The organism is Leisingera sp. JC1 (assembly GCF_001679925.1).
Lineage (GTDB): Bacteria > Pseudomonadota > Alphaproteobacteria > Rhodobacterales > Rhodobacteraceae > Leisingera.
The window spans coordinates 1-56,286 of record NZ_LYUZ01000086.1 but is presented as its reverse complement, the minus strand read 5'-3'; the positions used below and the strand labels follow the sequence as shown (position 1 = coordinate 56,286).

The window sequence follows — 56,286 nt, the reverse complement described above, 5'->3', positions numbered from 1 at the left end:
CGCCAGCGGCACCGGCAGCAGCATCACGGAGGCAAGAAGTACGGTGCGCAGGCGCTTCATGGCCTTACCCCGTCAGACCGCCGGCCAGCACGGTGACCGCGCGGCGGTTCTTGGAATAGCAGGCCTCATTCGAGCAGATTTCCAGCGGGCGCTCCTTGCCGTAGCTGACAACCTTGAGGCGGTGGCCTGCAACCCCTTGCGAAATCAGGTATTCCCGCGCGGCGTTGGCACGGCGGGCGCCCAGGGCAAGGTTGTATTCGCGTGTGCCCTGCTCATCGGCGTGGCCCTCGATGGTGACAACATAGTCGGCATTCTGGGTCAGCCAGCGCGCCTGCCCCTGCAGGATGCCCTGTGCTTCGGGCGTCAGCGTCGACTGGTCCACCAGGAACAGCACCCGGTCGCCAACGGTCTGCTGGAAATAGGCCGGGCTTGCCGGATCCAGGGCCCCTGCCCCCACGCCGGCCCCTGCACCGGCGCCGCCGCCGTTGGCCGTGTCATCCCACCGGTTGTTGCTGCAGGCCGCCAAGCCCAGAACGGCTACAGCCGCAATTGCCAATTTCAAACCGCTCATGTTGTCTGCCTATCCCTTTTGCGTTTCTTGACCGGAAATTAACACATGCCCGGTTCAGGTTCCATGCGGGTATCCCCGCCAATTCACTTCACTTAATTCTGCAACGGCGACCAGGCCGGATCCGAAGCCCCGTCCGGTGTTTTGACAGGTTTCAGGTTCCGCCCGGTGATGTCCACCGAATAGAGCAGCGCGCGTCCGGCGCTGCCCTGGCTTTCGCGGGTGAACATGATCACCCGGCCATTGGGCGCCCAGGTCGGCCCCTCGTCCAGGAACGACGCCGTCAGCAGCCGCTCCTCGCCGCCGTCTGTACGCATCACACCGATGTGAAAGCGGCCCTTGTTCTGCTTGGTAAAGGCGATCATGTCGCCGCGCGGCGACCATACGGGCGTGCCGTAGCGGCCCTCGCCAAAACTGATCCGCCGTGCCTCGCCGCCGCCCGCCGGCATCACATAGAGCTGCTGGCTGCCGGAACGGTCGCTTTCGAACACGATCTGGCTGCCATCGGGCGAGAACGACGGCGCCGTCTCGATCGAGGGGGCCGAGGTCAGCCGGGATTTGGCGCCGGTGCTGATATCCATCGAGAACAGGTCGGTATTGCCGCCCTGGGTCTGCGAATAGACGATGGTGCGCCCGTCGGGGGCAAACCGCGGCGCAAAGCTCATGGTGCCGTCGCCGCTGGACAGTACCTTGCGCTGCACCTGGCCGACGTCCAGCACATGGATCTGCGGGAAGCCGCTTTCATAGCTGGTATAAAGCACCCGGTCGCCGGTAGGCGAGAACCGTGGGGCCAGCACGATGGAGGCGCTGTTGGTCAGGTACTGCACGTTGGCGCCGTCGTAATCCATCACCGCCAGCCGCTTGCGGCGGTCGTTCTTGGGGCCGCTTTCGGAGACATAGACCACCCGGCTGTCGAAATAGCCGCTTTCGCCGGTGATCCGGCTGTAGACCGCATCCGCCACCTTATGCGCCATCCTGCGCCAGCCGTCGGTGGTGCCGTTGAACTGCAGCCCGGTGCCCAGCTCTTTCTCGGCAAAGACGTCATGGCCGCGGAAGCGCACCGTCAGCTGGTTGCCGTTGACGCTGACCGCGCCGGTGATCAGCGCCTGCGCGTTCACCGCCTTCCAATCGGCGTATTTCACCGGGCTGTCGAACCCCGTGACCTTGGAGATATGGGCGCTGGCCGGCACCTCCCGGAACAGGCCGGTGCCGCTCAGGTCGGCGGCGATCACCCGGGCGATCTGGGTGGCATATTCCGATGCCGCCGGGGTCTCCGGCACGAAATCCGGGACCGCATAGGGCAAGGGCTCGATCACGCCCTGGTCGATCTCGATGCGAAGCGGGCCATCCTGAGCCATGGCCGCGCCCGCGCCTGCCGCTGCTGCGGCACCGATCAGAAGAGCTGCCAGTATTTTCCTCATTTGATCCGCATCCTTTCAGGATTGAATGTCATCTCAATATCGCGCCATTGCGAATATTTTTCAGGGGGAAGCTGAAAGCCTGCCGACCCGCAGCGGATAATCGCCCGCCGGGCCGCCTCATAGGCCTGCTTTGCCGCTGCCGAAGACCCGCCGGTGCTGGACAGCATCCGGATTGACCCGGTGTCCGGCTTGCCATCCTGCGACAGCGACACGCCGACCACCACAGTTGTCTTCAACGCATCGGTGGAGAGCGAGCCGACGTTCCAGCAGCGCGACACCTCAACCCGCAGCGCGTCCTTCTCACCCAGCGTCAGCGGCGGGCCGGAGGGTTCCGGCGCCTCCACATCGGCGCCGCCTGCCAGTGCCTCTGCCAGCGCATCGGCAACCGCATCGGCAGTATCCGTCTGCTCTGTTTCTGCCGGCTGCGCCGCTTCTGTCACCTGCGGTTCCGGGTCCGGCTGGGGCCGGGCCGGCCGGGTCTTGGGCCGTTTTGACACCGCGGGCGCAGCGGAGGCTGCCACATCCTCGCCCTCGTTCTCCTCAGTCACAATCCGGTCGCTCGCGGCCTCACGCGCGGTGGCTTCCTGCACGTCCTGCTCGGTCTCGGCACCCTCCTCGGGCGCGACCTCAGGCTGGACGATATCGTCAATCTTCGTATCCGGCTCCGGCGGCGCGACCGGTTCCGGCGCCACCCGGTCCACCGGGCGCGGCGCGGTTTCAGGCCGGACCTGCGGCACCAGCGAGGAAACTTCCGGCGCTTCCGCGGCAGAGGGCAGCTCAACCGGCACTTCGGGTTCCGGCGGCTGTTCCGGCAGTTCCGTCACCTGCGGGTCGGGCTCTACCGGGGCCACCGGCTCGGGCTGGGTGATCTCCGGCTCCGGGTCCGGCTGCGGCGCAGGCTCCGGTGCGGGCTGAACAGCGGCAGGCTCATTCAGCGGCGCAGGCTCCGGCGACACCTGCGGCGCCTGGCGCTGCTGGCTGAGCTTCTCGAACTGCTCCGAGGAAATCAGCGCCACTTGCTGCACGTTGGATGGCAAGGGTTCGGACGGGAACCAGGCGCCGAAGACAACCCAGGTCATCAACAGCCCATGGCCTGCCAGCGAGATTTTGGTTCCGGTCTGCACCCTGTGCGCCCCGCCTACTGCCCTGTGCTTCCGGCCCGCTGCCCGTCCAGCGCCGGACCGCCAGTGTCCGTCACCAGCCCCACGTTGGAAAAACCGCCCGCATTCAGCGCGCCCATCACCTGCATCACGTCCGAATAGGCGATCCGCCCGTCGGCGCGCAGGAAAACCCGGTCAGACGACCGCTCAGCCGCAATCGCCCGCAGTTTGGCCACCAGTTCCTCGCGCGCGACCGGGGTGGTCTGGATCTCCACCCCGCCCTCGGCAGTCATTGTGACAGTGAGCGGCTCTTCCTCGTCGCCGGGCAAGGCGCCTGCAGCGGTCTTGGGCAGTTCCACCGGCACACCGACGGTCATCAGCGGGGCGGCCACCATGAAGATGATCAGAAGCACCAGCATGACGTCCACAAAGGGCGTCACGTTGATCTCGGACATCGGGCGGCCGCGCCCGCGGCGGCGGCCCCGGCGGCGGTTGCCGCCTCCCGAAGGCTGCTGGACTGCGGCGCCCATGGCCTCAGGAATCCAGCTGGCGGCTGAGGATGGTGGCGAACTCGTCGGCAAAGGCCTCATAGCCGCCGATGATGCGGTCGCTGTCCGCGCTCAGCTTGTTGTAGAAAACCACCGCCGGGATCGCGGCCAAGAGACCAAGGCCGGTTGCCATCAGCGCCTCGGCAATGCCCGGCGCCACAACGGCGAGGTTGGTGTTCTGCTGCTCGGCAATCTCGATGAAGGCAGTCATGATGCCCCAGACGGTGCCGAACAGGCCCACAAACGGCGCGGTGGAGCCGACGGTTGCCAGCACCGACAGCCCGCCCTGCAAGCCTTCGGTCTCCTTGGCGATGGCCACGTCCATCGAGCGGTCGATGCGCGCCTGCGCACCGGGGATCAGCCCGCCATCGCTGCGGTGGCTGCGGCGCCATTCCGTCATCCCTGCGGAAAAGATGCGCGCGGCCTGGCCCGGCGGCTCTGCGCCGACCTTGTCGAACAGCTCATCCAGCGGATTGCCGGACCAGAATGCCCGGTCAAAAGCGTCCGCTTCCCTGCGGGCAAGACGGTAGTTGATGGTTTTCTGGATGATGATGCCCCAGGACCAGATCGAGGCCCCCACCAGCATCAGCATCACCAGTTTCACGGTTACGGTGGCCCGCGCGAAAAGGCCCCACATGGAGAAATCAATCTCCTGCGCCAGCGCCAGAGTTTCTGCTTCCATTCGCCTGCTCTACGGTTTTTCCCGGCCGTTTATCCGGCCTTATTTGGCAAGACGCTAGCGCAGTTCAATGGCAAAGGCCAATAAAACAGGCGCGCGGACGCCAAATGTTACCGTAATGCGCGAATCTCTGCCGGAAGCCGGGCCGGTTTGCCGCCCGTGGTGATGCAGACGATGGTGACCTGGGCCCGGAACAGCACCTGCCCGTCCCGCGTGACCTCCTGATTCAGGACCATCCGGGCGGGTGTGACGTTGTGCACGGAGGTGGTGACCAGCAGCTCCTCGTCAAATTTGGCAGGCGCCAGGTAGTCCGCCTCGATCCGGCGCACCACATAGATCAGCCCGGCCTCGCGCATGGCGTTCTGATCCACCCCGATGCCGCGCACCCAGTCGCTGCGGGCGCGCTCGATGAAGCGCAGGTAATTGGCGTGATAGACGATCCCGCCCATGTCGGTGTCCTCGTAGTAGACCCGGACGGGAAATTGGTGGTTCATTGCCTGCTCCTCGCGTTTGCCCGCGCACCCTATGGGCGGCGCCAAACCGCTGCAAGCGGCTCATCCCGCCAGAGAGTACTCCGCCAGCACGTCATAGCGCGCCCCTTCCGGCGCCAGCGTTGACTGGAACAAGGTGAAACTGGCAGCTTCGCATTCCAGCCCGAACTCCGCTGTTGCGGACAGGAAACGGGCGATCTTTTCCACCTGCCCGGCCTCCAGGTGCCGGGGAAAACGCGCCAGCGTCACATGCGGGCGGAAGCGTTCGCGCGGCAGATCGATCCCGGCGGTGCGGCAGGCACTGCGCACCCGGTCACGCAGATGCGCCAGCTCCGGCGTTTTTTGCACTTCCGCCGCCAGCACCCGCGGCAGCTTGCCGCCAAAGGTGTCCAGCCCGCGGAAGGTGAGCTGCAAGGGCGGCGCACTGATCTCTGCCAGCAGCTGATGCAGGGTCTGCAGTCCGGCCTCCGGCTGGTCATCGAGGAAGGCCAGCGTCAGGTGCATGTTCTCTGCCGGGACGTGGCGGCCCACGGTCAGCCCCTCCTGCACCCGTTCCAGCGCATCCAGGGCTGCGTCCGGCAGCGGCAGTCCGGCAAAGGCGCGCATCAGCTCTGCGGCGGTTCCGCCGGGGCTTGCAGGCGGGCGAACAGCCGCACGGCGTGGGATTTATCCTCTGCCGCCACCGGCATCATCCGGTCATAGGCCGCAGCAATCACCCCCGCGATTTCGGGCCGCAGGATGGTGGCGCCGGTTTCCGGCAGCACCGCCAGCGGCGACGCCTCGGCAAAGGCCGCATCACCCCACATCAGCGCCACCTGCACCGCTTGGGTCAGCGCCAGCGTCTCGGCCGGCATCTGCGCCATCGTGCCCTGCATCCGCAGGAACACAAACGCCGCCTTAATGCCGCCCTGATCGTCAAACCGGAAGGCGCGGTACTGGCTGGCATCACCCGCCTTCAGCCGCCCGACCAGCGGCTGCAGCCCCGGGATCAGCCGGTCGAGATCCGGCACCTCCAGCAGCTCATCCCAGTCACGGAAGAAGAAAAACATCAGGTTCGAGCCCAGCTCCGGGTCGGTCTCGGCCATCTGGTGGCCCGCCAGCGTCATCACCGCCTCCAGCGCGCCCTTGACGGTTTTCAGGGTCTCGTCCTGCACCCCGAACACGATCGGCGCCACCGGCCGCCCCCAGCGGGCAAAGGCGTAGGCGCCGTCGTGGCGGGTGAACAGGGCTTCGATCTGTTCCGGCGTCAGGTCTGGCAGCTGGGCGGTCATTTTCGTCTCCTTGGTGCTGTCCCGTCTATGCCGTCTGTGCCGCGCGGCGGCAAGGGGGCCGGCTCCCGCGTCTGTCCGGCCTCCTGGCTGCACCAGGCCGCCGGAACCAGCCTTGGGCCAAGCGCCGCTGGCGCGGCGCGGCCCAGGCATGGCACAGCCACGCCGCGCGGCAGCGCACCGGTGTTACCCGAAAAGGTCGTTCTGGCTGCGCGGCGGCGGCATTCCCAGGTGGGTCCAGGCCTTTTGCGCCAGCATCCGCCCGCGCGGGGTGCGCTGGATCAGTCCCTGCTGCAAGAGATAGGGCTCGATCACCTCCTCCAGCGCGTCGCGGCTCTCGCTGAGGGCCGCGGAGATCGTCTCAATCCCCACCGGGCCGCCGCCGTAGTTTTCCGCAATTAGCTTCAGATAACGCCTGTCGGCGCCGTCCAGCCCCAGCTGGTCCACCCCCAGCCGCGTCAGGGCACCGTCGGCCAGCTCCCGGGTGATGGTGCCATCGCCCTCGACAACCGCGAAGTCCACCACGCGGCGCAGGAGCCGCCCGGCGATCCTAGGGGTGCCGCGGGCGCGCCGCGCGATTTCGCGGGCGCCGGCGTCATCGGCCGGGGCACCAAGTTTGCGGGCATTGCGGCTGACGATCTCAAACAGCTCATCAATAGTGTAGAATTGCAGCCGGGTCGGAATGCCGAAGCGGTCGCGCAGCGGCGTGGTCAAGAGGCCCATGCGAGTGGTGGCGCCGACCAGGGTGAAGGGCTGCAGCTCAATCCGCACGGTACGGGCCGCCGGGCCTTCGCCGATCACCAGGTCCAGCTCGAAGTCCTCCATCGCAGGATAAAGCACTTCCTCCACCGCCGGGTTCAGCCGGTGGATTTCGTCGATGAACAAGACGTCGCGGGCTTCGAGGTTAGTGAGGATTGCCGCCAGGTCGCCTGCCTTGGCCAGCACCGGGCCGGAGGTCATGCGGAAGTTCACCCCCAGCTCGCGCGCCACGATCTGCGCCAGGGTGGTCTTGCCGAGGCCCGGGGGCCCGTGGAACAGCGTGTGATCCATCGCCTCGCCGCGGCGGCGGGCGCTTTCGATGAAAACGCGCAGGTTAGCGCGGGCCTCGGCCTGGCCGATGAACTCACCCAGCCCCTGCGGGCGCAGGGCGCGGTCGTTGTCTTCCGGCAGCGGTTCGGGGCGCAGGGCGGGGTCGGCGTCAATCATATCAGTGTTTCCGCAACTAGAGGGAACGCGGAAAGGGCAGCGCCCGTCCCGGCGGGGCAGGAAGCGAAGCGCCCGCCCGTTTTGCCGAAGGCAAACCTTCGGTTTGACGGGGGGCGGGACGGGCGCTGCCCGGCCTCCCGGCCGGGTCGGGCATCCGATATCCGCAACAACTTACATCACCCCTTTGGCGCCAGCAGCCGCAGCGCGGCGCGGATCAGTTCCGGCTCATCCGCGTCCGGATAGGTCGCCGCCGCTTCGGCAACCGCTGCTGCCGCATCCGAGGGGCCATAGCCCAGATTGCCCAAGGCCGACAGCGCCCCGGCGGAGGCAGCGGCCGCGCCCGAGGGCTTCTTCGGCGGTGACTTGCGGGCTGGTTTGGCGGCAGGCGCAGGATCGGCATCCTCCACCACCTCCAGACCCGGGCCATCCATCGCATCCACGACTGTGCCACCCATTGCCATCACGCCCGGCGCCTTGTCCTTGAGGTCCAGCACGATGCGCTGCGCGGTCTTGGGACCGACACCCTTGGCGGCCTTGACCGTGGCCCAGTCCCCCAGTGCAATCGCGCGGCTCACCCCGTCCGGCCCCAGCGCGCCAAGAATGGCCAGCGACACCTTGGCGCCCACCCCCTGCACCGAGGTCAGCAGGCGGTGCCATTCCTTCTCCACCAGCGAGGTGAAGCCGTAGAGCTGCATCAGATCCTCGCGCACCACCATGTCAGTATAAAGCGCGATGGCTTCGCCCACACCCGGCAAAGCCGCCATGGTGCGGTCGGAGCAGTAGACGATATAGCCGACGCCGCGCACGTCGATCAGCACATGGTCCTGCGCCCGGTAGTCGAGCCGTCCCGTCAGTTTGCCGATCATGCGCGTTTCTCCTTCAGCTGGCGCTGCTGCGTGCCGCCGTAATAGGCGTGGCAGATGGCAATCGCCAGCGCATCTGCCGCATCGGCGTTCTTCGGCAGACAGCCTGGCAGCTGCAGCTTGACCATATGCATCACCTGTTCCTTCTCGGCGTGGCCGACGCCCACCACAGTTTTCTTCACGCGGTTGGGGGCGTATTCGCCCACAACCAGCCCGGCCTTGGCCAGCGTCAAGAGCGCCACGCCGCGGGCCTGGCCCAGCTTCAGCGTGCCGGCGCCGTCCTTGTTTACGAAGGTCTGTTCAATTGCCGCCTGGTCCGGAGCAAAGGCTTCGATGATCTCAGTGACCTGATTGTGCAGCGACAGGAGGCGTTCGCCCAGATCATCGCCGTCGGAGGTGCAAACACCGTTGGCGACATGGCTGAGGCGGGAGCCGCGCGATTCGATCACACCCCATCCAAGGTTCCGCAACCCCGGATCAATTCCCAAAATCCGCATGATGTGCCTGCCCCTGCCCGCATGCCGGCCCGTTTGCCGGAAATTATTTTGACCCACGGTTAGCACAAAACGCGAACATGTCCAATTGCTTTCATAGCCGATTGTTTCCGGGAAGCGTGCTTCTGCGGCCTGGAAACGACCTTTCGCACCAGCGGGAACGACATTTCCGCCCCTGTTCAGCACCGCACCGTAAACCCCTTATTTACAAGGCGAACAGCTATGCGCACAGCGCATATGACACATGCAATTTCAGGCCTTGCCGGGCAAATATTTCGCCACTAGATGCCCGCCATCGCAATAACGCGACGGATGCTAACAGCTAATCAGAGGACACGGATATGGCCGCATTTGATACCACCCGCACCACCTATGGTTCCACCGGCCTGTTTGGCCGTCTCGGCGCTCTGGTTGCCGCCGCAACCGGCGCATTCGCCGCCTGGAACGACGCCCGCGTGACCCGCAACGCGCTGAATGGCCTGTCCGACCGCGAGCTGGCCGACATCGGCATGTGCCGCGGCGACATCGATGGCGTGGCCACCGGCAAGACCGTCTTCTAAGACACCCCTGATTTCGCCCTCCTCCTCCCTTGGGGGCGCACAGGGAAACGCCGCGGACCTGAACAGGCCGCGGCGTTTTTTGTTGCCTGAAGCCCCAGCGGGCCGGAGAGAACACGAAAAAGGCCGCTGCTCTGCCAGCGGCCTTTGGTATTCGTCTTCAGAGCGGGGTAGCGCTTAGCGCAGAACCGGCCCGATCTTCTGAGCGATGTATAGGGAAGCGGGTTCTGCCTGCATAAGGAAGGCGCCGGCACGTTCGACCGCGCTGCCCCCTGCCAGCTTCACAACCCGGTCATCATAGCTGGCCGAACCAAGCGCTGCGATCAGGAACCCCTTGAACAGCAGAAAGGCGGCGGTGAAGAACACCACCGTGCGGGCCGAGATCCGGGACTGCACACGGCGCGGCTGAATCACCAAAAGCCCGTCCGGCCGCATCTTTGCGGAAAACCCCTCAGACAAGGCCGCATGCTTGCGGTTGATTTGCTTCAACCGCGACTGAAACTGATCACGATGTTCGACCATCACTAGTCTCCGAACTGGCCCCCACCAGCGGATGGCCCATGATTGGCTAAAAATGCGGCAAAAATGGGGCAAGCCTCTCAAATTTGCCGCAAACTTAGTTCAATCAATCCGTTTTACGGAGAAGTAACGTTGTCCATTCACCAATTTCGTCCCGGCGCGCCAGATTGGCGCCGTTCTGTGCATAAACGCTGACCACGTCATCAGCCTGCTCATTCAGGATTCCGGAGAGAATCGCATAACCGCCGGGGCGCAGATTCGCTGTCAGGTCAGGCGCCAGGGCCACCAGCGGCCCCTTCAGGATGTTGGCGAAGATCAGGTCGTAGGGGGCCTGTTCCTGCAGTTGAGGGTTGTCGAAACCGGCTGCCTCCAGGCAGGCGACCTGGCTTTCCATGCCATTGGCCTTGAGGTTGGCCTCAGCCACCTCGACCGCCACCTCATCAATGTCGCTGGCCAGGATGGTGCCGTCCCAGACCCGGGCGGCGGCCATCGCCAGCACCGCGGTGCCGCAGCCGATGTCGGCCACTTTTTCGCCGCTGAAGCCCTCGTCCAGCAAATGGTCCAGCGCCTTGAGGCAACCCAGCGTGGTGCCGTGGTGGCCGGTGCCGAACGCCATTGCCGCCTCGATCAGCAGCGGGATCTTGTCCGCCGGCAGCTTGTCCGCGTCATGGGAGCCGTAGACAAAGAAGCGGCCCGCCTCGACCGGCGCCAGCTCGCGGCGCACATGGGCAACCCAGTCGGTTTCCGGCACCTCGGAGACCACAAAGGGCTTGGCCTCATGCATCGCGGCCAGCAGGGCGAGGCCTGCCTCATCCGGCGCTTCGGTGAAATAACCGCCGACCTCCCACAGGCCGGAACCGTCTTCCATCTCAAAGACGCCGATGCCGGTGGGCTCCGGGATGAGCCGCTCCATGGCTTCACCCAGCGCTTCGGCCCGGGCTTTTGCGGAAAGGGTGGTGAGGGCGGTGTATGTGGGCATGGCGTCGCTCCTGAAACTGTTGCCAAGCGCCTAGGCCGCCGCGGCCTTCTCGTCAAGCGCCCGCCTGGCTGCAAGCCAGGCAGCGCCCGCGCTCAGCTCATGCGCGGGCGCTCCGCCCCCTGGCGGGGCGGAAGGGTCATTCCGCCGGCGCAGGCCGCGCGTATTTGCTGAAGATGGTCTCGTTCCCCGGTTCCGGATGGCGCGGGATCAGCAGCGACAGGGACAGCGACACCAGCGCCATGGCGGCTGCCAGGGCAAAGACCAGGCCCGGTTCATAGACCCAGAGGAGGCCCAGCAGCACCGGCAGGAACACCGCCGCGATATGGTTGATGGTAAAGGCTACGGCGGCAGTCGGGGCGATGTCACCCGGGTCGGCGATCTTCTGGAAATAGGTCTTGAGCGCCAGCGCCAGGGCAAACAGCACATGGTCGACCACATAAAGCACGGCCGCAATCACCACGCCCCAGCCAAACCAGTAGATGCCGCCATAGGCCGCAAAGACGATGGCCAGGCCTGCGTATTCGAAAATCAGCGTGCGGCGTTCGCCAAAGGCGGCGACGGCCTTGCCCAGCATCGGCGCCACGGTCATGTTGATCACCAGGTTTATGAGGTAGAGGCCGGTGAGTTCATGCACCTCGAAGCCGAATTTCTCGACCATCATGAAACCTGCGAAGACCACGAAGATCTGCCGCCGGGCGCCCGCCATGAACTGCAGCGCGTAATAGAGCCAATAGCGTTTGCGTAGGATCAGCTTCTTGGTCTGCGGATGCGGTGCGTCGAACTGCGGATAAGCCAAGAGCGCAAACAGTGCGATTGCAGCGGTCAGCCCGCCTGCGGCCAGGAACACAGTGTTATAGCTGAGACCCAGGCTTTCCCAGGTCAACACGATCAGCCCGTAGACCACCAGCGTTGCTGCCGACCCGGCTGCGACCAGCCAGCCCAGCGTCTGCGGCGCGCGGTCCTTGGGCAGCCATTGCAGCTGCAGCGACTGGTTCACCGTCTCGTAGTAGTGAAAGCCGATAGAGCTGAGCAGCGTCACCATCAGGAGGCCGCCGAGCGACGGGAACCAGGCGGTGACCGCGGTGGCCACCCCCAGCATCACCAAAGAGATCAGCCCCAGCACCTGCTCGCGCACGAACAGGATCACCGCGATCACACCAACGGCCAGGAAGCCGGGGATCTCGCGCACCGTGTGCAACAGGCCGATGTCGGCACCGTCGAAATTGGCCGCCTCGATCACGAAGTTGTTGAGCAGCGCGCTCCAGGTGTTGAAGGCAATCGGCATCGCCAGCGCCATCAGGAACAGAAGCGTCACGGGACGGCGCCAGAACGGGAGGCCCTGAGCCTCGGAAAGGGGCATCGGTTTGAACATGAGCAAGGGTTTACGCCTGTTCCGCCGGTCTGGCGAGAGGGAAAACCCGCCTGCACATTAAGCTCCGCATCAGCGCGCAGAGGTGTCCCACGCGAGGCCCTGCCTCGCGCTCCGGGATACTTGCGGCAAGAGGAAGCCCGCTTCTTTCTGGTCAGAAGTACCCCCAGTGGAGGCCGCAGGCCGGGGGCAAAGCCCCCTGCCCGGTCTCAGAAAAAGCTCTGCGGGTCAATGTCGATGCTGAGGCGCAAGTCGCCCTTGAGGCGCAGCGGCGCGGTCCAGCGGGCCAGCGCCTCTTGCAACGGTACGCCTTTCGGAGCCTTGACCAGCAGGCGAACCCGGTGGCGGCCGCGGACGCGGGCAATGGGCGCAGGTGCCGGGCCGAAAAGCTGGGCACCGATCTGGCGCAGCGGGCCGTCGTTGCGGGCCATGGCGTTGCCAAGGTCAAAAACCGCTGCCAGATCCGGCCCCGACAGGATGATCCCGGCCATCCGGCCATAGGGCGGCACGCCTGCCGCCTGGCGCTCGGCTGCTTCGGCTTTCCAGAAGCTTTCCTCATCCCCCGACAGGATCGCCCGGATCACCGGGTGTTCGGGCTGGAAGGTCTGCATCAGCGCCTCGCCCGGCCGTTCGGCGCGCCCTGCCCGGCCCGCCACCTGGCGCATCAGCTGAAAGGTCCGCTCCGCCGCGCGCAGGTCGGAGCCCTGCAGGCCAAGGTCGGCGTCGATCACCCCCACCAGCGTCAAGAGCGGGAAGTTGTGGCCCTTGGCGACCAGCTGGGTGCCGAGGATGATGTCGGCCTCGCCCACGGCGATTTCCTCGATCCGCTGCTTCAGCGCATGGGCGGAACCGAACAGGTCGGAGCTGAGAACCGCGATGCGGGCCTCCGGGAACAGGGCGGTGGCTTCCTCCGCCAGCCGTTCGATGCCGGGGCCGACCGGGGCCATCTTGCCCTCCACCTCGCAGGAAGGGCAGGCTTCAGGCACCGGTTTGGTCTCGCCGCACTGGTGGCACATCAGCCGCTTCATGAAGCGGTGCTCCACCATCCGCGCGTCGCAGTGGTCGCAGGCCACCTGGGCGCCGCAGGCACGGCAGATTGTGACCGGGGCAAAGCCGCGCCGGTTCAGGAACAACAGCGATTGCTCACCGCGCTCCATCCTGAGTTTCATCGCCTGTTTCAGGGTCGGCGAAATCCAGGTGGAGGGCATCAGGTCCTCGGATCGCATATCCACCGCACGCATGTCGGGCAGCACCGAGGCGCCGAAGCGGGAGGTGAGGTTCAGGCGGTTGTACTTGCCGGCTTCGGCATTGGCCCAGGTCTCCAGCGACGGCGTGGCCGAGGCCAGCACGACCTGCGCCGAGCACATGGCGGCACGAAGCACTGCCATGTCGCGGGCGTTGTACAGGACTCCGTCCTCCTGCTTGTAGGAGGTGTCGTGCTCCTCATCGACGATGATCAGGCCGAGGTCGCGGAACGGCAGGAACAGCGCCGAGCGGGCGCCGATCACCAGCTGGGCCGCGCCCTGCCCGACCATTTTCCAGACCCGGCGGCGTTCGGTCATGGTGGCGCCGGAGTGCCATTCCGCCGGTTTGGCACCAAAGCGCGCCTCGACGCGGGTCAGAAACTCGGCGGTCAGCGCGATTTCCGGCAGCAGCACCAGCGCCTGCCGCCCGGCGCGCAGGGCGGCGGCGACGGCCTCCAGATAGACCTCGGTCTTGCCGGAGCCGGTGACGCCCTTGAGGAGCGTGGTGCCGTAACGCCCGCTATGGACGCCCTCGGCCAGCGCGGCAGCGGCCTTGGCCTGATCCTCGGTCAGTTGCTTGGAGGGCAGTTCCGGATCCAAATGCGGATAAGGCGTGTCGCGGGGGGCTTCCTCCTCACGCAGGGCGCCCTGCTTGACCAGCCCCTTCACCACTGACGGCGTCACATCGGCCATTTCCGCCAGTTCCTTGGGGGTGAAGGCGAGGCCGCCGTACTCCTCCAGCACCTCCAGCACACGGGTGCGGGCGTCGGTCATCCGGTCCGGCACGCCCTCGCCCCGGCGCAGGATCTTGCGCATCGAGGGCGGATCGGAAAGCCCCGGCGCGCGGGTGGCCAGCCGCAGCATCGCGGGCATGGGTGTCAGGGTGTAGTCGGCAGCTTTGCCCAGAAACTGGCGCATCTCGGTCCGCATCGGCGCCACATCCAGCACCCGGATGACAGAGCGCAGCTTGGCCGAATCGAAGTCACCCGCACCCGGCCCCCAGACCACGCCCAGCACCTTGCGCGGGCCCAGCGGCACCTCGACATAGGCGCCGAGGTAGCAGCCGCCCTCCGGCGCGCGGTAATCCAGCAGCCGGTCAAGGGGTTGCGTGGTCAGAACCCCAACCCGTTCGCTTGCCTGAAAGAACTCCTGCCCGCTCATACTGCTGCCTATGTTGCCGCCCGTATTTCCATGAGGTAAAGGCTGTGGCGACCGAGGCCAACCCATCCAAAGGACTGCCCCATGAAATTCTTCGTAGATACTGCCGAGATCGGCGCCATTGCCGAGCTGAACGATCTGGGCATGGTGGACGGTGTCACCACCAACCCGTCGCTGATCAAGAAATCCGGCCGCGACATCATCGAGGTCACCAAGGAGATCTGCGATCTGGTTGACGGACCGGTGTCGGCGGAAGTGACCGCCACGGATGCGGAAACCATGATCGCCGAAGGCCGGAAGCTGGTGGAGATCGCCGAGAACATCGCGGTCAAGGTTCCGCTGACCTGGGACGGCCTGAAAGCGTGCAAAACCCTGACCGACGACGGCCACATGGTGAACGTGACCCTGTGTTTCTCCGCCAACCAGGCGCTGCTGGCGGCTAAGGCGGGCGCGACCTTCATTTCCCCGTTCATCGGGCGTCTGGACGACATCAACCTGGACGGCATGGAGCTGATCGAGGACATCCGCACCATCTATGACAACTACGGCTTCGAGACCCAGATCCTGGCCGCCTCGATCCGGTCTGTGAATCATGTGCTGGATTCGGCCCGCATCGGCGCCGACGTGATCACCGCGCCGCCCGCCGTGATCAAGGCGATGGTGAACCACCCGCTGACCGACAAGGGTCTGGACGCCTTCCTGGCCGACATCAAGGCGGCTGAGATCAAGATCCTCTGATCGTTTCGCGATACAAACGTTTACGAAAGGCGCCCCGGTCCGGGCGCCTTTTTTGTTTCTTCTGGTGCGGTCGGGCTCTGATGCACGCCCCCGGCAGCAATTTCCGCACACCCCGCATTTTTCCGCAGCATCAGGGAAATCCCGTGTTATACACGTCACCAAACCCGTCAGAGGTCCGGAGCCGTAAGAGTTCACATGAGCAGTTCAAGCAATACAGTCAGCCTGGAAGACCAGTTGCGCGAGGCGATTCTCGCCAAACCCGATGCGGTGCTGGAGGATCAGCACCTGATGAACGCCCTGGTTGCCGCCAATGAGCGGGCGATGGGGTCCAACGTCGTTGACCTGCGCGGCATCGCGATGGAACGGATGGCGGCGCGGCTGGACCGGCTGGAAGACACGCACCGCTCGGTGATTGCCGCGGCTTATGACAACCTGGCCGGCACCAACCTGATCCACCGCGCTGTGCTGCGGCTGCTGGAGCCGCGGGACTTCACCGCTTTCCTTGCCTGCCTGGAACAGGACATGCCGGAGATCCTGCGCGTCAATGCGCTGGCGCTGGTGCTGGAAACCACCCAGCCCGGCGGCGCCGAGGTGGAGCGCAAGTCCGGCGCGCTGAAGCTGGCAGGCCCCGGTTTCACCGAAAGCTATGCCGGCCAGCCCGGCAGCGAACGCCCCGTCACCCTGCGCCAGACCCAGGGCGGCAGCCCTCGGGTCTACGGGATGAAGGCCGAATGGATCCGTTCCGAGGCCTGCCTGATGCTGGACCTGGGTGAAGGCCGCCTGCCGGGGATGCTGGTGATGGGATCGGAAGACCCGCATCAGTTCTCGCCGATGCAAGGCACCGACCTCCTCACCTTCTTCGGCGGCGTCTTTGAACGCACGATGCGCTGCTGGCTGTCATGACGCTGATGTCCCCCGCCTGCCGTGATGCGCTGCAGCTATGGCTGGAGCGGCTGGGCGGGCTGGAGGACGCCTCGGCCAACACGCTGACCGCCTACCGCGGCGATGTGACTGCGTTTCTGGCTTTCATGACCCAGCACAGCGGCGGGCCGCAGGGGCTGGGGGCGCTGGCGCGGATCACCACCTCGGACATGCGGGCCTGGATGGCCTCGGAGCGCAACTCCGGCACCGGTGCGCGGTCGCTGGCACGCAAGCTGTCAGCGGTCAAGAATTTCTACCGCTGGCTGGCGGAGCGCGAAGGGTTTGAGCCGGCCGCGGTGCTGCTGGCGCGCTCTCCCAAGTTTCAGAAGAAACTGCCCCGCCCGTTGGCACCTGAAGCGGCCAAGGCCGTTCTCGAAACCGTTGAGCTGCAGTCGCAGCAGGATTGGGTCGCTGCCCGCGACGTGGCCGTGGTAACGCTGCTTTATGGCTGCGGTTTGCGGATTTCCGAGGCCCTGGGGCTGACAGGGGCGGATGCGCCGCTGCCGCCGGTCCTGCGCATCCTGGGCAAAGGCCGGAAGGAACGCGTGGTGCCGGTGCTGCCCGCCGCCCGCGATGCGGTGGAGCGTTACCTGTCGCTGTGCCCGCATCCGCAGGAGGCAGATGCCCCCCTGTTCCGCGGCGTGCGCGGCGGCGCGCTGAACCCGCGCCAGATCCAGGGCGTGATGGCCAGGACGCGTGCCCAGCTGGGCCTGCCGGCCACCGCCACCCCGCATGCGCTGCGCCACAGCTTTGCCACCCATCTGCTGGAGGCAGGCGGCGACCTGCGCGCGATCCAGGAGCTCTTGGGCCATGCCTCGCTGTCGACCACCCAGGCCTATACGGCAGTGGACACCACCCATCTGCTGGAGGTCTACAACAAGGCCCATCCGAAAGCGTGACTTGACCGGGGCCCCTGGCCTGGCCTTTGCTGTCAGCAGGAGGGCCTGCCCATGTCCGGCAAACAAACCCTGCAAGTGGAACTGACCAGTATCCTGACCTGCCCCGCCTGCGGGCATGAGGCGGCAGAGGAGATGCCGCAGGACGCCTGCCAGTGGTTTCACGAGTGCCCCGCCTGCAAAACCCTATTGCGGCCAAAGCCCGGCGATTGCTGCGTTTTCTGCTCTTACGGGACGGTCCCCTGCCCGCCGGTGCAAGCGGGTGACGGCTGCTGCGGGTGACGGGCAGGCAGCCTGATTTAATAAAATACGCGCTATTTTGCGCATCTGGCAGCAAGCCTCTGTTAAGCCGCTGCAGGCCAGATGGCAGAAACCGATCCAGAAAGGATTCTGCCATGACAAGTGCCGGCTATGCCGTTTCGTTTTCCGATGGTGCCCCTGCGGCTCCTGCTCCGCCGCCCGGCGTACAGCCTTGGGAACGTGACCGGCCCGCAAACTCCCCCTTCTCCTCTCCCGCCATCACCGACCCGGTGCCGTATGGCCGCCGCATGGCCCGAATTCTGCTGCCGGCAGGTACGGATTTCCGCCCAAATTTGCACTGAACGGTTGCGGGCCCGGGGCAAATTCGCCATCACGGTCGGATGACACCTCAGATCCGCGCCCTCTCCGTTCATCTGCTGACCGCCACCGGTGCTGTCTTTGCCATGCTGGCCATGCTGGCTGCCGCCGAAGGCAAATGGAGCCTGATGTTCCTGTGGCTGGTGGTGGCCTTTGCGGTGGACGGCATCGACGGGCCGCTGGCGCGGCACTATCACGTCAAGCGCTACTCGCCGGAATTCGACGGGGTGCTGCTGGACCTGATCATCGACTACCTGACCTATGTCTTCATCCCTGCCTTCGCCCTGTTCCAATCCGGGCTGATGGCAGGCTGGACCGGCTGGTTTGCGATCATCGTGATCACCTTCGGGAGTGCGATGTACTACGCCGACACGCGGATGAAGACCAAAGACAATTCCTTTTCCGGCTATCCCGGCGTGTGGAACATGCCGGTGCTGGTGATCTTTGCGCTGGAGCCGAGCCATTGGACCAGCCTTGTGCTGGTGACGCTGCTGTCCGTGGCGATGTTCCTGCCGCTGAAGTTCATCCATCCCGTGCGCACGGTGCGCTGGCGCAAGGTTTCGCTGCCTATGGCGCTGGCCTGGACCTTCTTTGCCGGCTGGGCCGCCTGGGTCGACTTCTACCCGGCCAGCTGGGCCCATTGGGGGCTGGTGGTCACGTCGGTCTACCTGCTGTTTGTCGGCATCGCCCAGCAGATCGTGCCGGAAAAACGCCGCAGCTCTTCCACGGCCTGACAGCCTCGGGCAGTGCGGGTATTCCGGCAGTCGTGAGTCCTGCGCCTCTGAAAACGCTGGCCCCGGATGCAGCCGGCCGCGTCAGATCAGAAGGCTGGCGGCGCCTTCGAGTTTCAGCAGCGCCACCTTGGTCTCCACGCCGCCCTTGCCGGAAAACCCGCCAAGCCCGGAAGCGCCCAGCACCCGGTGGCAGGGAATGATCACCGGGATCGGATTGCCGCCACAGGCATTACCGACCGGCTGCGGCGGGGCACCCAGATCCCTGGCAATATCACCATAAGTGCGTGTTTCGCCAAAGGGGATCGCCAGCATCGCGTCGCAGACAGCGCGTTGGAAGTCTGAACCCGCCACCTGCAGCGGCAGATCGAACTCCGTCAGTTCCCCCGCAAAATAGGCGTGCAGCTGCTCCAGCGCCCGTGACAGCAGCGCGGACTGGCCGCTGGCCTCAGCCGTCCAGTTCAGCCGCACGATGGCGCCGTCCCGCTCTGACACGCTGAGCGGTCCAACGGGCGTCTCAAGGCTTGCTGAAATCATGTCTTTCCTCCGGCCTGCAGGCGGCTGCATTCTCCTGTGCCGCCACCTGAACTGCAAGCCCCGCCCAGCCACGCCGGCAGCGGTGTGTTAACGTCTTGTTAACCAGTGCTAAAGGTTTCCTGCCAGGTTGTATCAAATTCTACTAAAGTGAATTTCAAGAACAGAGCTAAAGGTCAGTAATATGTTTGCACCAGTCTCCAGCACCGCCGGTTTCTATACCTCGATGAAGCGGATTCAGGCTCCGGCAGCCGGCACCGCAGCTGACGCAACCCTGACCAACGGCATGGTGCCGGCCCGCGACGCCCTTCAGGCCGGCGAGCACGCTGACGCCCTCACCACCCAATACATCGGCCCCGCCCGCGAAGCTGCCCGGGCAGAAGCGCTGGAACCGCGCCCGGTAAAAGGCATCGACATGGATGCGTTTTATCAGGATCTGATGAATGGCTGCCAGGCCGGCCCCAAGCCGGTGAGCGCGCTGGCTGCAGAAGCGAACTATGCCAAGGTGCAGCGGATCATCGGCTGAGCGCAGCCGGAGCCGGACCGCGGGAACAGCAACAAACTCCAATGGCGGAATATGTTAAGACGCTGTTAAGCCTATTGTGGTAAAAACCGGTTTAAGATCGGTTCAATGCCTTTGCGAAGGACCCTCTGTGATGTTTATACCAGTTGCAGGACGTGTAGATCCTATCAAGCCGAACCGCGGCTTCCTGACCGCCCGGCCCGTTGTCCGCTCTGACGATCCGGACAAAAGCGAATCCGCCGACAACACGCCGCGCGGCCAGGAAGAGCACGCGCAGGACGCGCTGCATCCGGAAGGCGGAGGTGCCATCTGGGATGTTCCCGGACAGGATACACCTGAGCCCGCCGAAGAGCTGTTTCACGAAAATGCCGTGCTGGCAGAGCACCTGCTGCTGCAGCGCGCCTGGCCTGCAGACCGGATCACCCCGGGTGAGGTCAAGGCTGCCTATCACGGCTATCAGGAGGCCAGATCGCTGACGGCCTGACCTCCCTCAACCGCTCACCTTACTGCAGTTGCGCCCAGAACAATTCCAGATGGCGCGACATGATCTCCTCGAACCGGCCGCTGTCGCGCAGGTTCTGCAGACCCGCGTTGATCCGGTAAAGATGGGTGGTGCCGCGCCAGTGGCGCTTGGAAATCACCACATGCAGGCCTTCTTCCGACAGCGGTTTCTCCAGCGGCACCACAGTGTCGCGCAGATCTTCCGCGACGATCGTGTTGGCGCCCAGGAACAGGTTTACCGCCGCGGCATCAACCTGGCCGTCTGCCACCATTCGAAAACAGTCGGCCGGGGTCGCGGGCTGAACCAGTTCGATCTTTCCATCGGCCAGCCAGCGCCGGTCAGGACGGTTCAGGTCATGGGTGAAATACCCCGCCGGGCGGCATAGGGTCTTGCCTTCGACGTCAGTGTCCGCGGCGTACTCAAACCCGCCGCCGGCCCGCACAAACAGCATGATCGGCATGGTCATGACCGGCTCGGAGAAATGGAAGTTCACGCAGCGTTCGTTGTCCGGTTCAGCCGCGCAGTCGGGCTTGAGCCAGGGGAAACCCATGTCGAACTCTTTCTTGTCCAGCATCGGGAACAGGTGTTTGGACCAGTCGTCCTCCCAGCTGACCGAATAGCTGACCGGCGCGGGCGCCAGTTCCAGCGCAGCGTTGATGAGCTCCGTTACCATGCCCTGCCCGGGCAGGCTGCGGTCGGTGAAGGGGCCGTAGCCGCTGCCGGTGAGCAGCGTCAGTTCCGCCTTTTCCTGGCGCAGCGGGGTGGCATCCGGCGCGGTGGCGCCGGTGATGCAGGGGATGAACAGTTTGCGCCCCGGCAGCACGGTGGCACCGGCCAGCAGTTTCTGGTTGGCGTAGTAAACCATGGTCCAGCGGTTGCGGTCGCCGTAATGGGTCTCTGCGATCGTGAACAGCGAGTCCCCGGGCTGCGCCACGTAGTCCACGTCGCAAATCGCCCAGGCAGCTGCCGGCGCCAGGGTGAACAGGGCGGCCAGCTGTAAAAGGCGTGAGAAAAGCCGTCTCATACAGGCATCCTCCCTCAGAACCCGGCCCAGATCCGGGCCATGTGATCTTCGACGATGGTCTGGTAGCTGCCATCCTCCTGAATCGACCGCAGGCCCTTGTTGATCATCGCCAACATCTCATCCGCGCGCGGGTGGGTCTTGTGCACCACCACATAGATGCCCAGCACCGACAGCGGCTGCGGCAGCACGGTGAACTGGTCGGCAATGCCCGCCTCCTTCATCACGCTGCGGCCGGTGAATTCGTTGATCGCCACGGCGTCCGCCTCACCCGCGGCCACCATGTCAAAGCAGTCCTTCACCTTGTGCGGCTGTTTCAGGGTGATTTTCTTCTCGGCGATCCAGTTGCGGCCGCGCTCATCCAGATCGAAGGTCAGGTAACCCTCGGGGCGGCACAGTGTCTTGCCCTCGATGTCGCTGTCGCTGGTGAACGCAAACGGCCGGTCCTTATGCGCGAACAGCAGCATCAGGGTTTCAAACATCGGTTCAGAGAAGTGGAAATTCTGACAGCGGTAGCTGTCCGGCATGGTCTCGCAGTCGGGCTTGTACCAGGGGAAACCCAGGTCCAGCAGAGCGTTGGACAGGAGCGGGTCGAAATGCGAGGACCAGTCGTTGACCCAGTGGATCGCGTAGCCCTCAGCCGGGGCAGCCTGGGTCATCGCTGCATTCACCACCTCGGTGATCAGGCCGCCGTTGTGCGAGGCTTTGGACGTGAACGGCGCGTAGTCATCACCGGTCAGCAGGTTGATTTTCTGCCGCACCGCCGCGTTGCCCGGCGCCACCTTGACCGGCACCGCGGATGCGGGGGCGGCGGCGGAGATGTCCTTGCCGCCCGGCAGGCCCAGCGGCAGGCCCTCTAGGCAGGCCAGCGAAAGCTTCATGCCGACCCGGATAGCACCCGGCTTGGGGCCGATCTGGTCGATGTTGCGGTTGTGGATGGCGCTCCACTTGCCCGCGTCCTTGTACAGCTTGTCGGCAATCACCGACAGGCTGTCACCGGACTGAACGGTATAGATGCCGCCGCAGGTTTCAGCAGCGGCGGACGTGGCAAAGAGGCCGGACAGCCCAATGGCGGCGGCAGCGAAAAAGGTCTTCATGATCCCCCCGGAAGTGTACGGCGCCTGATCCGCAGAAATGGCAGGCGGCGCCTGTTGTTTTGTTGTTGATTAAGGTCCGCGGGCAGAACTGCTGCCCGCGCGGCAGCGCCTTTCTGGCGCGGCAGCCGATGGGTCTTAGTTGCCGACGAACAGCGCCAGCAGCGTTGCGGTATCCACCCGCCCGTCAGCGCCGATCAGGCTGGCCGGAACAGTGATTTCCTGACGTTCATAGGCGCCGTTCACCAGCTGGTCGATATAGGCCGCGGACTGGCCCTGCGCGGCGGCGGTCAGCACCATCTTGTAAAGCGCCGAACCCTCGGCAGGCGCGGCCGGCGCATCCTGAACCGCCGAGGCGGGCTGTGCCTGCTTGCTGCGCAGGGCGGCCAGCGTGCCTTCGGTGATGCGGGCGACCAATGCATCCTCGCCGCTGGCAGCGGAGCCTTCCAGACCCGCTGCAGCCGCGGCCCCTGCGGGAAGCTCTGCCACAGCTTGCTCAGCCGCTACCGGCTGATCCGCCGACGGAGCACTGCCGCCGAACTGGAAGTAGAGCAGCATCGCAGAAGCAACCGCCAGCCCTGCGGCAGCGAGGCCCAGTTTTGGTAGCGCAGATCCACTCTCCGCCGGCAAAGGTGCAAACTGCTGCGGTTCCATGGCCGGTTCCGGCGTCGCGGGGGCGGGTTTCGCAGCACTGACCGGATTGTCGGGCTTGGCGTCTTTTGCAGTTCCGCCGGCCGCGGGCTTCGCCTTGGCCGGCCCCGTGCTGGCGGCGACCAGACCGATTTTGATATTCTTTGGTGCTGACACCCCGTCAATCCGGATTGCCGCGCTGCGCACCTTGACCGGCTCAGCCGCCGGCTGCGCATCCGCTTTCAGCTTCAGCATTGAAAATTGCCCCCTGCCCCATGCCATCTTTTGAAATGACGTAAAAATCTACATGGAATTAACGAATTCTTAACCAATTGTGGAAAACCGGTCAACATCTAGAGGAATCCGCCGCAAGAGAGCACAAGGAATTTCGCGGATAACGTGTGGAAAATGACGCAGAAAGGGCGTAAAAATGACAACGCCCAGCGGTCAGGCTGGGCGTTGCGTGCAATTAAAGGGTGATATGGGGACTATCCCAGTGCGCTGTCGCAGCGGCCGCAAACGCCCTCATGACCGTGGCTGCCGACATCCGGCAGGATTTTCCAGCAGCGCTGGCACTTGCCGCCATCGGCCTTTTCAAACACCACCGACACGCCGTCCACTTCCGGCATCCGGAAGGCTTCCGCCGGGGCGGGGTCATTGGTCAGCGCGATGTCCGAGGTGATGCAGATATCAGCGAAGTTCACCGACTTCAGTGCCGCCAGCGCCTCTCCGTCGCGCACATGCACCACCGGCGCAGCCTCCAGCGAGGCACCGATCACCTTGTCGGTGCGCTGCACCTCCAGCGCTGCGGTCACCACCCGGCGGGCCTGGCGGATCTTGGACCACTTGGCGGCCAGCGGCTCATTCAGCCAGTCGGCAGGCGTCACCGGGATGTCCTGCAGGTGCACGGAGCTGCCCTCGCCCGGGTATTTCTCCAGCCAGACCTCTTCCATAGTGAAGACCAGGATCGGCGCCAGCCAGGTGGTCAGGCGGTGGAACAGGATATCCAGCACGGTGCGGGCTGCACGGGCATTCAGCGTGTCGCCATCGCAATAAAGCGCATCCTTGCGGATATCGAAGTAGAAGGCCGACAGATCCACGGTGGCAAAGTTGAAGACCGCCGAGAACACGCCTTGGAAGTCGAACGACTGGTAGCCGGTGCGCACCTTGTGGTCGAGTTCGGCCAGACGGTGCAGCACCCACTGCTCCAGCTCCGGCATATCCGCGGGCTCAACCCGCTGATCCTCGCTGAAATCGCCCAGGGAGCCCAGCATGAACCGCATGGTGTTGCGCAGGCGGCGGTAGCTGTCGGCGGTGCCCTTCAGGATTTCCGGGCCGATCCGCTGGTCGGCGGTGTAGTCGGTCTGGGCCACCCACAGGCGCAGGATGTCGGCGCCGTATTGTTTGACGACCTCTTCCGGCACGATGGTATTGCCGAGCGACTTGGACATTTTCATGCCCTTCTCGTCCAGCGTGAAGCCATGGGTCACCACGTTGCGGTAAGGCGCGCGGCCCTTGGTGCCGCAGGCCTGCAGCAGCGAGGAATGGAACCAGCCGCGGTGCTGGTCGGTGCCTTCCATGTAGACGTCGGCGATGCCGTCCTCGGTGCCGTCTTCGCGGTCGCGCAGCACAAAGGCATGGGTCGAACCGGAGTCAAACCACACATCGAGAACGTCAAAGACCTGGTCATAGGCGTCCGCATCAACGATGCCGTCCAGCACGCGGGCCTTGAAGCCGTCCTGATACCAGACGTCGGCGCCGTGTTCCTCGAATTCTGCGACGATGCGTTTGTTCACGTCTTCGTTGCGCAGCAGGAAGTCCGCATCGGTCGGCAACGCGCCCTTCCTGGTGAAGCAGGTCAGCGGCACGCCCCAGGCACGCTGGCGCGACAGAACCCAGTCGGGGCGGCTTTCGATCATCGAATGCAGGCGGTTGCGGCCGGTCTGCGGCCACCATTTCACCAGTTCGTCGATCGAGCGCAGCGCGCGTTCGCGGATGCTGTCGCCCATCTCACCCATGCCGTCGTCCAGCCTGCGGTCGACGGAGGCAAACCACTGCGGCGTGTTGCGGTAGATGATCGGCGCCTTGGAGCGCCAGGAATGCGGGTAGCTGTGCTTGATCTTGCCGCGCGCCAGCAGGCCGCCGACCTCAACCAGCTTGTCGATGATCTTTTTGTTGGCATCGCCCTCGCCGCCCTTGCGGTTGAGGATGTAGGTGCCGCCGAAGAACGGCAGGTCAGCGCGGAAGCCGCCGTCATCCATGACGTTGTAGGTGATCATCTGCTCCAGCATGTTCAGGTCACGGTAGAGCTCGAATTCCTCCATACCGTGGCTGGGTGCGCAGTGGACAAAGCCGGTGCCTTCGGTGTCGGTCACAAAAGGCGCCGCGCGGAAGTCGCGGATACCGTCCCATTCGCCGTTGGAGCCTTCGGTGCCGTGCAGCGGGTGGGTGAGGCCGATGCCTGCCAGATCCGATGTCGGCACGTCAGCTACGCGGGTATACTGGTCGTCGCTCAGGCGCGCGCGCTTGAACACCTCAGCCGCCAGATTGTCGGCCAGGATGTACTTGTCACCCACCGCGGCCCAGCATTCATCCGGTGTGCCGGTGACTTCATAGAGGCCGTAGGCAATGTCTTTGCCGAAAACCACGGCCTTGTTCGAGGGGATGGTCCAAGGAGTAGTGGTCCAGATTACAACCTGAGCACCCAACAGATCTTCCCGAACCGCCTGCGGTTCTTGGGCATAGTGCCGTCCAGCTGCCATTTCTTGAGGCGACAAGCCATTCCCGTCGCCTTTCGCAGCCTGCGCCACCTTGAATTTCACCCAGATGGTGAAGCTTTCCTTGTCGTGGTATTCGACCTCGGCCTCGGCCAGCGCAGTTTTCTCGACCGGCGACCACATCACGGGCTTGGAGCCCTGATAGAGCGTGCCGTTCATCAGGAATTTCATGAACTCGTCAGCAATCACAGCCTCGGCGTGGTAGTTCATGGTCAGATACGGGTCATCCCAGTTGCCGGTGATGCCCAGACGCTTGAACTCCTCGCGCTGAATGTCGACCCAGCTGTCGGCGAAGGCGCGGCATTCCTGGCGGAATTCGACAACCGGCACCGCGTCCTTGTTCTTGCCCTTCTTGCGGTACTGCTCCTCGATCTTCCATTCGATCGGCAGGCCGTGACAATCCCAGCCTGGCACATAACGGCTGTCGAAACCCATCATCTGATGGGAGCGGACGATCATGTCCTTGATGGTCTTGTTCAGCGCGTGGCCGATGTGCAGGTGGCCGTTCGCGTAGGGCGGTCCGTCGTGCAAGGTAAAGGGCTTGCGTTCGCCGTCGCCGCCCTTGGCTGCGGCGGCCTTCTCGCGGAGCTTGTCGTAAACGCCGATCCGGGCCCAGCGTTCCAGCCAGGCAGGCTCGCGCTTGGGCAGGCCTGCGCGCATCGGGAAATCGGTTTTCGGCAGGTTCAGGGTGTCTTTGTAGTCAGGCGTCTGGGGCGTGTCGGCGCACATCGGGGGCGTCCTTTGGATGATCAAGGTCGGAAATTGGGATATTCGGTTCGGCGCGATGGCTCAAGCGCCTTTGCCCGGCGGCTCAATGGTTTCAGAGCGCCGGGGATATAATTCGAATAATGATGGCCGCGAATAGGGACATGAAGCGCCTTATAGGACGGGCGCGCGGGAGGGTAAAGCGGCAGATGTGCCGCATATTGATGAGGGCAGCGCCCGCCCCGATGGGGGGGCGGGCGCTGCCCGGCCTGCGGCCAGGCAATAGGTAAGAACTAGCGTACCAGCCAGACGCCCAGATCCGGACGTGCCAGCATCAGCCAGAGGATTGCCAGCACCGCGGCAAAGGCCGGAATGCCGCAGGCAAACCAGATCGCAAACAGGCGATGATATCGCGCGGGCAGCGCCCCTCCCGCCTCTGCCGCCGCCCGCGCCAGATCGCGCAGCCGCAGCTGGATCCAGACCACCGGCAGCCAGAACAGCCCTGTCAGCACATAAAGCCCCAGCGACAGCGCCAGCCAGCCGGCGCTCAGCGGCCAGCCCAGCCGCCAGGCCAGCAACCCGCCGGTGACAGGCTGCGCAATCACTGCCGTGGCGGTGAACAACAGGTCTGCCAGCACCACGATGCTGGCAGTGTGGGCAATCAGCGCCGCGTCGCGTGTCCGGTATGCCATCAGCATGAAAAAGGCGATGCCCGCGCCGGTTCCCAGCAGCACACAGGCGCCTATGACATGCAGCCAGCGCAGGATCAGGTCGAGGTCCATCTCAACGCTCCTGCAGCAGCTGATGGGTGATCAGCGCCAGCAGCAGTCCCGGCAGCACCTTGACCAGCGGCCCCAGCGGATCCGCCCACATCTGCGGCGTGACCGCTGTGGCCGCACCCAAGTAGATCAGCGAGACCGTCACCATGCCCAGGCAGGCCCGCGCGGCCCAGGGCCGCCACAGGATGGCCAGCCCCATGGCAATGTCGGCAAGCGACCAGAATGCAACGCTGGCTTTCGCCGTCAGGCTGCCCCATCCCGCATCCGTCAGCACCGCCACCGCAGCCTTTATCTGCCATAAACCAATCAAGCCCGAGGCCAGCCAGAACAGGCTCAGCACCGTGACGGCAGCCGGCATCAGCAGGGCCATTCGCGCATCCAGCCGGTGCGCGCGCCCGGAAGACAGCGATTTGTAGATAGTCTGGAGCGGTGCAATCCCCTGTCCCATGGCAGCCCGGTACGGTGCGGGATCACCGCGCACACCGCTGCGGATTTCGGCCATTGCTGTCGTGCGCAAGGGCGAGCGCCAGCCAAGGCGGCCCAGCAAATCGGCACATCCCGCCACCGGCGGCAGCAGCCAATCCGGGAGGCGCAGCTGCCAGCGCGCCGAGGCAAACCCCAGCCACACCCGGGTCTCTGCCAGCACCTCCGCCAGGGTCAGCGGCTGGTCCTCGACCAAGTCATAGGTGCCTTGCGGCAGATCCCCGCGCAGCGCAGCAGTAACCGCCGCTGCCAGATCCGCCATGCCGATGCATTGCACCTGCGCATCTGCCAGCGCCACTGGCTGCACCAGCGGCACTGCCGCCAGCATCCGCAAGAGGCGGGTTCCGCCATAGGCATTTTGTCCGATCACCAGCCCCGGCTTCAGGATCCAGGCCGCAACGCCAGAGGCCCGCAAGGCCGCGTCGCCGCGCCCCTTGCTGCGCATGAACTCTGTCCCGGCGTCCGGCCCTGCCCCGGCCGCCGAAATCTGCACCACAGCGATGCCCCGCTCTGCACAGGCCGCCCCCAGGGCTGCGATGGCCGTGTGATGCACCATCTCCAGCTCGCCCGGCGACATGTCCTGCAGCACCCCCGCGCAGTTGACCACGGCGTCCACGCCCTGCAGCAGCGGCGCCCAATCCTCTGGCTGCGAAAGCTGCAGCAGATCGCCCTGCACAAACGGAACGCCAGGCAGCACCCTTGCCGCCTGCCCGGCACTGCGGCCCAGGCCGTTCATGCTAAACCCCGCGGTCTGCAAGGCGCGCACCACCTCAGCCCCGATAAACCCGTAGGCGCCCAGAACCAGCACCCGCATTGCGTTCTCCGCCATCAATGAATGCCTTTTATAAAATCTCCCGCTCACCATAGCGGCAGGAGCCGCAGGCACCAGCACAGCCTTGAACAAGCGCTGCGGCAGATACGCCTTCCCCCTTTCGTCGGCCTTTGCTTCGTCCTATCTAGCGGTCGATGGCAGGCCGGAGCAGACAATGACCGACACCGAAACAACAAACCCGCTGGCGCGGTTCGAGATCACCGCGGAAGATATTTCCCGTGTGGTTGCCGTGTTTTACATGCAGGTGCGTGCGGACGACGTGCTGGGGCCGGTGTTTGCCGCCCACGTCACCGACTGGCCAGAGCATGAGGAGAAGATCGCAGGCTTCTGGCGCAACGCCATCCTGCGCGAGCGCACTTACAGCGGCAATCCGATGCGGGTGCATGTATCGCGGCCCGACGTGAAGGCAGAGCATTTTCCGCTGTGGCTGGGCCTGTTTCACCAGGTGCTGCGGGCCGAGCTGCCGGAGCGCACCGCGCAGCAATGGGGTGCCCTGGCCAACCGCATCGGCGAAGGCTTCCGCACTGGTATCGTGGCCATGCGGCAGCCCAAGGACCAGCCGCCCAAACTGTTCTGACGGCGCCTATTTTCCTTTTGAAAACAATCCCGTTAGCGCCCGCTGCACCACTTTGCGGGTGCTGGGTTTATGCTGCGCAGAGAACGGCATCGGGCGGCAGACCTCCATCGCGGCGATGCCGACGCGGGCGGACAGGGCGCCGTTGACCAGCCCCTCGCCGAACCGGCGGGAGAGCTTGGACAGCACCGACCCGCCCAGCACCGGCTCCAGCAGGTCATCGCCTGCGGCCACCGCGCCGGTGGCGGCCAGATGCGCCAGCACCGCGCGGGTCAGCCGCCAGGAGCTGAAGAAACCGGGCCGGCCGCCATAGATCCCCGCGACCCGGCGGATCATCCTGAGCGAGGAGACCAGCGCCGTCAGGATATCCGCCAGCGCCATCGGCACCAGCGCCGTCACCGTCGCAACCTGCCGGGCCGCGGCCTCCACTTCGCGCAAGGCAATGGAGTCCAGCGGCACCAGCAGCTCTTCCTCTGCCAGCAGCAGGAGGGCATCGCCGTCCATCACCTCATCCTGGCGCTCCGCCAGCCGGGCCTGATGCCAGCTAAGATCCTCGCGGCCCTTGTAGAAAGCCTCCAGCCGGGTGGTGAAGGCGCGGGCGGCGGTCAGATCAGCGGCCTCTGCTGCCTGATGGCGCAGCGCGTCGACGCGGCGCAGCCGCGAGAGCGCGGCCAGTTCGCGCAGGGCCATGGCCAGCGCCAGCAGCAGAAGCAGCCCCAGCCCGGCGGTGACCGCCCAGCCGAGCACCGGCACCCGCGCGATCAGGCCGGCGGCAAAATCCCAGGCCGCGACGGAGGCTATGGCGCCAATGACGGCAACCAGCAGCGCCCAGAACCAGCGGGCCAGCCGCGACGGGCGCCGCGCGGCGATGCGAGCCGCTTGCTCCATTGCGTTTGGCCGCGCTGCCATGGGAGCGGGATCAGGCACCGGCGGCGCCTCTGCGACAGAGGGGGCGTCAGCCTCCTCCTCCAGATCAAACAGGACCGGCTTGTTGCTCATGCCGCGGCCTCCTGCACGGCCCGCCACTCATAAGTGATGTCAGGCAGGCCCTCTTCATTGCCAGAGCCATCGCCGCGGGCGACCTCGGCAAACCCCTCCCGCAGATAGAACCGCTGCGCCCTTGTGTTGGCGGCAAAGGTGTTCAGCACCAGCCGAGGCGCGGCCGCCTTGGCCGCATCCAGCAGCATCTTGCCCACCCCCTGCCCGCAGGCGCCCGGGGCGAGATAGAGCGAGCAGACCTCCCGCTCCTTAAGGGCCAGGAAACCCAGAACCGTCCTGTCCCGCTCCGCCACGGTCACCCAGCCCCGTTCGATCATCATGCCGCAGAACATGATCGTTTGAGCCGATGAATAGAGCTTGGGCATCCAGGCGGTATCCTGCTGGAAACGGTAGAGAATATCACCGGTTGCCCCCGCATCGAGAGGCGTGGCAGGACGCAAGCAGAGGGTCACAGGGCATCTCCGATCAGGAAATCTGCGGCACGGTCCAGGCGGATATGCGGCGGGCCGCTGCCGTGTTTCAGGGTGAGCGGCGCAGGGGCAAAGGCCATCGCCTGATAGTCGCCTTCCAGCCATCGCTCCGCCCCTTGCCGCGCCGGGGCCAGCAGCTGCGCAGGGTCTTGCGGCAAAGCGCCGGGGTAAAAGGCTGCCTGCTTGCCGCTCTCCAGAAGGGTGCCGCGCACGCAAGGAAGCTCGGCGCCGTTGTGGGGGCGCATTTCCTCGGTGGTGGTGCGCAGCGACGCCATCGCCAGCGCCGCGGTCTCGGCGCCGGCAAAGCGGGCGCGGTCCTGCGCCTCGCGCGTCAGCGCCTCAATGATTGCGGTCATCTGCGGGTGCTGGGCGTGGTGCAGGTGGTCGGCCTTGGTCGCGGCGAACAGAATCTTCTCCACCCGATTGCCGCCCAGAAGCCGGGTCAGGAAATGGTTGCGGCCCGGTTTGAAGGCGCTGAGGATATCCGTCATTGCATGGCGCAGATCCTCCACCGCCTGCGGGCCGGAATGGATCGCCGAGAGCGCATCCACCAGCACCACCTGCCGGTCGATACGGGCGAAGTGATCGCGGAAGAAGGGTCTCACGACCTTGGACTTATAAGCCTCGTAGCGCCGCTCCATCTCCCGCCACAGGCTGCCGCGCGGCGGGCTGCCGTCCTGCGGCAGGGGTGCGAAGGTCAGCACCGGCGAACCTTCCAGATCGCCAGGCAGCAGGAAGCGGCCCGGGGTGCAGTCATAGAAACCGGCGGCGCGGGCGGTTGTCAGGTACTGCGTGAAGGCGGCGGCGAGCGCCTGGGCCTGCGGCTCGTCATGGGCGCTTGCAGGGTCGGCCTTGGACTGTTCTGACAGAAAGCGGTCCGCCTGCGGACGGCTGGCAATGCGGGCGAGAATATCGGTGGACCACTCGGCGTAGGTTTTATCCAAAAGCGCCAGATCCAGCAGCCACTCGCCGGGGTAGTCGACAATGTCCAGATGCATCGTGCGCGGCCCCTGCAAGCCCGCAAGCAGGCCCGCGGGCCGCACCTTCAGGCTGAGACGCAGTTCGGATACCGCCCGCGTGCTGTCCGGCCAATGGGGGGACGGCCCGGTCAGCGCCGCGAGGTGATTTTCATAATCGAACCGCGGCACGGTGTCGTCGGGCTGGGGTTGCAGGAAGGCGGCCTCGATCCGCCCCTCGCGCGCGGCGCCAAGCTGCAGCATCCGGCCCCGGTCCATCAGGTTGGCGACCAGCGAAGTGATGAACACCGTCTTGCCGGAGCGCGCCAGCCCGGTGACACCCAGCCGGACCGGCCGGTCGAACAGCGCTGCGGAGAGGCCGCTTGTGACGCTCTCCACCCCGCTCATCACCCCGTCTGCAAGGGAGGTTATCACCAAGGCCCTGATCCTGCTCTGTTCTTGCTGCTGACAAGATAGGCAGCATCCCGCCGGGATACCAGACCACACGCGGGGCTTGCCCCGGCCCGGCCCTGTTGCTAGTTGCCCGGCCATGCCGCGTTTTGCTTTGAAAGTCGAATACCACGGGAAGCCTTTTGCCGGCTGGCAAAGGCAGAAGGACCTGCCGTCCGTGCAGGGTGCAATCGAGGCTGCGCTGGCGCGGCTGGAGCCGGGGGAGCACACCATCGCCGCTGCCGGGCGCACCGACACCGGTGTGCATGCGCTGGGACAAGTGGCGCATTGCGATATGGCCAAGGACTGGGATCCGTTCCGCCTGTCGGAGGCGCTGAATTATCACCTGAAGCCCGATCCCGTGGCTATTGTGGACTGTGCCCGGGTGGAGGGTGACTGGCACGCGCGGTTCTCCGCGGTGGAGCGGCAGTATCTGTTCCGCATCCTGATCCGCCGTGCGCCTGCGACCCATGACGCAGGCCAGGTCTGGCAGATCAATCACGATCTCGATGCGGAGGCCATGCAGGAAGCCGCCAACTATCTGATCGGCAACCATGATTTCACCACCTTCCGCTCCTCGATCTGCCAGGCGGCCAGCCCGGTCAAGACGCTGGATGAGCTGCGGGTGGAGCGGGTGCAAGGGTTCTCCGGGCCTGAGATCCATTTCCACGTCCGTGCCCGCAGCTTCCTGCACAACCAAGTCAGGAGCTTTGTCGGCACGCTGGAGCGGGTCGGCGCCGGCGCCTGGGAGCCAGCGGACGTGAAAGCTGCCCTAGAGGCCTGCGACCGGGCGGCCTGCGGGCCGGTCTGCCCGGGGCATGGCCTGTATCTGGCGCGGGTGGGGTATCCCTACGATCCCTTTGCCTGACCCCGGAAACGGGGGGTGACATCTGTACACCCCCTGTGCACCGCCTGTACACCGGGCCGCTGCCACGCCCGCGCCATTCTATCGCCACAACAGCCGTTCAAACTCACGCAGAAACCAGCGAACCAGACGTATTCCTGCGGTGGCACCCCGCGCCGCCCCGCCAGCAATCAAGAGGCAAAGATCCCGCAATGGCAAGCCCGTCAAAACCGCCCCTTCTGGCCGTCCTGATCGACGCCGACAATATCTCCGCCAAACACGCCGAGGCGATGTTCGAGGAGATCGCCTCTTTCGGGGAGGCCAGCATCCGGCGCATCTATGGCGACTTTGCCGGCGGCGGGCCGCAGGGCTGGAACAAGGAGAAGCTGGCGTCGCTGGCGATTGTGCCGCACCAGCAGTTTGCCAATACCACCGGCAAGAACGCCTCTGACATCGCGCTGGTGATCGACGCGATGGACATCCTGCATTCGGGCCGTTTCGACGGCTTTGTGCTGATCTCCTCGGACAGCGATTTCACCCGGCTGGCCAGCCGCATCCGCGAACAGGGGGTGGATGTGTTCGGCATGGGGATGCGCAAGACGCCGGCCGCCTTTGTGCGGGCCTGCAAACGGTTCATCTATGTGGAGAACCTGCTGGAGGATTCATCCAAGGCCAAGCCGAAGCCCAAGAAGGACGACGGCTCCGGCAACGGCAACGCGCCCGCTGAACTGCCGGACCCGGCCAAGCTGGTGGTGCGGGCAATGGATGCGATCGGTCAGGAGGACGAATGGTTCACCCTTGGGCAAATCGGCCAGTACATATCGGCAGCGTTTCCGGATTTCGACACCCGCAGCTATGGCAAGCGCAAGCTGAGCGACCTGATTGCGTCGCTGAAACTGTTTGAAACCAAGCCCGGCGAGGGCAACCAGATCCTGGTGCGGCGACGCGACTAGCCTCTGCCTCCTGAAGTCAGAAACCGTCTTTCGCTTTGGTGCAAACCGTGGCTTAGTCCCGGCAAAGGGACGCGGAACGGGGAGGAACGCGCATGGCAATGCTAATCAGCATCGGCCACGACGGCTGGTATACCGAGGAACAGCTGGCAGAGGAGCTGCGGGCGATGGCGCCCGGCGCTGATATCCGGCCGGTCTCTGCCCCCGGCAATCTGGATGAGATCACGGTGCTGGGCGTTTCCGCACTGAAGGGCGATCTTCCGGCGCAGCTGCCGAACCTGCAGCTGGTGCAGAAACTGGGTGCGGGTGTGGACACTATCGTGGCGCACCCCGGCCTGGCACCGCATGTGCGGGTGGCCCGGCTGAAGCCGCTGGAGCCCGCGCATGAGATCGCAGAATTCTGCCTGGCCTATGTGCTGCGCGATCAGCGCAATTTGCTGACCCATGCAGCCTCGCAGACCCGCAGCGCCTGGGAACCGCTGGCGCCGAAACGGCCGCAGGAGACCACCGTGGGCATACTGGGGCTGGGCCACATCGGCAGCATGACGGCGCGGCTGATGCGCGACCTGCGATTCCGGGTGCTGGGCTGGAGCCGCTCACCCAAGGAGATCGAGGGCGTCGACTGCCGCCACGGCGAAACAGCGCTGGCGCAGATGCTGGGCGAATGCGACTATGTCTGCTCGATCCTGCCCTCCACCCCCGCCACCCGCGGGCTGATGAATTCGGAAACACTGGCGGCAATGAAACCAGGTGCGGTGCTGATAAATGCGGGCCGCGGCGACCTGGTGGATGAACCCGCGCTGCTGTCGGCACTGGACAAAGGCACGCCCGGCCACGCGGTGCTGGATGTGGTGCGCAAAGAGCCGCTGCCCGCAGACAACCCGCTGTGGGCGCACCCGCAAGTCACCATCACCCCGCATGTGTCCGGCTGGCACCTGGGCGACGCGCTGAAAGACGTGGTGGAGAACCTGCGGCGGCTGGAAGCGGGTGAAGACCTGCTGCACGAAGTGGACCGTGAACGGGGGTATTGAGCCCCTGCCCTGCGCAATTCACCTGCTAGAGCGGAAGACTTGAGAGATAGGCGATAATGGCGGTCCGCGCGGCACGGTCAGGCTGGCCGCCGCGGCTCATTTCCGTTCCGGGAACGGTATTGAACGGGTCGGCGAGAAACAGGTTCAGCTCCTCGGCGGTCCAGTCGCCTGTTTGCGCCAGCATTGCCCTGGAATATGGAAACCCTTCGACCGACGCCTTGGCCCGGCCCACGATACCGGCAAGGCTGGGGCCGGGATGCTGGCCGGTACCCGTCTCGCCGGGTGCCATGCCGTGGCAGCCGGCGCACTCAAACGCCAGAACGCGCCCTTCCTCGGGGTCGGCGGCTTCCAGCTCCTCTGTCTGCAGGGGTTCGACCGGCGCCGGGACGGCCCCCATTTCCCGCAGAAATGCGGCCATTTCCGTCCGGCCCTTCAGCTCGGCAAAGTGGATCGCGGGCCAGCCGTAGCGGACTGCCGCCGCATTCACATCGGCACCATTGCTGAGCAGCAGGCGGGCGGCCTCCATGGCGCCGCGCTCCGCTGCCTGATGCAGCGGCATCATCAAGTCTTCACCGCCCGGCAGGTTCGGGTCGGCACCAGCCTCCAGCAGGACTGAGACGATGCCGGTGTGGTTGTTGCGGGCAGCAATGCCGAGCACCGTGCCGAAATCTGTTGCTGAATCAGGCAAAGCTCCTGCGGACAGCAGGTAGCGCACAGCTTCCTCCTGCCCGCGCTGGGCCGCGAAGTAGAGCGGCTTGGCCAGCGTATCCGGGTCAGGTCTTGAGCCCTCCGGCAAGGCCGCCTTCAAGGCAGGCATATCGCCCGAGGACGCCAAGGGAACCAAGTTTTGAGCCCCAGCCGCGCCGGGAAAAAGAACAAGCAGCAGAAGCAGGCGGGCTGGCCGGAAGAAACGCAGCGGCATCTTGCGTCCTCCTTCAGAAAGTCTGACGGACGCAATGTAACATGGCAGGCGCATCGCGCCAAAATACGCTGTGACTGGCAGTCGGCCGGTTCTGCAGCATCAGCGCCGCTGCCCCTGCCGGCTCGAACCGGCCGACGGCACAGGCCCTGCGCTGCTGTGGAAAAGTGTGGCGGCCCCGAGCGGGGCCGCAGCCGGATCAGCTGATGAAGTCCTTGTAGCCCGCCTCATCCATGTAATCGTCCATCGGGGACAGGTCCGACGGCTTGATCTTGAAGAACCAGGCGTCGCCCTCTGCGTCCTCGTTCACCTTGCCGGGGTCGTCGGCGAGCGCTTCGTTCACCTCGACGATCTCACCGTCGAGCGGGGCGAGGATGTCGGAGGCGGCCTTGACCGATTCAATCACCACGATCTCGTCATCCTTGGACACTTCGGTGCCCGGCTCGGGCAGCTCGACATAGACCACTTCGCCCAGCTGCTCGGCGGCGTGGGCGGTGATGCCGACAGTGATCAGGTCGCCCTCGGGCAGCAGCCACTCGTGTTCCTCGGTGTATTTCATGGGGGTGTTTTCCTTCGAAGAGGCGTGGGTTTTAATGTCTCGGGCCGCCGGAAATGGCGCCGCGGATGGCAAGGGGCCGCCCCTCGCATACGCGGGTATACGGTATCAACGGGCGGGGCCGGCGATCAAGACGGCAATTCATCTGGAGGGAGAGATTTTGCTTCCTGCCGGGGCTCAGAAGAGGTTGAAATACTCCGCCTGCTCCCATTCGCTGACGGTATCCAGATAGCGTTCCCACTCAAACGTCTTGAGCTGCAGCAGGTAGTCCGCGGTGTCCGCGCCCAGCGCTTCGCGGCAGAGGGAAGAGTTTGCGAAACCTTCCAGCGCCTGGCCCAGCGAGCGCGGCAGGCGGTCGGCGTCTTCGCTGTAGGGCGACAGGGTGGGTTTCGGGGCCTCCAGCCCCTCCCGGATGCCGGCGGCGCCCGCGATGATCTGGGCGGCAAGCGCGTAATAGGGGTTGGCGGAGCTGTCCGGCGCGCGGTTCTCGATCCGGCTGGCGGGGTCGTGGGGCTGCATCAGCACGCGCAGCATGGCGCCGCGGTTGTCCTCGCCCCAGCCGATGCGGCTGGGGGCCAGCTGGAACGGCAGGTAGCGTTTGTAGCTGTTCACCGTGGGGGCGATCAGCAGCGAGGTTTCGGCGGCGTATTTCAAGAGGCCCGCCATCCAGGCGCTGGCGGGCGGGCTGAGCATTCCGGCGGTTTCCGGCATGAACAGGTTGCGGCCCGTGGCGAGGTCCTGCAGCGACTGGTGAACGTGCCAGCCGTTGGCCATGGCGTTGTCCAGCCGCGGCTTGGCCATGAAGCTGGCGTGCAACCCGTTCCGGGCGCAGACCTCCTTGACCATGGTGCGGAACATCACCATCGCGTCGGCCTGCGCCATCGCGCTTTCGGGGGCGAAGGTGAACTCAACCTGGCTGGGGCCCATTTCGATCTCCACCGAGAGCACAGGCAGACCCAGTTTCTGGGCGTTGCGGCGCAGCAGGTCGAGGATGCCCTCAACCTCGCCATAGCGGGTTTCGGTCAGGTACTGGTAGCCCTGCGTCAGGTTGCGGGTCTGCACCGGGGCACCGGGGCGGCTGGCCTGGGCGTGGGCAGCGGATTTATCGGCAAGTTCAAACAGGTGGAACTCCACCTCCAGCCCGAAGGTGGTGGCCATGCCCTGCCCCGCCAGCATCTCCACCTGCCGCTGCAGCACGGCGCAGGGGGCAAAGGGGATAGGCCGGCCGTCCGGGTAAACCGGCGTGCAGAAGATCCAGGCGGAATGGCCGGACCAGGGCAGCGCGCGCCAGGTGTCCGGGCGCGGCACCAGCAGCACGTCGCCCGCCCCCTGCATCGGCCCGGCCAGATCCGCGCCCTCCTCCCACACCGGAAAGGCGGTGCGGTGGGAGGTGTCCTTGAGCAGCAGGGTTGCGGGCACGTTGAGGCCACGGTCGAAGATACCGGCAAAGGCCTCTGACATCACCGTCTTGCCGCGCAACAGCCCGTGCTGGTCGGGGAACAGTACCCGCACCGTCTCGATCCCGTCGAACTGCGCGCGGGAGGTGATCTCCGCCGCCTTGCGGCAGTCCTCGGGGGTCAGAAGCCCCAGGCGGGCCAGTTTGCCGGATGTGAAATCGTGTGCCATGGGCGGCCTCTCGGGTGTAGAGCTATTTGAAATTGCACCGGAAATGCCCGCACGTCCAGTCGGCGGCGGATATTCCCGCAACCCGTTGCGCAATCTGGATATTGCGGTGCCTTTGCGCCTTGACAGCGTTCGCAAAGCGAACATTGATGCCAGCATCCGCACAATGTCCAGCCGGGCAGCGGCACTAAAGGAACAGAACGGGACGGCCAGTTGATGACAGCGGCAGATCAGGACAGGAATATTTCGTCGAGCTTTGCCAAGGGGCTGGCGGTTCTGGCGGTGTTTGACGCGGAGACCCCCAGCATGACACTGGCCGAGATCGCCCGGCGCAGCGGCCAGGACCGGGCCACCGCCCGCAGGGGCGCGCTGACGCTGGTGCAGGCGGGCTATCTGCGTCAGGACGGGCGGATGCTGTCGCTGACCCCGCGGGTGCTGGCGCTGGCGGGCGGGTTCCTGCAGGCCAACCAGTTCGGCCGCCGGGTGCAGCCGGTGCTGAACCGCCACGCCCGGCAGATGGAAACCGAGGTGACACTGGCGATGCTGGATCAGGGCCGGGTGCTGCTGCTGGCGCAATCCACCGTCGAGCACGGCCACATCACCTATGGCTTCACTGCCGGTTCGCATATTCCGCTGGCGCATACCAGCCTGGGGCGGATGCTGCTGGCCGGGCTGCCGGAGGGTCAGTCCGCCGGGGTGCTGGCGGAAACGGACCTCCCGCGCCACACAGAGACCTCGCTGACCGATACCGCGGTCATTCTGGAGCGCGTCGTACAGGCCCGGGAGCAAGGGTATTGCCTGACGGACAGCGAATTCGAGTCCGGGATCACCGGCTATGCGGTGCCTGTGTCGCGCCCCGGCCGGACACCTATCGTGGCCGGCTGCTCTGCGCCGCGGGGCCAGCAGCCGGAAGCGGATGCCGAGCGGCTGCTGCGCGGGCTGCAACTGTGCGCGGCAGAGCTGCGCCAGGCGGAAGCGGTGGATCACCTGTAAGCAGCACCTTGCAATGCCCCTGCCCTGCGCTAGGCTGAGGCCAGTGATTACCGCAGGAGCATTTCGATGATGAAACAGACTGCATTGGCAGCGGCCCTTTGCGCCGCGCTGGCCCCGGCTGCAGGGGCCAAGGGCGTCGAAGGCAAACAGGTCACCGTCCTGGGCCGTGACTGGGTGGTGGCCCCGGTGGAGGACGCCCCGGGCCGCTACAGCGCCACCCGGATGAACCTGGAGCATCTGGCCTTCCGCCCGCCCGCGGTGCTGACAGCGCGCCAGGCGGTCAGGGCCATTCGCACCGCCACCGGCTGCAGCGTCAATCTGGACACGATGGTGCGCAACATCACCGGCACCTACTATGCGCAGGTGATCTGCCGCAAATAGCAACGCGCCTGACGCTTGCGCGGTTTGGCAGGGTTTTTCTGAAACATCCTCTTGGGAAATGTGATCATTTTCCCAAGCACAGCGGATTGAGCGGCGCCAGTGCGCCTGCCATAGATTGCGCATGAAACTTGCTATCAACGGATTCGGCCGCATCGGCCGCGCCATCCTGCGCCAGATTCTGACCACGTCGCGCGGGGACGGCATAGAGGTGGTGCGGATCAATGATATCGCGCCCTTGGACATGTGCGCCTATCTGTTTCAGTACGACAGCACCTTTGGCCCCTTTGGCCATCCGGTTGAACACGGTGATGACGCGCTGCTGGTGATGGGGCGCAGTATTCCGGTGAGCCATGAGCCCGACCTGACCAAAGTTGACCTGAGCGGTGTCGATCTGGTCCTGGAATGCACCGGCATTGCGCGGACGTCTGACGTGGCGGAGCGCGGTCTGAAGGCGGGCGCTGCCAAGGTGCTGATCTCCGGCCCCTCTCCCGCGGCTGAACTGACCGTGGTGCTGGGTGCAAATGAAGAGACGCTGGGCGATGCGCGGATCGTCTCCAACGCCTCCTGCACCACCAACGGGCTGACGCCGCTGGTCAAGCTGCTGGATCAGATCGCCGGGATCGACACCGCGCATATGACCACCATCCACTGTTACACAAACTCGCAGCCGATGGTGGACGCGCCGCGCGGCGATTTTGCGCGCTCGCGCGGCGGCGCGCAGTCGATGGTGCCGACGACTACCTCCGCCATGCATCTGATCGATGAGGTGCTGCCGCATTTGAAAGGCCGGGTCAGCGGGGCCGCGGTGCGGGTGCCGACGGCCAGCGTTTCTGCCATTGATCTGGTCGCACATCTGAAAACCCCGATGAACGAGGCAGAGTTCACTGCTGCACTGCGCGAGGGCGTTTCCGCGTCCGAGGTGCTGGGCTGGACTGACAGGCCGCTGGTCTCTTCCGACCTGCGGGCGCGGCCGGAATCGCTGGTGATTGCCGGGCCGGAAACCCGCATGGCCGGGGACGCCCAGGTGCGGGTGTTCGGCTGGTATGACAATGAATGGGGCTTCTCTGCGCGGATGCTGGATGTGGCGCGGCTGATGGCCGGGTAGCCCCCCTGTCCTTCTGCTCCGACTGCAAGCCCGCCTCCGGCGGGCTTTGCTATTCCTGCGGGCAGCGCCTTTTGCCGGCCAGACGCAGCCAGCGGAAGATCATCGTCAGCGCCAGCATGCAGACAGCAAGGCCGAGCAGATCGCCTGCGGCATAAACCGCCATTACCGGCAGCTGATCGCCGGGAAAGATCAGGCCCGAAAACACAACCGACTGCCCCGCCGAATTGATCAGCGAGGCCAGCGCGCCAACCGCCAGAAGACTGGTCCAGGAAATCCGCCGCGGCTGGCCGGCATAGAGGTTCCAGCCGAACAGCCCTGCGATTTCAAAGGCCACAAAGGCAGAGACCGCACCAACGGCGACAGATTCCAGCAGCACAGGTTCCATCAGTTGGCGCACTCCGGCTTCGGTAAATATCCACTCCGACAGGAAAGCGCCCGCAGCCAGCGGCAGAACCGCCCGCCAGCCCAGCAGCCAAACCGCCAGCACCCGCACCCCATGCGGCAGGTAAATTAGGCTGGCAAAGACTGTGATCTCCGGCAGGAAAATCCCCTGCACAGGCGTCACCACCCAGGCGGTCAGCCCGTGACAGATGATATAGGCGGCCGTGATCACCGCAAAACTTTGAAGGCCAGCAAACAGCTGAAATACTCGTCTCATACCGCTCCCTTTAGACGGGAGCGGGGAAACCTGCAATCCGCGGAATGTATGATCGGCGCGGCGCCGTCATTTTGCCGCAGGATCGAAACTCACCACATAATGCTTGGCCTTGCTGCCGCCAGCCCGCTTGATCAGCCCCAGTTCCAGCAGCGACTTGAGCGTGCGGTGAAAGGTGGCCTGGGCAAGCCCCTTGACCAGCCGGTGATTGCGGATCTGTTCGGATTGCACCGCTTCGCCCGGCGTTGTTGTCAGCGAATTTGCAGCCAGAAGCACGTCACGCTCCGACCGGCTCAGGCGGTCCAGGCCTAAATCACGCTCCATTTGGTGAAGCATGTCGCGAAGTTCGAAAATTGGTCTCAACCGGTCCAAAACCGCTCTCCCGGATCCTCATAAACCGCGCCCCGGCAGGGCCAGGGTGAAATGATACCACACAACCTTATCAAACTGACAATTATATAGACAGTAAAATCATGCGTGGTATCATTCCAGTCAGGCTGGCTGCTTTGTGAGTGGTGGCTGCGCCTGACGTTGCTCTTGTTCTTTGTTAAACAGTGACAGCTCCGGCGGAATACCCGCTGGAGCTGGTTTAATCTATCACATACCCTGTTCCGCTTTCCAATGCTGATTAGCTGCTGCCGCGACACCGCCGCCCATGCGCGGCAATCCGCCGTTGCCAGACACCGGCGGATTGCCGCCGCTTTGCAGGTTCCATCCCTCAATTTTCCCGTGCTAGGCTTGCTTTGGAACGCCTGGACCTCAACCGGGGTCAGGCGGTAATTTTACGCCCGCTGCCGGAGCAGACATGAATTTTCCCTTTCGCCCGCGCTGCCTGGCGCGCGCTCTCGCCTTCAGTCTCCTGACCCTGCCGGCGCTGCCGGGCAATGCGGCCGAAGCAACCTTGCAAGCCCCCGGGGCGGACGAGGCCCTTGCGGAAAAGCTGCGCGGCGCGTCGGCTTCGGTTGCGGCCAGCGGCGAGACCAGCGTGCAGGAACTGCTGGCAGCCGCGCTGTCGGATTACCGGACGCTGGTGCAGGTGCTTTATGACGCGGGGCACTTCTCGCCGGTTGTGAACATCCGCCTGGACGGGCGCGAGGCCGCGCAGATCCAGCCGCTGAACCCGCCGAAGACCGTAAACAAGGTGGAAATCACCGTAAAACCCGGCCCGCAGTTCGTCTTTGGCCGGGCCGAGCTGGCGCCGTTCCCGCAAAACAGCGATGTGGAGACCCCCGAGGGATTCGCCCCCGGCAAGCCGGCCGGAACCGGAGTGATCCGCGATGCCGCCATTGCAGGCGTCCGCGCCTGGCGCCGCAGCGGCCACGCCAAGGCTGACGTGGCGGAGCAGAACATCACCGCCAATCACCTGCAGGCGCGTCTGGATGCCCGGTTGCGGCTGGCGCCGGGTCCGAAGCTGCGCTTCGGGCAGATGCGGATCACTGGTGATACCGCCGTAACCGAAGACGCCATCCGCCGCATTGCGGGCTTCCCGGCGGGAGAAGAATTCCACCCTGACCTGATCTCAAAATCTGCCACAAGGCTGCGGCGCACCGGCACGTTTTCCAGCGTTGTCCTGCGCGAGGCGGATCAGCCCAACCCGGACGGCACCCTCGATTTCGTGGCGCAGGTTGAGGACCTGCCGCCCCGCCGCCTGACCTTTGGCGCCGAAATCAGCTCATCCGACGGGCTGGAACTGTCAGGCAGCTGGATGCACCGCAACCTGTTCGGCAATGCCGAGAAGCTGCGGATCGAAGCCCGCATCAGCGGCATCGGCAGCAGCAACGACATCGACGGGCGCGTTGCGGTTCGGCTGGACCGGCCCGCGAAACTGGGCCCCGATGACCTGATCTTTTACCTGGCTGAGGCGGAGCGGCTGGACGAGGAGCATTACACCGCAACCCGCGTTTACGGTGCCATCGGGGCGCGGCGGACTTTCTCAGACACATTCTATGCCGAGGCCGCGCTGGGGGTGTCCTCCATCCTGGCGGAAGACGTGTTCGGCAAGCGCCGGTTCAAATATGCGGCTGGCCGCATCCGCGCCGAATATGATGCCCGCGACAGCCGGGTGAACCCGGCCAGCGGTTACTTCCTGCAGGGGGCTGCCACACCCTTCATCGGGTTTGGCGGCAGCAAATCAGGCCTGCAGCTGAAGGGCGACGGGCGTGCCTATTACGGGCTGGGCGCGGATGACCGGATCGTGCTGGCGGGCCGCGTGCAGCTGGGCTCCGTGGTGGGGCCATCGCTCAGCGAGATTTCCCCTACCCTTCTGTTCTTCTCCGGCGGTGCGGGCACCGTGCGCGGGCATGAGTACCAGTCGCTGGGCGTGCCGGCCAATGGCGGCACCGCGGGCGGACGCAGCTTTGCCGCCCTGTCCGCCGAAGTCCGGGGCAAAGTCACCGACAAGATTTCCCTGGTTGGCTTTTATGACCTCGGCTTTGTCGACGCGGACAGTTTCGTCTCCGGCTCCTCCGCGCGCCATGCGGGCGCGGGCATCGGTGTGCGCTATGATGTGGCGGGCATCGGCCCGATCCGGCTTGACCTTGCCTATCCGGTGGACGGCGGGTCCGAGGACGGGCTGCAATTCTATATCGGTATAGGACAGGCGTTTTGAGACAGGTTCTTGGCTATACGCTCGCACTGGGCCTGACCGTGGCGCCGGTTGCCGCGCAGGAGACCACCAAGGAGGACGCCGGCGGGCTACTGGTTGATTTCCTGGAGGACACCCTGTCAGGCGACAGCCGCTATATCAGCGTGAGCGGCCTGGAGGGCGCGTTTTCCTCGCAGGCCAAGATCAGGAAAATCACCGTGGCCGACGAGGACGGCATCTGGCTGACCGTCGAGGGTGCGGTGCTGGACTGGAACCGGCTGGACCTGTTGCGCGGGCGGTTCTCGGTTAATGAGCTGTCGGCGGAGCGTATCGCGATCGAACGCGCGCCTGAGCCGCTGCCGCCGGACCCGGAGCTGCCGGAAGCCGAGACCACACCCTTTGCCCTGCCGGAGCTGCCGGTGGCCATCGAACTGGGTCAGATCAAGGCAGCGCGGATCGAACTGGGCGAGGAACTGGCCGGAACAGCCGCCAGCCTGCGGGTCGAGGGCACCCTGAAACTGGTGGACGGCGCGCTGGACACCAAACTGGAGGCCGCACGGCTGGACAAGCCCGGCGACCACATCCGGCTGGAGGCTGCCTATGCCAATGAAACCCAGCAGATCACCCTGGACCTGTCGGCCGACGAGGCTGCGGGCGGGCTGATTTCACGCGGGCTGGACCTGCCGGGCAATCCCGACCTGCAGCTGACGGCCAAGGGCAGCGGCCCGGTCACGGATTTCACCGCCGATATCGCTTTCAGCACCAATGGAACTGAGCGGCTGGGCGGCCAGGTGGTGCTGGCGGCCCGGCCTCTGCCTGCGGATGCCGCGCCTGAGACACCGCGCGACATCGGGTTTTCCGCCGATCTGGGCGGCAACATTGACGTGCTGCTGCCGCCGGTGCACCGGCCGTTCTTCGGTCCCGGCCTGCGCCTGAACGTCAAGGGGCTGCGCGAGGGCAGCGGCGCGGTAACGCTCGATACGCTGGTCCTGCGCACCAATGCGCTGCGGATCACCGGCGCCGCCGCGCTGGATGCGGGCGGCAAGCTGGCCACCGCTAACCTGAAGACCGCGATCACCCCGCCCGCCGGCCAGGCTGCGGTCACGCTGCCGACCAGCGACGGCCAGACCACGCTGGCCAAGGCCGACCTGCAGCTGCAGAAGACGCTCGAAGGCCGCTGGGTGCTGGACGGGGTGCTCAATCAGCTGAGCCATCCGGGCGCCTTGGTGGACACGGCTGAGATCGCCGGCCGCGGCACCCTGGACCAGACCAGCGGCTTTGCGCTGGAGGGCCGGCTGACGGCCGGCCTCAGCGGCTTCCAGCCGCGCGACCCGGCGCTGGCCAAGGCCACCGGCAATGAGATCCGGTTTGAAGGCACGCTCAGCACCGACGGCCCCGGTGCGCTGCATGTCACGGACATGGAGCTGCGCGGCAGCGACTATCAGGCCGCGGGCGACGTGGCCTTTGACGGGTTGGAAGAGGGGCTGAAGGTCACCGCGGACCTGACAGCGGGCGCTGCGGATCTGGGCCGGTTTTCCGAACTGGCAGGGCGTCCGCTGGGCGGTGCCGTGCAGGCCAAGGTCACGGGGTCCTTCACGCCGCTGACCGGCGGGTTCGACACCGGCCTTTCGCTGCAGGCGCAGGATCTGTCGGCGGGCATCGCCCAGGCAGATGAGCTGCTGGCAGGCACCACCACGCTGGATCTGAAGGCCGCGCGGGATGAAAACGGCATCACCATCGACCAATTCAATTTGGCCGGCAACGCGCTGGCGGCGACAGCCAAGGGCACGCTGAACAATCAGGCAGGCCAGCTGGACATCACGGCCAAGCTGAACCGGTTGGAAATGCTGCTGCCGCAGGCGCCTGGCACGCTGGAGCTGGCCACCACCCTCAGCCGCACCGGCGATACCTTCAGCGGCGTGGCGGAACTGAAGGGGCCGCATACCTCCAGCGCCAAGCTGGACGGGTCGGTGACGCTTGAGGGGGACGCTGATTTCACCTTTGCCGCGGCCTGGAACGAGCTGGAACGCTTTGTGCCGCAGCTCGCGGGCAAACTGAGTGCCGAGGGCATGGCAGAACGGCGCAATGGCGAATGGCAGGCAACTGTTCAAGCAACCGGGCCTGCCGGGATTGCGGTGGAGACCGAGGCCCGCTTCACCGAAAGCAACGGCAGCACCGATCTGAAGTTCGACGCGGTGATGGCAGAGCTGCAGCGGCTGGTGCCGGACCTGCCCGGCCGGCTGGCTGCCGCAGGCACCGCCACACGGCGCGATGGGACCTGGACTGTGGACAGTACCGCCAGCGGCCCGGCGGGGATCGACAGCCGCATCGAGGGCAGCTGGAACGAGGCGAAGGGCACCGCCGATGTGACAGCCAAGGGCACCCTGCGGCTGGAAGGCCTCAATCCCTTTATTTCCCCCAACCTGATGCAAGGGCCTGCGAACTTCGACATGTCGATGCGCGGCGTTCCGGCACTGGACGGGGTCAGTGGCACCATCCTAATTCCCGGCGCCTCGCTGGCGATCCCGGCCGCGGCGCAGCGGGTGGATGACATCAACGCGACAGTCTCCATTGCCCGCTCCAATGCACAGGTGCAGGTCTCCGCCCGCCCGCGCGACGGCGGCACGGTGCGGATCAGCGGTCCGGTGGGGCTGCTGCCGCCGTTCAACGGCAACCTGCAGATCGCCATCGGCGACGTGGTGGTGACAGATCATCTGTCCTATGAGACCCTCCTGAACGGCAGTCTGGCAATGTCCGGCGCCATGGCGGGCAACAACCGGATTGCCGGCCAGATCAATGTGGGCGAGACCAATATCAACCTGAACACCGCAGGCGGGTCGGTGTCCTCTGCACCGATCCCGCCGGTCCGCCATGTGGGCGCACCGCGGGACGTGCGCCGGACGCTGGCCCGCGCCGGGCTGACCGGCAGAAGCAGCAGCAGCGCAGGCGGCTCGGGCAGAACGGATCTCGACATCACGATCAGCGCACCGTCGCGGATCTTTGCCCGCGGCCGCGGCTTGCGCTCGGAACTGGGCGGCCAGATCCACCTGCGCGGCACCACCGCGCGGCCCTCGCCCTCCGGCCAGATCAGCCTGATCCGCGGCACCTTTGATATCCTTGGCCGGCGGCTGGAACTGGATGAGGGCCGGATCACCCTATTGGGCGATCTGAAACCCTATCTGGAATTCAAATCCACCGCTGCCACGGAACAGGGCACCGCGACGCTGGAAATCTCCGGCCGGGTCGATGCGCCAGAAATCAAGGTAACCTCCGACCCGCCGCGGCCAAGCGAAGAGGCCCTGGCATTGCTGCTGTTCGGCGAAAATATCGGGGATATTTCACCGCTGGCGCTGGCACGGCTGGCTGGGTCTGCACTGACGCTCAGCGGCCGCGGCGGCGGCGCCCAGAGCAAGGTGCGCGAAGCCACGGGCGCGTCGGATGTTGATATCGGCACCGACAACCTGGGCACCGGGCAGCTGGGGCTGGGCGGCTACGTGGCGGAGAACGTTTATACCGACTTCAACATCAACACCCAGGGCGACAGCGAGCTGAGCATCAACCTGGACGTCACCAAAAGCCTGACCGTTCAGGGCACTGTGGACAGCGAGGGGGAAACCGGCGTCGGCCTGTTCTTCAAGCGGGACTATTGACCGTGCGGCCTGAGCGGGGCTTGCAGAGGACGGAATAAGCCGGCAAGCTGCCAGCGGAATTCCGGGCAACCGCAGATCGGGGACGCTGTGGGCAGAACATTCACCCAGAAGCTGGCATGCCGCGCCAGCCGTATCGCGCACCGCGCCAGGTTCCGCGCCTCGCTGCGCCATCTGCACGGGCCGGCCCGCGGCTTTGCGGCGCCCGGTCAGGTGGTGCTGATCGCCCTGGTGCGGGACGGGTCCTATTACCTGGATGTGTTTTTCGACCACTACCGCCGGCTGGGTGTCTCTGCCTTTGTGTTCTTTGACAATGGCTCCGCCGACGGCACCATCGACCGCATCCGGCAGGAGCCGGACACTGCGGTGCTGCAGTCCACCCTGCCCTGGCTGCAGTACGAAAACACCTTCCGCGCCTATGCGGCGGACCGGTATGGCCGGGACCGCTGGTGCCTGTTTGCCGACATGGATGAGCTGTTCGACTTTGAGGCCAGCGCCACCACCGGGCTGACCGGGCTGACCCGCTATTTGGCGCAGCATGGGTACACGGCGCTGCAAGCCGAAATGCTGGAGATGTTCCCCCAAGGCCCGCTGTCCGCGGCGCGCGCGCTGTCATATTCCGAAGCGGTGCAGAGCTTCCGGTTTTCCGACATCAGCACCGTGTTGGCGGTGGGCTATGCGTCCGGCGGCACCGGCTTTGCCTATTATCTGCGCCAGAACGCCCTGCCGCCGGGCGGCGCGAAGATGCTGTTCGGCGGGGTGCGGGGCAAGGTCTTTGGCGAAACCTGCTGTCTCAGCAAGCACCCGCTGGTGTTCAACGGGCCGGGCGTGCAGGCGGCGGTGCATCCGCACGCCTCAGCAGGGGTGCGGGTTGCGGACATGGAAGGGCTGATCCGCCATTACAAATTCGCCGGTGACAGCCTGGCGCGGGATTTGCAGATCCAGGCTGAGGCAGTGTCGGAACACGGCGAGGACCGCCAGCGCAGCAGGGCGATGCAGGCGCAACCGGAGCTGAGCCTGTGGTCGCCGGACGCTGTAGAGGACGCGGGAATTGCAGATCTGCAGCGCCAGGGCTTCCTGCGCGGCTCGTCAGCGTACCGCGCCTTTCTTGCCGGAGAGGCCGCATGAGCGCCGCCGCCATTGCCGCGGTTGTCATCGGCCGCAACGAGGGCGAACGGCTGATCCGCTGCCTGCGCTCGCTGCAAGGCCAGGTGCAGCAGCTGGTCTATGTCGACAGCGGCTCCACGGATGGCTCGGCTGACGCAGCCCGGACACTGGGGGCCGAAGTAGTGGCGCTGGACCTCAGCCAGCGGTTCACTGCCGCCCGCGCCCGAAACGCCGGGCTGGCGGCACTGGAGGCCGGGATAGAATTTGTGCAGTTCGTGGATGGCGATTGCGAGGTAGACCCGGAATGGATCGCCACCGCTGCAGATTTCATGCAGGCACACCCCAAGGCGGCAGTGGCCTGCGGATGGCGGCGGGAACGGTTCCCAGAGATGTCCGTCTACAACCGGCTGTGCGATGCGGAATGGGACACGCCCGTCGGCGAAGCCAAGGCCTGCGGCGGCGACGCGCTGATGCGGGTGGCGGCGGTCTATACCGCGGGCGGCTACCGCGAGGGGCTGATCGCCGGCGAGGAGCCGGAGCTGTGCCTGCGCCTGCGCCGGGCCGGCTGGCAGGTGTGGCGGCTGGAGGCTGAGATGACCCTGCATGACGCACAGATGCTGCGCTTCACCCAATGGTGGAACCGAAGCCGCCGCGCAGGCCACGCCTTTGCCGAAGGCGCCGCATTGCACGGCACCGGGCCGGAGCGGCACTGGGTCTCCGAAACCCGCCGCGCGCTGCTGTGGGGGGCTGTCCTGCCTGCCGGCATCATGATGGCCGGGCTGTTTAACCCGGCTCTGCTGCTGGCTGCACTGATCTATCCCGCGCAGGTGCTGCGCCTGTCCCGCCCAATGGGGTTCGAACAGGCGCTATTCACTGTGCTGGGAAAATTCGCCGAGGCCGCTGGCGCGCTGGAGTTTTACTGGCGCCGCTGGCGCGGCTCGGCCCGCGGCATACTGGAGTACAAGTAACCGCTCCTATTGCTCCCGGATGCGCCAGGCCGTGCGGATCTGCCCCGGCAGAATGGCCAGGCACTTTGCATAGCGCGGCACCATCCGCGACGGGCTGGACAGCGCCCGCCACAGCCATTCCATCGCAATGGCGCGGACCCAGGCAGGCGCGCGTTTCTGATGACCGCCCAGGAAATCCAGCCCTGCCCCGACCGAGGCAAAGCCGGCAGAGGGCGCCAGCTTGCGGCCGCGCTGCGCGAACCGCTCCTGCTTGGGGGCGCCCAGCGCCAGAAAGCACAGGCAGGGACCGGTTTCATCCAGCCGGTGCAGGATCTGATCCGCCTCATCGCCGTCAGGATCAAAACAGCCGGACGGGGCATGGGTCCAGGCAACCTCCAGCCCCGGCACCGCTTCCGTCAGCGCCTCTTCGGCATCCTGCAGCGCCTCGTCCGTGCTGCCCGCCAGCACCACCGGCACCTTGGCCTCAGCCGCCAGGCGGCACAGCGGCAGCACCATGTCGGAGCCCGGCATCAGCTCCACCGGGCGGCGGGCAAGACGCGACAGCCAGACAATCGGGCGGCCGTCGGCCACCACCAGGTCCTGTGCCTGATAGGCGGACAGGAATTCCGCGGACGCTGCCATCTTGACCAGGTGATCCAGGTTCACTGTCGCCAGCGCAAAGCCCTGCCCTGCCTTGAAGCGGGCGCGGATTTCGGCTTCCAGCCCGGTGCGCGTGGCCGTATTCACCGCAACCCTGCGGCCTTGGCATTCAAAAAACATGGGCGTCCCCGGGTCTGCTTTGCCCCGTGATAGCGCCGCCGCCGCCGCCCGGCCAGTCGTGCTGGCACCGTACCGCTGCCAGCGTGGCAAAGCTGCACCCCGTTAACCCGTTGTTGCAAATCCGCGCGACAGCGCGACCCGCAACAGGTAAACTTTGATGCAAATACCGGGGAATTGAGGGGGCACGGGGCTTTGCCCAACGCTTTGGCCTATCTGATGCTGCTGGCCTGGCCGCTGGCCAGCCTGATCCTGTTCCGGCGCCTGCCGCTGGAGCGGGCTATCCTTTGGTGCTTTATTGCGGGCTACCTGCTGCTGCCGCCGCTGGCCGAATTCGACCTGCCGCTGGTGCCGGACATGGACAAATTCGCCATCCCTTCGGTGATGGCCTTTGTGCTGTGCGTTTTCCTGCTGCGCAAACCGGTGCCGCTGCTGCCGCGGCACCCGGCGGTGCGGATGCTGGTGCTGCTGTTCGTGTTCGGGGTTATTCCCACCGTGCTGACCAATGGCGAGCCGATCCTGTTCCGCCAGATCGCAAACTCAGACCCGATCCTCTTTCTGACCGGTCAGCTGCCGGGGCTGCGCTGGCGCGACCTTGGTTCGGTGATCATCAACCAGATGATTGTGCTGATCCCTTTTCTGCTGGCGCGCCGGTATCTGTCCACCCCGGAGGCCCAGCGCGAGCTGCTGCTGGCGCTGATGATCGGCGCATTGGCCTATTCCGTTCCATCGCTGATCGAGATCCGCTTCAGCCCGCAGATCAATGTCTGGATCTACGGCTTCTTCCAGCATGATTTCAGCCAGATGATGCGCCAGGGCGGCTTCCGGCCCATCGTGTTCCTGCCCCATGCGCTGTGGCTGGCGTTCTTCATGATGTCGGCGCTGCTGGCAGCCACAGCCCTGGCCCGCACTGCCGCAGGCGGGGACCGCATCCGCCTGGCGCTGGCCGCCGGTTACCTGTTTGCGGTGCTGGTTTTGTGCAAAAGCCTCGCCTCGCTCGCCTACGCGCTGGCCTTTGTGCCGGTTGTTGCCTTGGCACCGCTGCGCTGGCAGCTGCGTGCGGCCCTGCTGCTCGCTTTGATTGCCGTGGTCTATCCCATGCTGCGCAACACCGGGCTGGTCCCAACCGAGGAACTGGTGGCCCAGGCCGGCACCATCAGCGCCGAGCGGGCGCATTCGCTGAACTACCGGTTCGAGAACGAGGCGCAGCTCCTGGCGCGCGCCGCCGAGAAACCCTGGTTCGGCTGGGGCGGCTGGGGCCGCAACCTGGTCCGGCACGAGGAAACCGGCCAGATCCTGTCGATCCCGGACGGCCGCTGGATCATCGTGTTCGGCACTTTCGGCTGGCTGGGCTATATCGCCGAGATGGGGCTGCTGGCCGCACCTTTGGTGCTGCTGGCCGTGGCGGCAGGCCGCGCGCCGCGGGGCAGCGTGTCGCCCTATGCCGCACCGATTGCCCTGATCCTGGCGGCCACCATGGTGGATATGCTGCTGAATGCCACGCTGATCCCGATCACCTGGATGTGCGCCGGATCGGTGCTGGGCTACGCCGAGGGATTGCTCTACCCGGGCTTGTTCCAGAAGAAGCCCGCACTATTTGGCGGGGCGCAGGCGCTGATGCCTGGCTCCCCCGGGCCTGAACGGCGCAGCATCCTGTGATGCCGCAATGTTTCCGCTTTTCCGGCCGAATTTGACACAATGCGTCCACAGGACAGCCGCATGGATTGACGAAAGTAAATTTGAGTTCACCCGGCCCCGCGGAACAGATGGGGATCCAAGCCGCCAGGCCGGGCCAGCAGCCGGGGAGAACCCCGGCACCCGAAAATAAACCCGTCCGGCGGGCCCTGCCATTTCCGCAAAGCGGATTGGCTGCGGCGTGCCGGGCTGTTTGCGAAGGGCTAATGGGGTCAGGTACTGACGATGCAGGATGAGACATCCGCAGCGGGGGACGCTGCAATACAGACAAGGCCGGGTGACATTGCCATTGTCGGGCTGTCGGTAACGGTGCCGGGCGCGGGCTCGGCAGAAACGTTCTGGCAGAACCTGCGCGCAGGCATTGAATCGATTGAGGTTCTGGACCGCGAAACGCTGCTGGAGAACGGCGAGCGTGCTTCCGTTCTTGCCGACCCGAACTATGTGCCTGCCGCGGCCCGGCTGCAGGGATTTGACGAGTTCGATGCGGAATTCTTTGGCTTCAGCCCCAAGGAAGCCGCGATCCTCGACCCCCAGCACCGCAAGTTCCTTGAGGTAGCCTGGGGTGCGATGGAGAACGCAAGCCACCCGCCGGAAAGCATCAATGGCCCCATCGGTGTGTACGCAGGCTGCGGCATGGGCAGCTACTTCTACTTCAACATCTGTTCGAACCCGGCGCTGGTCGATGACGTGGGCATGTTCCTTTTGCGCCATACCGGCAACGACAAGGACTTCCTGTCCACCCGCGTCAGCCATGTGTTCGACTTGAAAGGACCGTCGGTCAACGTGCAAACCGCCTGCTCCACCTCGCTGGTGGCGGTGCACTACGCCTGCAAGGCCCTGCGCGAGGGCGAGTGCGATATGGCGCTGGCGGGCGGTGTCACCATCGAACTGCCGCAGGGCCGCGGCTATCTTTACAAGGAAAACGAGATCCTGTCGCCCGATGGACATTGCCATGCCTTCGACCACAGGGCGCAAGGCACGGTCTTCGGTTCGGGTGCCGGGGCTGTGGCGCTGCGACGGCTGGAGAACGCAATTGCCGACGGCGACCACATCTGGGCTGTCATCAAGGGTTCTGCCATCAACAACGACGGCGCCGACAAGGCGGGCTATCTCGCGCCTTCTGTCGGAGGCCAGGCGGCAGCGGTGCAACAGGCGCTGGAGGCCGCGGGCACCCCGGCGGACACCATTGACTATGTCGAATGCCACGGCACCGGCACCTATCTGGGCGACCCGATTGAGATCTCAGCCCTGACTGATGCCTACCGGGCCACCACGCAGGACAGGGGACACTGCCGGATCGGCTCGGTCAAGACCAACATCGGCCATCTGGACACTGCGGCGGGCGTTGCCAGCCTGACCAAAACCGCGCTGGCGCTGCACCACAAGGAAATCCCGCCCTCGCTGGGATACGAGGCACCGAACCCGGCGATTGATTTTGAGAACTCGCCGTTCCGCGTGAACGCGGAACTCACCCCATGGAAACCGCAGAAAGGACCGCGGCGGGCTGGTATCAACTCGCTCGGCGTCGGAGGCACAAATGCGCATGTGATCCTGGAGGAGGCACCGGAGCGCGCGCCCTCGGAAGAAAGCGATTTCCCGTTCCAGATCCTCTGCGTGTCCGGCCAGTCCAAGGCGGCGCTGGACGCCAATACCCAAGCCCTTGCAGAGTACCTGAAGGCCAATCCCGGGGCGGACCTAGCCGACGTGGCCTATACCCTCAAGGAAGGCCGCCGCGGCTTTGCCAAGCGCCGGGTGCTAGTGGCAGAGACCGCCGCCGAAGCCATTGACCTGATTGAGGAAAACGACACCCGAAAGGTCTTCACCCACGACCGCCTCTGTGACGCGCCTGAGGTGGTGTTCATGTTCCCCGGCGGCGGCGCGCAATACGCGGGCATGGCGCGCGACCTCTATGAGACCGAACCGGTCTTTGCCGAATGGATGGACCGCGGGCTGGAGCATCTGCAAAAAAACCTCGACTACGATATCCGCGCCATCTGGCTGCCGGAGGATGGTGCGGAGGACACGGCAAACACCAAGCTCCAGCAGCCTTCGGTGCAGCTGCCGCTGATCATGATTGTCGAATACGCGCTGGCGCAGCTGTGGATCAGCTGGGGCGTGAAACCCGCAGCGCTGGTCGGTCATTCGATGGGTGAAAACACCGCTGCCTGCCTTGCCGGCGTCATGGCTTTCGAAGACTGCATCGACCTGGTGCTGCTGCGCGGGCGGTTGTTTGACACCGTGCCTGCGGGCGGCATGCTGTCGATTGCTCTGCCGCTGGCCAAGGTCGAAGCCCTTAACGGCGAGGACCTGGATATTGCCAGCGTCAATGCGCCGTCGCTCACTGCGGTCTCCGGCCCGCAGGAAGCGCTGGACAGGCTGTCGGCTGACCTGTCCGCCCGCGAGGTGGAGCATCAGCGCATCCCCATCGACATCGCCGCCCACTCGCGGATGCTGGACGGCATCCTGCAGGACTATGGCGACTTTATCCGTAAGCTGAACCTCTCGGCACCAACCCTGCCGGTGATTTCGAACCGCACCGGGGCACCACTGACCACGGAACAGGCGACCAGCGCGGACTACTGGGTCGGCCAGCTGCGCAATACCGTGCGTTATGCCGACTGCATTGAAACCCTTGCCAAAACCCCGGACCGGGTGTTCCTGGAGGTCGGCCCCGGCAAGGCCCTCAGCGCCTTGGCGCAGATGTCGCCTGCGGTGAAACAGGGCCAGGTGCTCAGCTCTCTGCGCCACCCGGATCAGGAGGTGATGGACGACAGCTATTTCTTCGGTGTCATCGGCCGGCTCTGGGCCTGCGGGGTGGAGGCCGACTGGGGACAGATCTGGGGTGAGGCGCGCCGCAACCGCCTGCCGCTGCCGGGCTATGCCTTCCAGCGCAGCCGCTATTTCATCGAGCCGGGCAAGCCAGCCGCTGAGAACGAGAGTGTGCCCCCGTCCCGCCACAGCGACATTCGCGACTGGGGCTACCGCCCGGCATGGCGCCCGCGGCTGGCAGATTGTGCGCTGGATGTGGCGCAAGAGCTGGGGCAGGAGCCGCACAACTGGCTGATTTTCGAGGATGAGGCAAGCCACGCGGCCCTCACCGCCGAAAGGCTGGAGGCTGCGGGTCATAGCGTTGTGCGCGTCCGCGCAGGCGACACCTATGCGCAGCTTTCACCCGCCTCCTATATTCTGCCGCCCGAGCAGGGCCGCGCCGCCTATGGCGCGCTGCTGGCGGATCTGGCAGAGGCCGGGCTGCTGCCGGACCGTATCGCCCATTTCTGGCTGGTGACGGAAGCGGAAAGCTTCCGCCCCGGCTCCTCCTTCTTTGACCGCAATCTGGAGATGGGCTTCCATTCCCTGACCGCCTTAGCGCAAGAGCTGGGCAATGCCGATCTGCCGGGCCCGGCGCATCTGACAGTCTTTACCACCGGTGCTGCACAGGTCCGGGATGAGGCGCTGCCCTATCCGGAAAAGGCGATGATCGCAGGCCCTCTGGGGGTGATCCCGCGTGAGCTGCCGGGGCTGACCTGCGCCGCGGTGGACATTGAGCTGCCGCAGGCACCGCAAGGCCTGTTTGCCCGCCGCAATCCGGCGCAGGCTGACATCACCGCCCGTCTGCTGGAGGAGCTGATGGCGGAGCCGGCCAACATGTCGGCCGCTTGGCGCGGGGAGAAACGGTTCGAACTCAGCTGGCGCCCGCAGCCGCTGCCTGAGCCGGAAACCCCGCCCTTCAAACAGGGCGGCCACTACCTGATCACCGGTGGATATGGCGGTATTGGCCTTACCATCGCCAGCCACTTGATGCGGGAATACGGAGCGAAAATCTCACTGATCTCCCGCGACGGCTTGCCGCCGCGCGAGGCCTGGGACCGCTACCTCAGCAGCCACAGCCCCGCCAACCGCACCGCCCGGCGCATCCGCGCAGTGATGGCGCTGGAGGCGGAGGGCATCGGTCAGGTGCTGCCGCTGGCCGCGGATGTCTGCAACAGCGGCGACTTGCGCACCGCGCGCGCGCATGCCGAGGGTGCCTTTGGCCCGGTCACCGGCGTGATCCACGGGGCGGGTGTCATCCATGACGGCCCCCTGCTGGCCAAGGACGAGGACCAGATCGCCCAGGTGCTGGCCCCCAAGGTCAGCGGGTTGCGGGCGCTGGATACGGTATTCCCGGAAGGCAGCCTGGAACTGATGGTGCTGTTCTCCTCATCCTCCACCGTAACCCGGCCTGCGGGCCAAGTAGATTACATCGCCGCCAATGAATACCTCAACGCTTGGGCCAAGCACCGCGCGGGCGGCCAGACGCGGGTGATCGCGGTGGACTGGGGCGTCTGGGCCGACACCGGCATGGCCGCCGACGCCATGGCGGGCCGCAACGCAAACGCATCCGCCAGCACACCGGAACCCTGCCCGCAGCCGCTGTTGCAGCAGCAGGCGTTTGACGCCGCAGGCAACCGCATCTTCACTCCGCGCTTCGGCACTGTGGACTGGCTGCTGGATGAGCACCGAACCAAGGATGGCACGGCGCTGGTTCCCGGCACTGGCTACATCGAAATGGCCGCCGAGGCACTGGCGGCCATCGGCGTGGAAGATCCGTTCGAGATCCGCGACCTCTATTTCCTGCGTCCGCTGATCGCCGCGGAAGACAGTTCTCGCGAAGCACTGGTAAAGTTAGAAGCTAATGAAAATGGTTATGAACTGTTTGTTTACTCGAAGTTTACAAATGGTTACCGTCTGAATTGTCAGGCTATGCTGGCCTTAGCGGCGGCGGCAGAACGCCCCGC

At 65.4% G+C, this 56,286-nt stretch carries 54 protein-coding genes (1 of these 54 only partly in view); 22 read left to right on the top strand and 32 right to left on the bottom strand.

Annotation, left to right across the window (positions count from 1 at the left end; translation table 11 throughout):
- The 12 genes from ybgF to ruvC form a co-directional block, all read right to left on the bottom strand.
- A protein-coding gene (ybgF, locus tag A9D60_RS11270; protein WP_065267689.1) for a tol-pal system protein YbgF crosses the window boundary here: on the bottom strand, positions 1-60 show its beginning. Its footprint begins 783 nt before the window's first position; the window shows 60 of its 843 coding nt (coding positions 1-60); it begins with the start codon at positions 58-60; its stop codon lies beyond the left edge, outside the window.
- Between the two features lie 4 nt (positions 61-64).
- Positions 65-571 (bottom strand): peptidoglycan-associated lipoprotein Pal, encoded by a 507-nt coding sequence (gene pal, locus A9D60_RS11265; RefSeq protein ID WP_065267688.1) that lies wholly within the window; start codon positions 569-571, stop codon positions 65-67.
- A gap of 92 nt (positions 572-663) precedes the next feature.
- On the bottom strand, positions 664-1,989 hold the full coding sequence (gene tolB / locus A9D60_RS11260; protein WP_065267687.1) for a Tol-Pal system beta propeller repeat protein TolB: 1,326 nt from the start codon (positions 1,987-1,989) through the stop codon (positions 664-666).
- Positions 1,986-3,113: an energy transducer TonB gene (locus A9D60_RS11255; RefSeq protein WP_065267686.1), complete on the bottom strand. Its 1,128-nt coding sequence runs from the start codon at positions 3,111-3,113 to the stop codon at positions 1,986-1,988. The genes tolB and A9D60_RS11255 overlap by 4 nt, the downstream gene beginning before the upstream one ends.
- A 14-nt stretch (positions 3,114-3,127) precedes the next feature.
- Positions 3,128-3,619, bottom strand: a complete 492-nt coding sequence (tolR, locus tag A9D60_RS11250) for a protein TolR (protein WP_065267685.1) — start codon at positions 3,617-3,619, stop codon at positions 3,128-3,130.
- Positions 3,620-3,623: 4 nt separating this feature from the next.
- Positions 3,624-4,319 carry a protein TolQ gene (tolQ, locus tag A9D60_RS11245; protein WP_065267684.1) on the bottom strand — a complete coding sequence of 232 codons (696 nt, stop codon included), beginning with the start codon at positions 4,317-4,319 and terminating at the stop codon, positions 3,624-3,626.
- A gap of 107 nt (positions 4,320-4,426) precedes the next feature.
- Positions 4,427-4,810 (bottom strand): tol-pal system-associated acyl-CoA thioesterase, encoded by a 384-nt coding sequence (gene ybgC / locus A9D60_RS11240; RefSeq protein ID WP_065267683.1) that lies wholly within the window; start codon positions 4,808-4,810, stop codon positions 4,427-4,429.
- Positions 4,811-4,870: 60 nt separating this feature from the next.
- On the bottom strand, positions 4,871-5,413 hold the full coding sequence (gene thpR / locus A9D60_RS11235) for an RNA 2',3'-cyclic phosphodiesterase (protein ID WP_065267682.1): 543 nt from the start codon (positions 5,411-5,413) through the stop codon (positions 4,871-4,873).
- Complete coding sequence (locus tag A9D60_RS11230; protein WP_065267681.1) at positions 5,413-6,078, bottom strand: hypothetical protein; 666 nt, start codon at positions 6,076-6,078, stop codon at positions 5,413-5,415. Before A9D60_RS11230 ends, thpR begins: the two co-directional genes overlap by 1 nt.
- Before the next feature lie 183 nt (positions 6,079-6,261).
- Positions 6,262-7,281, bottom strand: coding sequence for a Holliday junction branch migration DNA helicase RuvB (gene ruvB, locus A9D60_RS11225; protein WP_019298099.1), 1,020 nt, complete (start codon positions 7,279-7,281; stop codon positions 6,262-6,264).
- 176 nt (positions 7,282-7,457) lie between these two features.
- Positions 7,458-8,147 (bottom strand): Holliday junction branch migration protein RuvA, encoded by a 690-nt coding sequence (ruvA, locus tag A9D60_RS11220; protein WP_065267680.1) that lies wholly within the window; start codon positions 8,145-8,147, stop codon positions 7,458-7,460.
- On the bottom strand, positions 8,144-8,641 hold the full coding sequence (gene ruvC / locus A9D60_RS11215; protein WP_065267679.1) for a crossover junction endodeoxyribonuclease RuvC: 498 nt from the start codon (positions 8,639-8,641) through the stop codon (positions 8,144-8,146). Before ruvC ends, ruvA begins: the two co-directional genes overlap by 4 nt.
- Before the next feature lie 338 nt (positions 8,642-8,979).
- On the opposite strand from ruvC, the gene A9D60_RS11210 reads away from it, so the two are divergent.
- Complete coding sequence (locus tag A9D60_RS11210; protein ID WP_065267678.1) at positions 8,980-9,198, top strand: DUF1127 domain-containing protein; 219 nt, start codon at positions 8,980-8,982, stop codon at positions 9,196-9,198.
- A 174-nt stretch (positions 9,199-9,372) separates the two neighbouring features.
- Here the strand turns inward: A9D60_RS11210 and A9D60_RS11205 are convergent, their stop codons facing one another.
- The 4 genes from A9D60_RS11205 to A9D60_RS11190 form a co-directional block, all read right to left on the bottom strand.
- Positions 9,373-9,717, bottom strand: a complete 345-nt coding sequence (locus tag A9D60_RS11205; RefSeq protein ID WP_065267677.1) for a hypothetical protein — start codon at positions 9,715-9,717, stop codon at positions 9,373-9,375.
- Between the two features lie 103 nt (positions 9,718-9,820).
- A complete protein-coding gene (locus A9D60_RS11200; protein WP_065267676.1) occupies positions 9,821-10,693 on the bottom strand; it encodes a 50S ribosomal protein L11 methyltransferase in 873 nt (290 codons plus the stop codon).
- Positions 10,694-10,829: 136 nt separating this feature from the next.
- Positions 10,830-12,065: an MFS transporter gene (locus A9D60_RS11195; protein ID WP_065267675.1), complete on the bottom strand. Its 1,236-nt coding sequence runs from the start codon at positions 12,063-12,065 to the stop codon at positions 10,830-10,832.
- A gap of 206 nt (positions 12,066-12,271) precedes the next feature.
- Positions 12,272-14,467: a primosomal protein N' gene (locus A9D60_RS11190; RefSeq protein ID WP_065267674.1), complete on the bottom strand. Its 2,196-nt coding sequence runs from the start codon at positions 14,465-14,467 to the stop codon at positions 12,272-12,274.
- A gap of 81 nt (positions 14,468-14,548) precedes the next feature.
- On the opposite strand from A9D60_RS11190, the gene fsa reads away from it, so the two are divergent.
- The 5 genes from fsa to A9D60_RS11165 all read left to right on the top strand — a co-directional run bounded on the left by fsa (position 14,549) and on the right by A9D60_RS11165 (position 18,371).
- Complete coding sequence (gene fsa, locus A9D60_RS11185; RefSeq protein WP_039193374.1) at positions 14,549-15,202, top strand: fructose-6-phosphate aldolase; 654 nt, start codon at positions 14,549-14,551, stop codon at positions 15,200-15,202.
- 195 nt (positions 15,203-15,397) lie between these two features.
- Positions 15,398-16,105, top strand: a complete 708-nt coding sequence (locus tag A9D60_RS11180) for a DUF484 family protein (protein WP_065267673.1) — start codon at positions 15,398-15,400, stop codon at positions 16,103-16,105.
- Positions 16,102-17,022 (top strand): tyrosine recombinase XerC, encoded by a 921-nt coding sequence (locus tag A9D60_RS11175; RefSeq protein ID WP_065267672.1) that lies wholly within the window; start codon positions 16,102-16,104, stop codon positions 17,020-17,022. Before A9D60_RS11180 ends, A9D60_RS11175 begins: the two co-directional genes overlap by 4 nt.
- A gap of 51 nt (positions 17,023-17,073) precedes the next feature.
- Entirely contained in the window at positions 17,074-17,301 is a 228-nt protein-coding gene (locus A9D60_RS11170; RefSeq protein ID WP_065267671.1) for a GDCCVxC domain-containing (seleno)protein, read from the top strand.
- A gap of 359 nt (positions 17,302-17,660) precedes the next feature.
- Positions 17,661-18,371 (top strand): CDP-alcohol phosphatidyltransferase family protein, encoded by a 711-nt coding sequence (locus A9D60_RS11165; RefSeq protein ID WP_065267670.1) that lies wholly within the window; start codon positions 17,661-17,663, stop codon positions 18,369-18,371.
- An 81-nt stretch (positions 18,372-18,452) separates the two neighbouring features.
- Here the strand turns inward: A9D60_RS11165 and A9D60_RS11160 are convergent, their stop codons facing one another.
- On the bottom strand, positions 18,453-18,905 hold the full coding sequence (locus A9D60_RS11160; RefSeq protein WP_065267669.1) for a methylated-DNA--[protein]-cysteine S-methyltransferase: 453 nt from the start codon (positions 18,903-18,905) through the stop codon (positions 18,453-18,455).
- Between the two features lie 181 nt (positions 18,906-19,086).
- On the opposite strand from A9D60_RS11160, the gene A9D60_RS11155 reads away from it, so the two are divergent.
- A complete protein-coding gene (locus A9D60_RS11155) occupies positions 19,087-19,428 on the top strand; it encodes a hypothetical protein (protein WP_065267668.1) in 342 nt (113 codons plus the stop codon).
- A 130-nt stretch (positions 19,429-19,558) separates the two neighbouring features.
- Positions 19,559-19,909 carry a hypothetical protein gene (locus tag A9D60_RS11150; protein WP_065267667.1) on the top strand — a complete coding sequence of 117 codons (351 nt, stop codon included), beginning with the start codon at positions 19,559-19,561 and terminating at the stop codon, positions 19,907-19,909.
- 19 nt (positions 19,910-19,928) lie between these two features.
- Here the strand turns inward: A9D60_RS11150 and A9D60_RS11145 are convergent, their stop codons facing one another.
- The 6 genes from A9D60_RS11145 to A9D60_RS11120 all read right to left on the bottom strand — a co-directional run bounded on the left by A9D60_RS11145 (position 19,929) and on the right by A9D60_RS11120 (position 28,245).
- On the bottom strand, positions 19,929-20,951 hold the full coding sequence (locus tag A9D60_RS11145) for a transporter substrate-binding domain-containing protein (protein ID WP_065267666.1): 1,023 nt from the start codon (positions 20,949-20,951) through the stop codon (positions 19,929-19,931).
- A gap of 14 nt (positions 20,952-20,965) precedes the next feature.
- Positions 20,966-22,045 (bottom strand): transporter substrate-binding domain-containing protein, encoded by a 1,080-nt coding sequence (locus A9D60_RS11140; protein WP_065267665.1) that lies wholly within the window; start codon positions 22,043-22,045, stop codon positions 20,966-20,968.
- Positions 22,046-22,180: 135 nt separating this feature from the next.
- Entirely contained in the window at positions 22,181-22,927 is a 747-nt protein-coding gene (locus A9D60_RS11135; RefSeq protein ID WP_065267664.1) for a hypothetical protein, read from the bottom strand.
- A gap of 233 nt (positions 22,928-23,160) precedes the next feature.
- Positions 23,161-26,178, bottom strand: coding sequence for an isoleucine--tRNA ligase (gene ileS, locus A9D60_RS11130; RefSeq protein WP_065267663.1), 3,018 nt, complete (start codon positions 26,176-26,178; stop codon positions 23,161-23,163).
- Between the two features lie 269 nt (positions 26,179-26,447).
- Entirely contained in the window at positions 26,448-26,936 is a 489-nt protein-coding gene (locus A9D60_RS11125; RefSeq protein WP_065267662.1) for a DUF2269 family protein, read from the bottom strand.
- A gap of 1 nt (position 26,937) precedes the next feature.
- Positions 26,938-28,245: an SDR family oxidoreductase gene (locus tag A9D60_RS11120; RefSeq protein WP_083194160.1), complete on the bottom strand. Its 1,308-nt coding sequence runs from the start codon at positions 28,243-28,245 to the stop codon at positions 26,938-26,940.
- 157 nt (positions 28,246-28,402) lie between these two features.
- Here A9D60_RS11120 and A9D60_RS11115 point away from each other — a divergent pair, with 157 nt between their 5' ends.
- Complete coding sequence (locus A9D60_RS11115; protein ID WP_065267660.1) at positions 28,403-28,825, top strand: group III truncated hemoglobin; 423 nt, start codon at positions 28,403-28,405, stop codon at positions 28,823-28,825.
- A gap of 6 nt (positions 28,826-28,831) precedes the next feature.
- Here the strand turns inward: A9D60_RS11115 and A9D60_RS11110 are convergent, their stop codons facing one another.
- Genes A9D60_RS11110 through A9D60_RS11100 form a run of 3 tightly spaced genes read right to left on the bottom strand, consistent with a single transcriptional unit; the run spans position 28,832 to position 31,685 of the window.
- Entirely contained in the window at positions 28,832-29,821 is a 990-nt protein-coding gene (locus A9D60_RS11110; RefSeq protein WP_065267659.1) for a YcjF family protein, read from the bottom strand.
- Entirely contained in the window at positions 29,818-30,273 is a 456-nt protein-coding gene (locus A9D60_RS11105; RefSeq protein ID WP_065267658.1) for a GNAT family N-acetyltransferase, read from the bottom strand. The genes A9D60_RS11110 and A9D60_RS11105 overlap by 4 nt, the downstream gene beginning before the upstream one ends.
- Positions 30,270-31,685, bottom strand: coding sequence for a YcjX family protein (locus A9D60_RS11100; RefSeq protein WP_065267657.1), 1,416 nt, complete (start codon positions 31,683-31,685; stop codon positions 30,270-30,272). Before A9D60_RS11100 ends, A9D60_RS11105 begins: the two co-directional genes overlap by 4 nt.
- A 112-nt stretch (positions 31,686-31,797) precedes the next feature.
- On the opposite strand from A9D60_RS11100, the gene truA reads away from it, so the two are divergent.
- From truA to A9D60_RS11085, 3 genes are all read left to right on the top strand, one after another.
- Positions 31,798-32,565, top strand: coding sequence for a tRNA pseudouridine(38-40) synthase TruA (gene truA, locus A9D60_RS11095; RefSeq protein ID WP_065267656.1), 768 nt, complete (start codon positions 31,798-31,800; stop codon positions 32,563-32,565).
- Between the two features lie 188 nt (positions 32,566-32,753).
- Positions 32,754-33,494 (top strand): NYN domain-containing protein, encoded by a 741-nt coding sequence (locus A9D60_RS11090; protein ID WP_065267655.1) that lies wholly within the window; start codon positions 32,754-32,756, stop codon positions 33,492-33,494.
- A 92-nt stretch (positions 33,495-33,586) separates the two neighbouring features.
- On the top strand, positions 33,587-34,522 hold the full coding sequence (locus tag A9D60_RS11085) for a 2-hydroxyacid dehydrogenase (RefSeq protein WP_065267654.1): 936 nt from the start codon (positions 33,587-33,589) through the stop codon (positions 34,520-34,522).
- 25 nt (positions 34,523-34,547) lie between these two features.
- On the opposite strand, the gene A9D60_RS11080 is transcribed toward A9D60_RS11085, so the two are convergent.
- The 3 genes from A9D60_RS11080 to A9D60_RS11070 form a co-directional block, all read right to left on the bottom strand.
- The gene (locus tag A9D60_RS11080; RefSeq protein WP_065267653.1) at positions 34,548-35,444 is read right to left on the bottom strand and encodes an ankyrin repeat domain-containing protein; all 897 of its coding nucleotides are present in this window, start codon (positions 35,442-35,444) and stop codon (positions 34,548-34,550) included.
- Between the two features lie 196 nt (positions 35,445-35,640).
- Positions 35,641-36,000: a glycine cleavage system protein GcvH gene (gcvH, locus tag A9D60_RS11075; protein ID WP_065267652.1), complete on the bottom strand. Its 360-nt coding sequence runs from the start codon at positions 35,998-36,000 to the stop codon at positions 35,641-35,643.
- 174 nt (positions 36,001-36,174) lie between these two features.
- Complete coding sequence (locus A9D60_RS11070; protein ID WP_065267651.1) at positions 36,175-37,623, bottom strand: glutamine synthetase family protein; 1,449 nt, start codon at positions 37,621-37,623, stop codon at positions 36,175-36,177.
- Between A9D60_RS11070 and A9D60_RS11065 the strand changes: the two genes are divergently transcribed.
- The 4 genes from A9D60_RS11065 (at position 37,622) to A9D60_RS11050 (ending at position 40,099) form a co-directional block, all read left to right on the top strand.
- Positions 37,622-37,837, top strand: a complete 216-nt coding sequence (locus tag A9D60_RS11065) for a hypothetical protein (RefSeq protein ID WP_065267650.1) — start codon at positions 37,622-37,624, stop codon at positions 37,835-37,837. The two genes, A9D60_RS11070 and A9D60_RS11065, sit on opposite strands and share 2 nt — an antisense overlap.
- The gene (locus A9D60_RS11060) at positions 37,837-38,613 is read left to right on the top strand and encodes an IclR family transcriptional regulator domain-containing protein (RefSeq protein ID WP_065267649.1); all 777 of its coding nucleotides are present in this window, start codon (positions 37,837-37,839) and stop codon (positions 38,611-38,613) included. The genes A9D60_RS11065 and A9D60_RS11060 overlap by 1 nt, the downstream gene beginning before the upstream one ends.
- Positions 38,614-38,679: 66 nt before the next feature.
- Positions 38,680-38,994: a hypothetical protein gene (locus tag A9D60_RS11055; RefSeq protein ID WP_065267648.1), complete on the top strand. Its 315-nt coding sequence runs from the start codon at positions 38,680-38,682 to the stop codon at positions 38,992-38,994.
- Positions 38,995-39,115: 121 nt separating this feature from the next.
- The gene (locus A9D60_RS11050; RefSeq protein WP_175392943.1) at positions 39,116-40,099 is read left to right on the top strand and encodes a type I glyceraldehyde-3-phosphate dehydrogenase; all 984 of its coding nucleotides are present in this window, start codon (positions 39,116-39,118) and stop codon (positions 40,097-40,099) included.
- A gap of 49 nt (positions 40,100-40,148) precedes the next feature.
- On the opposite strand, the gene A9D60_RS11045 is transcribed toward A9D60_RS11050, so the two are convergent.
- A complete protein-coding gene (locus A9D60_RS11045) occupies positions 40,149-40,757 on the bottom strand; it encodes a hypothetical protein (protein ID WP_065267646.1) in 609 nt (202 codons plus the stop codon).
- A 66-nt stretch (positions 40,758-40,823) separates the two neighbouring features.
- Positions 40,824-41,090, bottom strand: a complete 267-nt coding sequence (locus A9D60_RS11040; RefSeq protein WP_065267645.1) for a hypothetical protein — start codon at positions 41,088-41,090, stop codon at positions 40,824-40,826.
- 469 nt (positions 41,091-41,559) lie between these two features.
- Here A9D60_RS11040 and A9D60_RS11035 point away from each other — a divergent pair, with 469 nt between their 5' ends.
- The 4 genes from A9D60_RS11035 to A9D60_RS11020 all read left to right on the top strand — a co-directional run bounded on the left by A9D60_RS11035 (position 41,560) and on the right by A9D60_RS11020 (position 49,060).
- The gene (locus A9D60_RS11035; protein ID WP_065267644.1) at positions 41,560-43,362 is read left to right on the top strand and encodes an autotransporter assembly complex protein TamA; all 1,803 of its coding nucleotides are present in this window, start codon (positions 41,560-41,562) and stop codon (positions 43,360-43,362) included.
- The gene (locus tag A9D60_RS11030) at positions 43,359-46,988 is read left to right on the top strand and encodes a translocation/assembly module TamB domain-containing protein (RefSeq protein WP_254656677.1); all 3,630 of its coding nucleotides are present in this window, start codon (positions 43,359-43,361) and stop codon (positions 46,986-46,988) included. Before A9D60_RS11035 ends, A9D60_RS11030 begins: the two co-directional genes overlap by 4 nt.
- An 87-nt stretch (positions 46,989-47,075) precedes the next feature.
- The gene (locus A9D60_RS11025) at positions 47,076-48,113 is read left to right on the top strand and encodes a glycosyltransferase family 2 protein (protein ID WP_065267642.1); all 1,038 of its coding nucleotides are present in this window, start codon (positions 47,076-47,078) and stop codon (positions 48,111-48,113) included.
- Complete coding sequence (locus A9D60_RS11020; protein ID WP_065267641.1) at positions 48,110-49,060, top strand: glycosyltransferase; 951 nt, start codon at positions 48,110-48,112, stop codon at positions 49,058-49,060. Before A9D60_RS11025 ends, A9D60_RS11020 begins: the two co-directional genes overlap by 4 nt.
- Positions 49,061-49,066: 6 nt before the next feature.
- On the opposite strand, the gene A9D60_RS11015 is transcribed toward A9D60_RS11020, so the two are convergent.
- Positions 49,067-49,819, bottom strand: coding sequence for a WecB/TagA/CpsF family glycosyltransferase (locus A9D60_RS11015; protein ID WP_065267640.1), 753 nt, complete (start codon positions 49,817-49,819; stop codon positions 49,067-49,069).
- 192 nt (positions 49,820-50,011) lie between these two features.
- Between A9D60_RS11015 and A9D60_RS11010 the strand changes: the two genes are divergently transcribed.
- Both A9D60_RS11010 and A9D60_RS11005 read left to right on the top strand, forming a co-directional pair.
- Complete coding sequence (locus A9D60_RS11010) at positions 50,012-51,475, top strand: hypothetical protein (RefSeq protein ID WP_065267639.1); 1,464 nt, start codon at positions 50,012-50,014, stop codon at positions 51,473-51,475.
- A gap of 261 nt (positions 51,476-51,736) precedes the next feature.
- The coding region (locus A9D60_RS11005) for a type I polyketide synthase (protein WP_065267638.1) at positions 51,737-56,286 on the top strand (4,550 nt) is incomplete at its 3' end.

Coding starts and splice junctions, on each gene's coding strand:
- A9D60_RS11230 (WP_065267681.1), bottom strand. CDS start 6,078: ATGACCGCCCAGCTGCCAGACCTGACGCCGGAACAGATCGAAGCCCTG.
- A9D60_RS11165 (WP_065267670.1), top strand. CDS start 17,661: ATGACACCTCAGATCCGCGCCCTCTCCGTTCATCTGCTGACCGCCACC.
- A9D60_RS11120 (WP_083194160.1), bottom strand. CDS start 28,245: ATGGCGGAGAACGCAATGCGGGTGCTGGTTCTGGGCGCCTACGGGTTT.
- A9D60_RS11125 (WP_065267662.1), bottom strand. CDS start 26,936: ATGGACCTCGACCTGATCCTGCGCTGGCTGCATGTCATAGGCGCCTGT.
- A9D60_RS11205 (WP_065267677.1), bottom strand. CDS start 9,717: ATGGTCGAACATCGTGATCAGTTTCAGTCGCGGTTGAAGCAAATCAAC.
- ybgC (WP_065267683.1), bottom strand. CDS start 4,810: ATGAACCACCAATTTCCCGTCCGGGTCTACTACGAGGACACCGACATG.
- tolR (WP_065267685.1), bottom strand. CDS start 3,619: ATGGGCGCCGCAGTCCAGCAGCCTTCGGGAGGCGGCAACCGCCGCCGG.
- A9D60_RS11160 (WP_065267669.1), bottom strand. CDS start 18,905: ATGATTTCAGCAAGCCTTGAGACGCCCGTTGGACCGCTCAGCGTGTCA.
- tolB (WP_065267687.1), bottom strand. CDS start 1,989: ATGAGGAAAATACTGGCAGCTCTTCTGATCGGTGCCGCAGCAGCGGCA.
- A9D60_RS11195 (WP_065267675.1), bottom strand. CDS start 12,065: ATGTTCAAACCGATGCCCCTTTCCGAGGCTCAGGGCCTCCCGTTCTGG.
- ruvB (WP_019298099.1), bottom strand. CDS start 7,281: ATGATTGACGCCGACCCCGCCCTGCGCCCCGAACCGCTGCCGGAAGAC.
- A9D60_RS11065 (WP_065267650.1), top strand. CDS start 37,622: ATGGGCGGCCTCTCGGGTGTAGAGCTATTTGAAATTGCACCGGAAATG.
- A9D60_RS11115 (WP_065267660.1), top strand. CDS start 28,403: ATGACCGACACCGAAACAACAAACCCGCTGGCGCGGTTCGAGATCACC.
- A9D60_RS11040 (WP_065267645.1), bottom strand. CDS start 41,090: ATGCTTCACCAAATGGAGCGTGATTTAGGCCTGGACCGCCTGAGCCGG.
- A9D60_RS11210 (WP_065267678.1), top strand. CDS start 8,980: ATGGCCGCATTTGATACCACCCGCACCACCTATGGTTCCACCGGCCTG.
- ruvC (WP_065267679.1), bottom strand. CDS start 8,641: ATGCGGATTTTGGGAATTGATCCGGGGTTGCGGAACCTTGGATGGGGT.
- A9D60_RS11015 (WP_065267640.1), bottom strand. CDS start 49,819: ATGTTTTTTGAATGCCAAGGCCGCAGGGTTGCGGTGAATACGGCCACG.
- A9D60_RS11020 (WP_065267641.1), top strand. CDS start 48,110: ATGAGCGCCGCCGCCATTGCCGCGGTTGTCATCGGCCGCAACGAGGGC.
- A9D60_RS11190 (WP_065267674.1), bottom strand. CDS start 14,467: ATGAGCGGGCAGGAGTTCTTTCAGGCAAGCGAACGGGTTGGGGTTCTG.
- A9D60_RS11080 (WP_065267653.1), bottom strand. CDS start 35,444: ATGCCGCTGCGTTTCTTCCGGCCAGCCCGCCTGCTTCTGCTGCTTGTT.
- pal (WP_065267688.1), bottom strand. CDS start 571: ATGAGCGGTTTGAAATTGGCAATTGCGGCTGTAGCCGTTCTGGGCTTG.
- A9D60_RS11150 (WP_065267667.1), top strand. CDS start 19,559: ATGTTTATACCAGTTGCAGGACGTGTAGATCCTATCAAGCCGAACCGC.
- A9D60_RS11135 (WP_065267664.1), bottom strand. CDS start 22,927: ATGCTGAAGCTGAAAGCGGATGCGCAGCCGGCGGCTGAGCCGGTCAAG.
- A9D60_RS11200 (WP_065267676.1), bottom strand. CDS start 10,693: ATGCCCACATACACCGCCCTCACCACCCTTTCCGCAAAAGCCCGGGCC.
- thpR (WP_065267682.1), bottom strand. CDS start 5,413: ATGCGCGCCTTTGCCGGACTGCCGCTGCCGGACGCAGCCCTGGATGCG.
- A9D60_RS11140 (WP_065267665.1), bottom strand. CDS start 22,045: ATGAAGACCTTTTTCGCTGCCGCCGCCATTGGGCTGTCCGGCCTCTTT.
- A9D60_RS11085 (WP_065267654.1), top strand. CDS start 33,587: ATGGCAATGCTAATCAGCATCGGCCACGACGGCTGGTATACCGAGGAA.
- A9D60_RS11060 (WP_065267649.1), top strand. CDS start 37,837: ATGACAGCGGCAGATCAGGACAGGAATATTTCGTCGAGCTTTGCCAAG.
- gcvH (WP_065267652.1), bottom strand. CDS start 36,000: ATGAAATACACCGAGGAACACGAGTGGCTGCTGCCCGAGGGCGACCTG.
- A9D60_RS11045 (WP_065267646.1), bottom strand. CDS start 40,757: ATGAGACGAGTATTTCAGCTGTTTGCTGGCCTTCAAAGTTTTGCGGTG.
- A9D60_RS11050 (WP_175392943.1), top strand. CDS start 39,116: ATGAAACTTGCTATCAACGGATTCGGCCGCATCGGCCGCGCCATCCTG.
- fsa (WP_039193374.1), top strand. CDS start 14,549: ATGAAATTCTTCGTAGATACTGCCGAGATCGGCGCCATTGCCGAGCTG.
- A9D60_RS11090 (WP_065267655.1), top strand. CDS start 32,754: ATGGCAAGCCCGTCAAAACCGCCCCTTCTGGCCGTCCTGATCGACGCC.
- A9D60_RS11110 (WP_065267659.1), bottom strand. CDS start 29,821: ATGAGCAACAAGCCGGTCCTGTTTGATCTGGAGGAGGAGGCTGACGCC.
- truA (WP_065267656.1), top strand. CDS start 31,798: ATGCCGCGTTTTGCTTTGAAAGTCGAATACCACGGGAAGCCTTTTGCC.
- A9D60_RS11145 (WP_065267666.1), bottom strand. CDS start 20,951: ATGAGACGGCTTTTCTCACGCCTTTTACAGCTGGCCGCCCTGTTCACC.
- A9D60_RS11170 (WP_065267671.1), top strand. CDS start 17,074: ATGTCCGGCAAACAAACCCTGCAAGTGGAACTGACCAGTATCCTGACC.
- ileS (WP_065267663.1), bottom strand. CDS start 26,178: ATGTGCGCCGACACGCCCCAGACGCCTGACTACAAAGACACCCTGAAC.
- A9D60_RS11180 (WP_065267673.1), top strand. CDS start 15,398: ATGAGCAGTTCAAGCAATACAGTCAGCCTGGAAGACCAGTTGCGCGAG.
- A9D60_RS11035 (WP_065267644.1), top strand. CDS start 41,560: ATGAATTTTCCCTTTCGCCCGCGCTGCCTGGCGCGCGCTCTCGCCTTC.
- A9D60_RS11070 (WP_065267651.1), bottom strand. CDS start 37,623: ATGGCACACGATTTCACATCCGGCAAACTGGCCCGCCTGGGGCTTCTG.
- ruvA (WP_065267680.1), bottom strand. CDS start 8,147: ATGATCGGCAAACTGACGGGACGGCTCGACTACCGGGCGCAGGACCAT.
- A9D60_RS11055 (WP_065267648.1), top strand. CDS start 38,680: ATGATGAAACAGACTGCATTGGCAGCGGCCCTTTGCGCCGCGCTGGCC.
- A9D60_RS11175 (WP_065267672.1), top strand. CDS start 16,102: ATGACGCTGATGTCCCCCGCCTGCCGTGATGCGCTGCAGCTATGGCTG.
- tolQ (WP_065267684.1), bottom strand. CDS start 4,319: ATGGAAGCAGAAACTCTGGCGCTGGCGCAGGAGATTGATTTCTCCATG.
- A9D60_RS11155 (WP_065267668.1), top strand. CDS start 19,087: ATGTTTGCACCAGTCTCCAGCACCGCCGGTTTCTATACCTCGATGAAG.